The organism is Pseudomonas sp. TE3728, assembly GCF_056279145.1.
Genome location: NZ_JBWBQT010000001.1, coordinates 57525 through 111427, shown reverse-complemented (window position 1 = coordinate 111427; position 53903 = coordinate 57525). Strand labels below are relative to the sequence as shown.

Annotated in this window: 64 protein-coding genes (1 of these 64 only partly in view); 22 read left to right on the top strand and 42 right to left on the bottom strand. The window is 59.6% G+C overall.

Going from position 1 to position 53903, the window contains the following annotated elements; genetic code table 11:
- The 3 genes from moaB to norR form a co-directional block, all read right to left on the bottom strand.
- Window positions 1-217, bottom strand: partial view of a molybdenum cofactor biosynthesis protein B gene (moaB, locus tag ACZ89R_RS00570; protein ID WP_038982823.1) — the start only. It extends 338 nt beyond the left edge of the window; the window shows 217 of its 555 coding nt (coding positions 1-217); it begins with the start codon at window positions 215-217; the stop codon falls past the left edge of the window.
- Between the two features lie 218 nt (window positions 218-435).
- Window positions 436-1083: a pyridoxamine 5'-phosphate oxidase gene (gene pdxH / locus ACZ89R_RS00565; protein ID WP_429547110.1), complete on the bottom strand. Its 648-nt coding sequence runs from the start codon at window positions 1081-1083 to the stop codon at window positions 436-438.
- A gap of 78 nt (window positions 1084-1161) precedes the next feature.
- On the bottom strand, window positions 1162-2691 hold the full coding sequence (norR, locus tag ACZ89R_RS00560; RefSeq protein ID WP_429376796.1) for a nitric oxide reductase transcriptional regulator NorR: 1530 nt from the start codon (window positions 2689-2691) through the stop codon (window positions 1162-1164).
- 153 nt (window positions 2692-2844) lie between these two features.
- Here norR and ytfE point away from each other — a divergent pair, with 153 nt between their 5' ends.
- Window positions 2845-3519: an iron-sulfur cluster repair protein YtfE gene (gene ytfE, locus ACZ89R_RS00555; RefSeq protein WP_429547111.1), complete on the top strand. Its 675-nt coding sequence runs from the start codon at window positions 2845-2847 to the stop codon at window positions 3517-3519.
- A gap of 119 nt (window positions 3520-3638) precedes the next feature.
- Here ytfE and ACZ89R_RS00550 read toward each other — a convergent pair whose 3' ends face one another.
- Both ACZ89R_RS00550 and ACZ89R_RS00545 read right to left on the bottom strand, forming a co-directional pair.
- Window positions 3639-4076 (bottom strand): hypothetical protein, encoded by a 438-nt coding sequence (locus ACZ89R_RS00550; RefSeq protein ID WP_429547112.1) that lies wholly within the window; start codon window positions 4074-4076, stop codon window positions 3639-3641.
- Between the two features lie 28 nt (window positions 4077-4104).
- Window positions 4105-5295, bottom strand: a complete 1191-nt coding sequence (locus ACZ89R_RS00545) for an NnrS family protein (protein ID WP_429547113.1) — start codon at window positions 5293-5295, stop codon at window positions 4105-4107.
- Between the two features lie 569 nt (window positions 5296-5864).
- On the opposite strand from ACZ89R_RS00545, the gene ACZ89R_RS00540 reads away from it, so the two are divergent.
- Window positions 5865-6548 carry a Crp/Fnr family transcriptional regulator gene (locus ACZ89R_RS00540; RefSeq protein ID WP_008075049.1) on the top strand — a complete coding sequence of 228 codons (684 nt, stop codon included), beginning with the start codon at window positions 5865-5867 and terminating at the stop codon, window positions 6546-6548.
- Window positions 6549-6553: 5 nt separating this feature from the next.
- On the top strand, window positions 6554-6745 hold the full coding sequence (locus ACZ89R_RS00535) for a protein DnrP (protein WP_123494376.1): 192 nt from the start codon (window positions 6554-6556) through the stop codon (window positions 6743-6745).
- Between the two features lie 23 nt (window positions 6746-6768).
- Here the strand turns inward: ACZ89R_RS00535 and ACZ89R_RS00530 are convergent, their stop codons facing one another.
- From ACZ89R_RS00530 to ACZ89R_RS00505, 6 genes are all read right to left on the bottom strand, one after another.
- Window positions 6769-8610 (bottom strand): nitric oxide reductase activation protein NorD, encoded by a 1842-nt coding sequence (locus ACZ89R_RS00530; protein WP_429547114.1) that lies wholly within the window; start codon window positions 8608-8610, stop codon window positions 6769-6771.
- Between the two features lie 78 nt (window positions 8611-8688).
- Complete coding sequence (locus tag ACZ89R_RS00525; protein ID WP_063340224.1) at window positions 8689-10116, bottom strand: cbb3-type cytochrome c oxidase subunit I; 1428 nt, start codon at window positions 10114-10116, stop codon at window positions 8689-8691.
- Between the two features lie 3 nt (window positions 10117-10119).
- Complete coding sequence (locus ACZ89R_RS00520; RefSeq protein ID WP_038982840.1) at window positions 10120-10560, bottom strand: c-type cytochrome; 441 nt, start codon at window positions 10558-10560, stop codon at window positions 10120-10122.
- Between the two features lie 279 nt (window positions 10561-10839).
- Entirely contained in the window at window positions 10840-11097 is a 258-nt protein-coding gene (locus ACZ89R_RS00515; protein WP_429547115.1) for a cytochrome C oxidase subunit IV family protein, read from the bottom strand.
- Between the two features lie 11 nt (window positions 11098-11108).
- Window positions 11109-11696 (bottom strand): cytochrome c oxidase subunit 3, encoded by a 588-nt coding sequence (locus tag ACZ89R_RS00510; RefSeq protein ID WP_429547116.1) that lies wholly within the window; start codon window positions 11694-11696, stop codon window positions 11109-11111.
- Window positions 11680-12471: a CbbQ/NirQ/NorQ/GpvN family protein gene (locus tag ACZ89R_RS00505; protein WP_038982739.1), complete on the bottom strand. Its 792-nt coding sequence runs from the start codon at window positions 12469-12471 to the stop codon at window positions 11680-11682. The genes ACZ89R_RS00510 and ACZ89R_RS00505 overlap by 17 nt, the downstream gene beginning before the upstream one ends.
- A 199-nt stretch (window positions 12472-12670) precedes the next feature.
- Between ACZ89R_RS00505 and ACZ89R_RS00500 the strand changes: the two genes are divergently transcribed.
- From ACZ89R_RS00500 to ACZ89R_RS00450, 11 genes are all read left to right on the top strand, one after another.
- On the top strand, window positions 12671-14362 hold the full coding sequence (locus ACZ89R_RS00500; RefSeq protein ID WP_192342834.1) for a cytochrome D1 domain-containing protein: 1692 nt from the start codon (window positions 12671-12673) through the stop codon (window positions 14360-14362).
- A 24-nt stretch (window positions 14363-14386) separates the two neighbouring features.
- Entirely contained in the window at window positions 14387-14701 is a 315-nt protein-coding gene (locus ACZ89R_RS00495; protein ID WP_063340230.1) for a c-type cytochrome, read from the top strand.
- Between the two features lie 16 nt (window positions 14702-14717).
- A complete protein-coding gene (locus tag ACZ89R_RS00490) occupies window positions 14718-15044 on the top strand; it encodes a c-type cytochrome (protein ID WP_008075032.1) in 327 nt (108 codons plus the stop codon).
- A complete protein-coding gene (locus tag ACZ89R_RS00485; protein WP_429547117.1) occupies window positions 15041-16219 on the top strand; it encodes a cytochrome D1 domain-containing protein in 1179 nt (392 codons plus the stop codon). The genes ACZ89R_RS00490 and ACZ89R_RS00485 overlap by 4 nt, the downstream gene beginning before the upstream one ends.
- A gap of 1 nt (window position 16220) precedes the next feature.
- Entirely contained in the window at window positions 16221-16679 is a 459-nt protein-coding gene (locus tag ACZ89R_RS00480; RefSeq protein WP_063340233.1) for an Lrp/AsnC family transcriptional regulator, read from the top strand.
- A complete protein-coding gene (ahbB, locus tag ACZ89R_RS00475) occupies window positions 16676-17191 on the top strand; it encodes a siroheme decarboxylase subunit beta (RefSeq protein WP_123494262.1) in 516 nt (171 codons plus the stop codon). The genes ACZ89R_RS00480 and ahbB (ACZ89R_RS00475) overlap by 4 nt, the downstream gene beginning before the upstream one ends.
- A complete protein-coding gene (locus ACZ89R_RS00470) occupies window positions 17184-17627 on the top strand; it encodes an Lrp/AsnC family transcriptional regulator (protein ID WP_123494260.1) in 444 nt (147 codons plus the stop codon). The genes ahbB (ACZ89R_RS00475) and ACZ89R_RS00470 overlap by 8 nt, the downstream gene beginning before the upstream one ends.
- A complete protein-coding gene (gene ahbB / locus ACZ89R_RS00465) occupies window positions 17602-18105 on the top strand; it encodes a siroheme decarboxylase subunit beta (RefSeq protein ID WP_429547118.1) in 504 nt (167 codons plus the stop codon). The genes ACZ89R_RS00470 and ahbB (ACZ89R_RS00465) overlap by 26 nt, the downstream gene beginning before the upstream one ends.
- A 26-nt stretch (window positions 18106-18131) precedes the next feature.
- On the top strand, window positions 18132-19310 hold the full coding sequence (gene nirJ / locus ACZ89R_RS00460; protein WP_429547119.1) for a heme d1 biosynthesis radical SAM protein NirJ: 1179 nt from the start codon (window positions 18132-18134) through the stop codon (window positions 19308-19310).
- Between the two features lie 70 nt (window positions 19311-19380).
- Window positions 19381-20220: a uroporphyrinogen-III C-methyltransferase gene (gene cobA / locus ACZ89R_RS00455; protein WP_429547120.1), complete on the top strand. Its 840-nt coding sequence runs from the start codon at window positions 19381-19383 to the stop codon at window positions 20218-20220.
- The gene (locus ACZ89R_RS00450) at window positions 20217-21710 is read left to right on the top strand and encodes a cytochrome D1 domain-containing protein (protein ID WP_429547121.1); all 1494 of its coding nucleotides are present in this window, start codon (window positions 20217-20219) and stop codon (window positions 21708-21710) included. The genes cobA and ACZ89R_RS00450 overlap by 4 nt, the downstream gene beginning before the upstream one ends.
- Window positions 21711-22262: 552 nt before the next feature.
- Here the strand turns inward: ACZ89R_RS00450 and ACZ89R_RS00445 are convergent.
- The 10 genes from ACZ89R_RS00445 to ACZ89R_RS00400 all read right to left on the bottom strand — a co-directional run bounded on the left by ACZ89R_RS00445 (window position 22263) and on the right by ACZ89R_RS00400 (window position 34331).
- Window positions 22263-23006 carry an SDR family NAD(P)-dependent oxidoreductase gene (locus tag ACZ89R_RS00445; RefSeq protein WP_429547122.1) on the bottom strand — a complete coding sequence of 248 codons (744 nt, stop codon included), beginning with the start codon at window positions 23004-23006 and terminating at the stop codon, window positions 22263-22265.
- A 115-nt stretch (window positions 23007-23121) separates the two neighbouring features.
- The gene (locus tag ACZ89R_RS00440; RefSeq protein ID WP_429547123.1) at window positions 23122-23649 is read right to left on the bottom strand and encodes a nitrous oxide reductase accessory protein NosL; all 528 of its coding nucleotides are present in this window, start codon (window positions 23647-23649) and stop codon (window positions 23122-23124) included.
- 31 nt (window positions 23650-23680) lie between these two features.
- Entirely contained in the window at window positions 23681-24511 is an 831-nt protein-coding gene (locus ACZ89R_RS00435) for an ABC transporter permease (protein ID WP_429547124.1), read from the bottom strand.
- Window positions 24508-25431: an ABC transporter ATP-binding protein gene (locus ACZ89R_RS00430; RefSeq protein WP_427623099.1), complete on the bottom strand. Its 924-nt coding sequence runs from the start codon at window positions 25429-25431 to the stop codon at window positions 24508-24510. Before ACZ89R_RS00430 ends, ACZ89R_RS00435 begins: the two co-directional genes overlap by 4 nt.
- Window positions 25428-26720: a nitrous oxide reductase family maturation protein NosD gene (locus ACZ89R_RS00425; protein ID WP_429547125.1), complete on the bottom strand. Its 1293-nt coding sequence runs from the start codon at window positions 26718-26720 to the stop codon at window positions 25428-25430. The genes ACZ89R_RS00430 and ACZ89R_RS00425 overlap by 4 nt, the downstream gene beginning before the upstream one ends.
- Before the next feature lie 27 nt (window positions 26721-26747).
- A complete protein-coding gene (nosZ, locus tag ACZ89R_RS00420; protein WP_429376831.1) occupies window positions 26748-28667 on the bottom strand; it encodes a TAT-dependent nitrous-oxide reductase in 1920 nt (639 codons plus the stop codon).
- A gap of 55 nt (window positions 28668-28722) precedes the next feature.
- On the bottom strand, window positions 28723-30936 hold the full coding sequence (gene nosR / locus ACZ89R_RS00415; protein ID WP_429547126.1) for a transcriptional regulator NosR: 2214 nt from the start codon (window positions 30934-30936) through the stop codon (window positions 28723-28725).
- A 76-nt stretch (window positions 30937-31012) separates the two neighbouring features.
- Window positions 31013-32401 carry an oxygen-independent coproporphyrinogen III oxidase gene (gene hemN / locus ACZ89R_RS00410; protein WP_429547127.1) on the bottom strand — a complete coding sequence of 463 codons (1389 nt, stop codon included), beginning with the start codon at window positions 32399-32401 and terminating at the stop codon, window positions 31013-31015.
- A gap of 22 nt (window positions 32402-32423) precedes the next feature.
- Window positions 32424-33770 (bottom strand): oxygen-independent coproporphyrinogen III oxidase, encoded by a 1347-nt coding sequence (locus tag ACZ89R_RS00405; protein ID WP_429547128.1) that lies wholly within the window; start codon window positions 33768-33770, stop codon window positions 32424-32426.
- A 117-nt stretch (window positions 33771-33887) separates the two neighbouring features.
- Window positions 33888-34331: a CopD family copper resistance protein gene (locus ACZ89R_RS00400; protein ID WP_038982768.1), complete on the bottom strand. Its 444-nt coding sequence runs from the start codon at window positions 34329-34331 to the stop codon at window positions 33888-33890.
- Window positions 34332-34547: 216 nt separating this feature from the next.
- Between ACZ89R_RS00400 and ACZ89R_RS00395 the strand changes: the two genes are divergently transcribed.
- The 3 genes from ACZ89R_RS00395 (at window position 34548) to ACZ89R_RS00385 (ending at window position 36483) form a co-directional block, all read left to right on the top strand.
- Window positions 34548-35240, top strand: a complete 693-nt coding sequence (locus tag ACZ89R_RS00395; RefSeq protein ID WP_429547129.1) for an SOS response-associated peptidase family protein — start codon at window positions 34548-34550, stop codon at window positions 35238-35240.
- A 246-nt stretch (window positions 35241-35486) separates the two neighbouring features.
- Complete coding sequence (locus ACZ89R_RS00390; RefSeq protein WP_429547130.1) at window positions 35487-35816, top strand: hypothetical protein; 330 nt, start codon at window positions 35487-35489, stop codon at window positions 35814-35816.
- 250 nt (window positions 35817-36066) lie between these two features.
- Window positions 36067-36483: a CBS domain-containing protein gene (locus ACZ89R_RS00385; RefSeq protein ID WP_218394650.1), complete on the top strand. Its 417-nt coding sequence runs from the start codon at window positions 36067-36069 to the stop codon at window positions 36481-36483.
- Between the two features lie 195 nt (window positions 36484-36678).
- On the opposite strand, the gene ACZ89R_RS00380 is transcribed toward ACZ89R_RS00385, so the two are convergent.
- The 3 genes from ACZ89R_RS00380 to ACZ89R_RS00370 all read right to left on the bottom strand — a co-directional run bounded on the left by ACZ89R_RS00380 (window position 36679) and on the right by ACZ89R_RS00370 (window position 37724).
- Window positions 36679-36933, bottom strand: coding sequence for a hypothetical protein (locus ACZ89R_RS00380; protein ID WP_123494233.1), 255 nt, complete (start codon window positions 36931-36933; stop codon window positions 36679-36681).
- A gap of 170 nt (window positions 36934-37103) precedes the next feature.
- The gene (locus ACZ89R_RS00375; RefSeq protein ID WP_429547131.1) at window positions 37104-37409 is read right to left on the bottom strand and encodes a hypothetical protein; all 306 of its coding nucleotides are present in this window, start codon (window positions 37407-37409) and stop codon (window positions 37104-37106) included.
- A gap of 120 nt (window positions 37410-37529) precedes the next feature.
- A complete protein-coding gene (locus tag ACZ89R_RS00370) occupies window positions 37530-37724 on the bottom strand; it encodes a hypothetical protein (protein ID WP_007895586.1) in 195 nt (64 codons plus the stop codon).
- Window positions 37725-37912: 188 nt separating this feature from the next.
- Between ACZ89R_RS00370 and ACZ89R_RS00365 the strand changes: the two genes are divergently transcribed.
- Window positions 37913-38107 (top strand): hypothetical protein, encoded by a 195-nt coding sequence (locus ACZ89R_RS00365; protein ID WP_123494229.1) that lies wholly within the window; start codon window positions 37913-37915, stop codon window positions 38105-38107.
- Between the two features lie 263 nt (window positions 38108-38370).
- Here ACZ89R_RS00365 and ACZ89R_RS00360 read toward each other — a convergent pair whose 3' ends face one another.
- The 4 genes from ACZ89R_RS00360 to ACZ89R_RS00345 form a co-directional block, all read right to left on the bottom strand.
- Complete coding sequence (locus tag ACZ89R_RS00360; RefSeq protein ID WP_429376839.1) at window positions 38371-38601, bottom strand: hypothetical protein; 231 nt, start codon at window positions 38599-38601, stop codon at window positions 38371-38373.
- Window positions 38602-38686: 85 nt separating this feature from the next.
- Window positions 38687-39022, bottom strand: a complete 336-nt coding sequence (locus ACZ89R_RS00355; protein ID WP_429547132.1) for a hypothetical protein — start codon at window positions 39020-39022, stop codon at window positions 38687-38689.
- Window positions 39023-39099: 77 nt separating this feature from the next.
- Window positions 39100-39336, bottom strand: coding sequence for a hypothetical protein (locus ACZ89R_RS00350; RefSeq protein WP_192342813.1), 237 nt, complete (start codon window positions 39334-39336; stop codon window positions 39100-39102).
- Window positions 39337-39439: 103 nt separating this feature from the next.
- Entirely contained in the window at window positions 39440-40666 is a 1227-nt protein-coding gene (locus ACZ89R_RS00345) for an RtcB family protein (protein WP_429547133.1), read from the bottom strand.
- A gap of 91 nt (window positions 40667-40757) precedes the next feature.
- Here ACZ89R_RS00345 and ACZ89R_RS00340 point away from each other — a divergent pair, with 91 nt between their 5' ends.
- Together ACZ89R_RS00340 and osmE are read left to right on the top strand one after the other, a co-directional pair.
- Window positions 40758-40997, top strand: coding sequence for a hypothetical protein (locus ACZ89R_RS00340; protein WP_429547134.1), 240 nt, complete (start codon window positions 40758-40760; stop codon window positions 40995-40997).
- A gap of 11 nt (window positions 40998-41008) precedes the next feature.
- Entirely contained in the window at window positions 41009-41371 is a 363-nt protein-coding gene (osmE, locus tag ACZ89R_RS00335) for an osmotically-inducible lipoprotein OsmE (RefSeq protein WP_123494221.1), read from the top strand.
- Window positions 41372-41424: 53 nt separating this feature from the next.
- Here the strand turns inward: osmE and ACZ89R_RS00330 are convergent, their stop codons facing one another.
- Window positions 41425-41628 (bottom strand): SPOR domain-containing protein, encoded by a 204-nt coding sequence (locus ACZ89R_RS00330; RefSeq protein ID WP_429547135.1) that lies wholly within the window; start codon window positions 41626-41628, stop codon window positions 41425-41427.
- Window positions 41629-41849: 221 nt separating this feature from the next.
- Here ACZ89R_RS00330 and ACZ89R_RS00325 point away from each other — a divergent pair, with 221 nt between their 5' ends.
- Entirely contained in the window at window positions 41850-42212 is a 363-nt protein-coding gene (locus ACZ89R_RS00325) for an NUDIX hydrolase (protein ID WP_429547136.1), read from the top strand.
- Between the two features lie 43 nt (window positions 42213-42255).
- Here ACZ89R_RS00325 and ACZ89R_RS00320 read toward each other — a convergent pair whose 3' ends face one another.
- From ACZ89R_RS00320 to ACZ89R_RS00285, 8 genes are all read right to left on the bottom strand, one after another.
- Complete coding sequence (locus tag ACZ89R_RS00320; RefSeq protein ID WP_429547137.1) at window positions 42256-43029, bottom strand: 1,6-dihydroxycyclohexa-2,4-diene-1-carboxylate dehydrogenase; 774 nt, start codon at window positions 43027-43029, stop codon at window positions 42256-42258.
- A 147-nt stretch (window positions 43030-43176) separates the two neighbouring features.
- Window positions 43177-44190: a benzoate 1,2-dioxygenase electron transfer component BenC gene (benC, locus tag ACZ89R_RS00315; RefSeq protein WP_008012365.1), complete on the bottom strand. Its 1014-nt coding sequence runs from the start codon at window positions 44188-44190 to the stop codon at window positions 43177-43179.
- Window positions 44191-44200: 10 nt separating this feature from the next.
- Window positions 44201-44689 carry a benzoate 1,2-dioxygenase small subunit gene (gene benB, locus ACZ89R_RS00310; protein ID WP_007895555.1) on the bottom strand — a complete coding sequence of 163 codons (489 nt, stop codon included), beginning with the start codon at window positions 44687-44689 and terminating at the stop codon, window positions 44201-44203.
- Window positions 44686-46050 carry a benzoate 1,2-dioxygenase large subunit gene (benA, locus tag ACZ89R_RS00305; protein WP_218394645.1) on the bottom strand — a complete coding sequence of 455 codons (1365 nt, stop codon included), beginning with the start codon at window positions 46048-46050 and terminating at the stop codon, window positions 44686-44688. Before benA ends, benB begins: the two co-directional genes overlap by 4 nt.
- Before the next feature lie 244 nt (window positions 46051-46294).
- Window positions 46295-47254 (bottom strand): AraC family transcriptional regulator, encoded by a 960-nt coding sequence (locus tag ACZ89R_RS00300; RefSeq protein WP_305729656.1) that lies wholly within the window; start codon window positions 47252-47254, stop codon window positions 46295-46297.
- Window positions 47255-47447: 193 nt separating this feature from the next.
- The gene (gene catA / locus ACZ89R_RS00295; protein WP_429547138.1) at window positions 47448-48377 is read right to left on the bottom strand and encodes a catechol 1,2-dioxygenase; all 930 of its coding nucleotides are present in this window, start codon (window positions 48375-48377) and stop codon (window positions 47448-47450) included.
- Window positions 48378-48428: 51 nt separating this feature from the next.
- Window positions 48429-48719: a muconolactone Delta-isomerase gene (catC, locus tag ACZ89R_RS00290; RefSeq protein ID WP_007895545.1), complete on the bottom strand. Its 291-nt coding sequence runs from the start codon at window positions 48717-48719 to the stop codon at window positions 48429-48431.
- Between the two features lie 10 nt (window positions 48720-48729).
- Window positions 48730-49890 (bottom strand): muconate cycloisomerase family protein, encoded by a 1161-nt coding sequence (locus ACZ89R_RS00285; protein WP_429547139.1) that lies wholly within the window; start codon window positions 49888-49890, stop codon window positions 48730-48732.
- A 127-nt stretch (window positions 49891-50017) separates the two neighbouring features.
- Between ACZ89R_RS00285 and ACZ89R_RS00280 the strand changes: the two genes are divergently transcribed.
- Entirely contained in the window at window positions 50018-50911 is an 894-nt protein-coding gene (locus ACZ89R_RS00280; protein ID WP_429547140.1) for a LysR family transcriptional regulator, read from the top strand.
- 96 nt (window positions 50912-51007) lie between these two features.
- On the opposite strand, the gene ACZ89R_RS00275 is transcribed toward ACZ89R_RS00280, so the two are convergent.
- The 5 genes from ACZ89R_RS00275 to ACZ89R_RS00255 form a co-directional block, all read right to left on the bottom strand.
- On the bottom strand, window positions 51008-51259 hold the full coding sequence (locus ACZ89R_RS00275) for a DUF1652 domain-containing protein (protein WP_192342802.1): 252 nt from the start codon (window positions 51257-51259) through the stop codon (window positions 51008-51010).
- A gap of 201 nt (window positions 51260-51460) precedes the next feature.
- Window positions 51461-52360, bottom strand: coding sequence for a polysaccharide deacetylase family protein (locus ACZ89R_RS00270; protein WP_429547141.1), 900 nt, complete (start codon window positions 52358-52360; stop codon window positions 51461-51463).
- A 264-nt stretch (window positions 52361-52624) separates the two neighbouring features.
- On the bottom strand, window positions 52625-52783 hold the full coding sequence (locus ACZ89R_RS00265) for a hypothetical protein (RefSeq protein WP_008075203.1): 159 nt from the start codon (window positions 52781-52783) through the stop codon (window positions 52625-52627).
- A 67-nt stretch (window positions 52784-52850) separates the two neighbouring features.
- Entirely contained in the window at window positions 52851-53162 is a 312-nt protein-coding gene (locus tag ACZ89R_RS00260) for an AzlD domain-containing protein (RefSeq protein WP_162830927.1), read from the bottom strand.
- On the bottom strand, window positions 53162-53860 hold the full coding sequence (locus ACZ89R_RS00255; protein ID WP_218394640.1) for an AzlC family ABC transporter permease: 699 nt from the start codon (window positions 53858-53860) through the stop codon (window positions 53162-53164). The genes ACZ89R_RS00260 and ACZ89R_RS00255 overlap by 1 nt, the downstream gene beginning before the upstream one ends.
- Window positions 53861-53903 lie beyond the last annotated feature (43 nt).

The following is a 53903-nucleotide window of genomic DNA, read 5'->3' as shown; positions in this document are numbered from 1 at the left end:
CTTGCACCTTGGGGTCGGCGATCCACCGGGAAACGGTGGCGCGGATCTGATAAATGTCGTCCTTGACCAGATCACGATCGATCAACACATGCCCGGCTGTTTGCAGCAAATCCGTCAGGGTCTGCCCCGAAGTGTCGGTGTCAAAGGTGCGCGTATCGCTGATGGTCAGCACGGCGATGTTCAGGGGTTCAAACGTGCGTTGCGCCAGATGGGCCATATCCAGGTCTTCCCGTAGATGAGGGTATGGCCCGAAGCCTGAACCGGAATGGTGAGCGAGCCTATTCCTCCAAGGAGGTACCTCGTCCGGGACAATGGATTAATGGCAGTCAGTTAAGTATTCAGCGCGCCAAAAAGATCGCAGCCTTCGGCAGCTCCTACAGATGTACGCGTTCTCCTGTAGGAGCTGCCGAAGGCTGCGATCTTTTGGGGGGAGGCTCAAGGCGCCAACCGGCTTCGCTTCCACAGACCATCGCGCAACCGGTAATCGAGTCGATCATGCAAGCGGTCGGCCCGCCCCTGCCAGAACTCCAGACGTTCAGGGTGCAGGCAGTAGCCGCCCCAATGCTCGGGACGCGAGACGGTCTGGCCAACGAAGCGTTTGATGGTTTCAGCCAGCATGGATTCCAGCGCTGCGCGACTGGCCAGCGGACGGCTTTGCGGTGAAGCCCAGGCCCCCAGGCGACTGGCCACCGAGCGGGAATCGAAATACGCGTCGGAGAGTTGCGGGTCGAGTCTGGACACCTGCCCTTCGATACGCACCTGACGCTCCAGCCCCGGCCAGAAAAACGTCATCGCGGCATAGGGATTGGCGGCCAGTTGCTGACCCTTGTCGCTCTGGTAATTGCCGAAAAAAGTAAAACCTTCATCGCTCAAGCCCTTGAGCAGCAGAACCCGACAATGCGGCCGTCCTTCAGGGTCGACCGTCGCCAGCACCATGCTATTGGCCTCGACAGGCGCGCACTCGGTGTCGCGGGCCTGTTGCAACCACTGCCGGAACATCGCCAGCGGATCGTCCAGCGCAGCCTCATCTTGCAGGCCATTAAGGGTGTAGTTACGGCGCATCTGAGCCAGGGAAAGCGGCATGACGGTGATCTCCGGAAGGTTTTACGCAGTGTGCGAGGCACTGCGCAAAGCCACCTTGACCGCCATCAACACTGTCGCCTACTTGAGACGCAGACGCCGTGCCAGTTTGTGCAGGTTGCTGGGATCGACTTCGAGGATTCGCGCGGCGCTGGCCCAGTTTTCCCCCGACAGGCTCAGGGCCTGGAGGATTTTCTTGCGCTGGTAATCGTCGACGGCTTCGCCCAAGGGCTGGAACGGCAAATCAGCCGTAACGTCCGGGGATGGCTCGACCACCGCCCCCGATGCCGCCATCGCGCTGTCGAGATCGAGAATCTCAGGCTCCAGCGTCATGATCAACGCGCGACTCGTACCGCGACTGAGCTGCTTCAACGCGGCCCGACTGATCACGTGTTCCAGTTCACGCACATTGCCCGGCCAGGTATAAAGCAGCAGCGCGCGTTCGGCCGCCGGCGACAGGCGCAAACCACGCAGGCCGAGCCGCGCCCGATTGAGTTCAAGGAAATGCCCGGCCAGCATCAACACATCGTTACCGCGCTCGCGCAGGGGCGGAATCGGCACCGGGTACACCGAGAGCCGGTGATACAGATCGGCGCGAAACAAGCCGTCGCGGATGCTGTCCGGCAGATGCCGGTTGGTGGCGGCGATGATCCGCACATCCACGTGCAGCGGCTTGTCGGCGCCGAGGCGCTGGATCTCGCCGTTCTGCAGGGTGCGCAGTAACTTCGCTTGCACGCTCAAGGGCAACTCCCCGACTTCATCGAGAAACAGCGTGCCACCGTTGGCGGCATCGAAACGTCCGGCACGGTCACTGGTGGCGCCGGAAAAGGCGCCTTTGACATGCCCGAACAACTCACTCTCTGCCAGCGACTCCGGCAAAGCGGCGCAGTTAACGTGTATCAGCGGTTTGTGATGGCGCCTTGAAAGACGATGCAAGCGCCGGGCGAACAGCTCTTTGCCGACGCCGGTCTCGCCCAACAGCAATACCGGCAGATCGGAGTCGGCCAGTACATCCAGCTCATTGAGCAACTGATGCAACACCTCACTCTGCCCAAGGATCTCGCCCTCCTCGACCGGCATTCGCAAATCCTGGGGATCGCTGCGGGACAGACGCAAGCTGCGGTTCTCCTGTTCCAGACGGGTGACCCGCACGGCGGCTTCGATCTGCAAGGTGCAGCGCTTGAGCTCTTCCCGCGCCCGGCTGTCAAAGGTCCCGGCGTGCAGCGCATCGAGGGTGATCGCGCCCCAGATCCGCCCTTCGACATACAGGCTCACGCCCATGCAGTCATGCACCGGCAGCGGTTCGCCGACGTGGTTGTCGAGCAAGCCGTCATAGGGGTCTGGCAGGCGACTGTCGGGTTCGAACCAGGTCGGCTCGCGCGACGCCATGATTGCCGCCAGCCGGGGATGCTGGGCGATGACGAACCGGCGCCCCAACGCTTCATGAACCAGCCCCACCGTCGCAACGGGCCTGAGACTGTCGTCATCCAGACGCAACAAGCCCACGGCGCCACTGTTGAAGTATTCGCGCAGGGTCTGGACCAATCGTTGCAACCGCACGGCATTGGGCAACTCGACGATCAGGTCGGCTGCCAGGCTTTCTCGCAGCATGGTAGTAATCACCCTCTATGGTTGGATTCACCCTAAAGCGTCAGGGTGTCTATCACCACAACTAAAAATAAATTCATGTTTTTCAATTACTTAAATATGGCATGCCGGATGCAATGAGCCTGGGGAACCGTTTAAACCAAACAAGGAACCCTGATGAGCCAGCCCCTATTGGAACAAAGCCTCGGCCAACTGGCCTGCGACATTCCCGGTGCCACCCGGATCTTCCATACCTTCAAACTGGACTTCTGTTGCGGCGGGCATAAAAGCCTGCGTGAAGCGGCCCTGGGCAAAAACCTCGATCCGGTCCTCATTGCCGACGCCCTGAACATTCTGCAAGACGCCGGCGAAACCCAGCACGACTGGCGCAACGAACCTTTGGAGCTGTTGATCGCCCACCTTCTGGCGCGCTACCACGCCCGCCACCGCGAGCAATTGCCGGAACTGATCCGCCTGGCTCGCCGCGTCGAGCAGGTCCATGGCGCGCGCAGCAGCTGCCCCAATGGCCTGGCCGATCTCCTGACCGACATGCAGCAAGAACTCGAAGGCCACATGCTCAAGGAAGAACAGGTGCTGTTCCCGATGCTGCAACAAGGCATCGGTGCCCAAGCGGCTCCGCCGATCCAGGTGCTGCGTTTCGAACATGATCAACATGGCGAAGCACTGGAAAAAATGCTCGCCCTGACCAATCACATCATCCCGCCTGCCGATGCCTGTAACACCTGGCGCGCCCTCTATCGCGGGCTGCTGGAATTCAAAGACGACCTGATGCAACACATCCATCTGGAAAACAACGTGCTGTTCATCAATGCCCTGAACCCTCGCCACTGATCGATTTTCGGAGGCCGCTTTCGCGAGCAGGCTCGCTCCCACATGGGGTGGTATTCCAATGTGGGAGCGAGCCTGCTCGCGAATGGCGTCACCACGGATTTATGGGTTTTCTAGCTCGATCAACCGTGCCAATAGAACATCGCCTTGGCCAGGATCACGATCAACACCATGTGCCCGAGGATGCTGCGGCGAATCCAGCTGGCGCGAGTCGCGGTCAGGCGCGCATGGGTCAGCCAATAGGCCAGCAGCAAGTAATGGCCGATGATGCTCAGGGCCAGCAGGATCTTGAGGCTCAGCAACAGGCCAAAACTGCTGGCCAGCGGCTGACTCAATGCGCCCCGGTACTGCCACGCCAAGCCGATGCCGGCGCCATACAACAGCAACACCACGCCATGCAGCACCTTGCGCGAGCGCACGGCAATCGCTTGATCCGCCGTGGATTGCGCGGTATCCGCCAACTGCTGGCGTGCGCGATGCCAGATGACCACTTCGAAAAACAGCGTGCCGATGAAGGCAATCGCTGCCAGCAAATGCGTGACCAGTAAAAAGGGATACATCAGCGCCAGCCTCTGTCAGTTCGCGGGCTCATCCCGGATGACCGTCCACCCGGGCCCGCAGCAGCATCGGCCCATAGCGCCAGGCATACAGCGCAAACGCCAACGCCCAGCACAGACCGGCCAGCCACAATGCCGGCAAGGGAAAGAACTCGATCAACACGACCCGACTCAGGCACGCCAGATTGAGCAAGATGAACGCCAGGGTCATCCCCGACGGCGGCTCCAGCGCACGGCCGGTATGCCCAAGGCTGACTCGTGTGATCATCGCCAGCACCAGGCCGCCCATGGCCCCGATGGTCAGGCAATGCACCGCCAGACTCGGATTGATCGGCGCGCCGAAATGCCACAGCGCCATCCCGAGACAGGCCACCGCCAACCAGCCATAAGCCAGGTACAACGACCACAGCAACGGCACGTGCCAGAGAGCGCGATCATGCCAGCGAACCAGGCGCACCAGATGCCCTACGGCCAACATGGCGAACAACAGGCCCACCCAAAAATTGGGGGCAAGCGCAGGTCCGGCGGCATATAACAACGCCACGAGGGGCGAGCCAATCAGCAGCAGCCAATCCAGCCAGGGCCAAGGGGCAACGCCATCGACCTTGCCGAGGCCACGCTGGATGAAGAACGGAATCACCCGCCCGCCGATCAACCCCATCATCGCCGCCACCAGCCAGATACCCGTCAGCACGCCCTGGCGCTGCCAGCCTTCATGCCCCTCGACCAGGCCGTACAAGGACAAACCGTCGGCCACGGCCAACAACAGCAAGACAACCACAATCGGGTAGTTACGTTTCTGCCGCACCTTCCACAAGGTGAAGCCCATGAGCACTACCACCGCCAACGGGAACGCCATTTCCAGCACCGCGAGCAACGGCCACGACACGTTGGCCAGCCAGGCCACTCGCGCCAATAACCACAGTAACGCCAGAGCGGCCAACGGCTTGCCGCTGAGGCCGGGGCGACCGGTCCAGGTCTGCACGGCCGTCAGCAAAAAGCCCGCGATAATCGCCAAGCCGAACCCGAACAACAATTCATGCCGATGCCAGCCCAGCCAACCGCCTGCCGGCTGCCAGTCGGACATCGAACCACTAAAAGCCGCCAGCCACAGCGGAATGGCCAGCACCGCCAACAGGCATCCAGCAAGGAAAAACGGCCGAAAGGCCAGCCGTAACAGTGGCGCGATGGCCATCGCTTTACGGCGGTCAAGCACTTGCATAAAGCCACTCCTCTACCTGTTTGCTGACCTGGCGCCAACCCGCACGCGCCGAGGTAAATCCAGGGCCAATCATCGGGTATTACCGATTCATTGCCTTTGTCGCAGATCAAGTGTGCAAGGGACGTGCCCCGATGCTCATTCGAACCCCTGTAGCGAGAGGACTTACCCTTGTGGGAGCGAGCCTGCTCGCGATAGCGGCGGTACATTCAGCATCAATGTTGGCTGACCCACCGCTATCGCGAGCAGGCTCGCTCCCACAGGGGTGATCGGATCAGGGTACAAATGACCCTTTGATGGTCATTTAAACCCTATAGATCACGGTACTTTTAACCCTGATCGATGACACCCCCAATAAACAAGGCCCTCCAGGCCTGGCCCGCGTCTTGCTCTGCATGGGCAACCTTTTAGAAATCCTGGATCCCTTTCGATTACCCGGAGTCGTCATGAAAAAAGTCATCCAGCCACTGGCCTGGTTTGTTGTGTTGACCTCAATCCTGGCCCTGGCCAGCGGCGTTTCTCTAGGTCTCGTCTGACCTGATCCTCCTTCTCTCTCTTCAGGATGAATTCTCATGGTGCTTCATCGCGTCCATCACCAGATTCTGCGCAGTCATCACTTGTTCGAGCCGTTGAACGAAGAACAGCTGGATGAACTGATGAGTACCAGCCACTTGCTGAGCATCGACAAAGGCGAGCCGTTGTTCCGTCAAGGTGAGCCGGCCGATTCGTTCTATTTCATCATTGCCGGCGCGGTGAAAATCTACCGGCTGACACCCGATGGGCAGGAGAAAGTGTTCGAGGTCATCAGCGATCGGCAAACTTTCGCCGAGGCGATGATGCTGATGGACACCCCGAACTATGTGGCCTCGGCCGAAGCGATCTGCCCCACCCAGCTCTACCGGTTATCCAACAGCACCTACATGCGCCTGCTGCAGAGCAACAGTCGGCTGACCTTTGCGCTGCTGGGCAAGCTCTGCGTTCGCTTGCATCAACGGGTCAACGAAATCGAAACCCTGTCACTGAAAAACGCCACCCACCGGGTCGTGCGTTATCTGCTGACGCAACTGGTGCGCCAGCAAACCGTTGACAGCCAATTCGAGCTGCCGATGGCCAAGCAGCTGATTGCCGGTCATTTGTCGATCCAGCCGGAAACCTTTTCGCGGATCATTCGCCGCTTGATCGATGAAAACATCATCACTCAGGACGGCCGTCAGATCGCCATTCTTGATCGCCTGCGCCTGGAACAGTTCGAGTGAGTGCCATGCCCGTCTGCCTCTATTGCCAACATGCCAACCCACCACAAGAAGTCGAGTGCCGCCAATGCGGCATGCCCCTGCCGGCACTGGCTGAACGCGCCGGAGAACGCCGGCAGCGCCGATTCATGTGGTTCTGCGTTGGCCTCACGATCTTCTGCGTGACGATGTTTTTCTGGCTGCCGCGCAGCATCAGTTGATGCTGCGTTGATCAAACCGGGGTTCAAGGTTGAGTCAGCTGACGATACAACTGCGGCAAGCGCAGCGGTAACTGCTCAGGCTGGCGGATCAAGGTGTAGCCATTGGCGCCGAACATGTACGGCAGGTAATCCCCGGCCTCGCGATCGATCGTGATACAGAACGGCGTCAACCCCTGACGCCGCGCCTCCAGCACCGCCTCGCGGGTGTCTTCGACACCGTAGCGCCCTTCATACAGATCCAGATCATTCGGTTTGCCATCCGTGAGCAGCAGCAACAGTTTGCTGCGCCGCTTGCTCGTGCCCAATAGTTGCGTGGCCTGGCGAATGGCGGCGCCCATGCGCGTGTAATACCCCGGCTTGAGACCTTGAATGCGACCTCGAGTGGTGTCGTCATAACGCTGGGTGAACGCCTTGAGTTCCTGCATGCGCACTTGCTGACGGCGCAGCGAGGAAAACCCGTACAGGGCGAAATCATCACCCAGCACCGACAAGGTTTCGCCGAACAGCAGCAGGCTGTCGCGGATGACGTCGATGACGCGGTGCTCATCGTTAAGGTGGGCGTCGGTGGACATCGACACGTCGGCCAGCAACAGGCACGCCAGGTCGCGGCGGGTCTGCCGCTGCTCCATGAACAGACCGCGTTCGGCACACTGGCCATGCTCGCGCTCAACGTGAAAATCCAGCCAGGCCTGCATGTCCAGCTCAGAGCCTTGGGGTTGCTGGCGTAACCATTGGCGGTCATTACGCAGGTGCTCGAACTGACGCCGCAAGCGGTGCGCCGAGACCTTCAACCGTAATGGCAACGGCTGTGCCTCACAGTCCCGGGGCACCATCATTTGCAGATTGACGAAGCTGTCCTGCATTTGTTGTTTGCGGTAGTCCCACTCCGGCAACTTGATGCCCTCGCCCAGGGGAATATCGTCGACATCGGCCGGTGGCAAATCCAGGTGCATCTTCAGACCGCCGCCCTTGCGCAGACGGGTGCGAGATAGCGTCAGTTCATCCAGGTCGTCGGCAACTCGGGCGGCGTCCGGGTCTTCGCTGTCGTCCGACCAGCGATCCAGATCGACGTGCTCGGTCCAGCTGAACAGGTTCTCCAGACGCACCACCAACAGTCCGCCTTCGCGGGTGCTTTCATCGATCCGCGTCGCGCGTTTACGCCCGCTTTTCTGTTCGCCGGGCGGCGTGGTCAAAGACTCTTCGGATTCATCGCCCAGATCCGCAGCCTGCGGGCTGGCGAGGTTTTGTGGCGGGTACAACCATAGCGGCAGCGGCCAGGCGGCCCGTTCGCTACGAGGAAAATGCTCAACACTGCCGGGTTCGCGTAGCGCCTGGCATAACGCCCGTTCCAGTGCCGCTTCGCTGGCATTCAACGAGGCCGGATCGGGGCGCAATTGCAGATGGGCATCGACCAGTCGTTTGTAACGAGCACGCAACGCGGGATAGCGCCGCAGCAGCTGTTGCGTCCAGCGTTGATTATCCCGCCCCCAGTGACGCATCTGCCCGGCCTGTGCCGCCAGCAACGCGAGCCAGCGATAGAGTTCCTCGTTCAGTGCGACTTCAGGGAAGACCGCCAGGCTCGATGGCAGCCGCAAATTACTCGCGTCACACCACGCCAACGGCACTTGTTTGCAGGTGCCGGCGATCTGCTGCAACACGTTTCGGCGCAGCAGCAGATCGCGGTCGCTGGCCGCTTCCACACCGATGCCATTGGCACCGCCCATGGCACGAAACAACAGCGCCAGCGGGCGTTGCTGACTGGCCAGTTCAACCCGTGCTTCAGGGAAGTCCGGGCTGGCACGCCGGGTGATGAAACGATGCCAGACACTGCCTACCCACTCTTCCAGTTCGACGGTAAACGCCATGATGCTTGCCCTTGCTGGAAACCAAAAAAACGGCCCGCTGTATCAGCCGGGCCGACCTTTTCTAGCCATTGCACTCGTTCATGAAGGTACAACCGCAGCCGGGGCGCGCAAGGCTGCGCGGCTGCGTTGCTTGAAGCTGAGCAGGTAACAGAGCAACCCGGCGAAGAAGCCGAGACCGGCGCCCAGACGCGCCCAGAACAGCACCTGCAGATGTTCGACCGTGGCCATGAATGGCAACGCAATCCCGTCGGCCTGCCAGCGTTGCAGGTAAACCTGGACGACACCGGCAGCGGTGAGGAACAGCGTGATCATCACCATCGACAGGGTCATCAACCAGAAGCCCCAGATTTCCAAGGTCTGCGAACGCTCGTCAGCCGCTTCACCCAGCCCGCGCAAACGCGGCATGGCGTAGCTGATCAAGGTCATCACGATCATCGCGTAAGCACCGTAGAAGGCCAGGTGACCGTGCGCCGCCGTCAGTTGCGAACCGTGGGTGTAGAAGTTGACCGGTGCCAGGGTGTGCAGAAAACCCCAGACGCCCGCACCGAAGAACGCGGTGACCGTGGTGCCCTTGGCCCACAATGTGGCGGCGCGGTTCGGGTGTTGCCGGCGACGGTTCTTCACCATGCTGAAGGCGAAGATCACCATGGCCAGGAACGGTAGCGGTTCGAGTGCCGAGAAGATCGAGCCGACCCACAACCAGACCTCGGGCGCACCGATCCAGAAGAAGTGGTGACCGGTGCCGATGATCCCGGTAATCAGCGCCATGGCGATGATCACGTACAGCCATTTCTCCACGACTTCCCGGTCGACCCCGGTGATCTTGATCAGGACAAAAGCGAGCATCGAACCCATGATCAGTTCCCACACGCCTTCTACCCAAAGATGCACCACCCACCACCAGTAGAACTTGTCGCGGGCCAGGTTGCCGGGGTTATAGAAGGAGAACAGGAAGAACACCGCAAGGCCGATCAGCCCGGTCATCATCACCATGCTGACGGTGGTCTTGCGACCTTTGAGCAGGGTCATGCCGATGTTGTAGAGAAAGCCCAGGCACACCACCACAATGCCCATCTTGGTGATGGTCGGCTGCTCCAGGAACTCCCGGCCCATGGTCGGCAACAACTCGTTGTGGGTCAGTTTGGCCAGGCCGGCATAAGGCACCAGCAGATAACCGAGGATCGTCAGCACGCCCGCGGCGGCGAATACCCAGAACAGAATGATCGCCAGCTTCGGACTGTGCAGTTCGCGGTCGGCCTCTTCCGGAATCAGATAATAGGCAGCGCCCATGAAGCCGAACAGCAGCCAGACAATCAGCAGGTTGGTGTGAACCATCCGCGCCACGTTGAAGGGAATGATCGGGAACAGAAAGTCCCCTACCACGTATTGCACACCCATGATCAAACCGAACAGCACCTGACCGAGAAACAGCATCAGGGCAAACACGAAGTACGGTTTGGCCACGGCTTGCGAGGCGAATTTCAGATGCGGATTAGCCATGCTCATCTCTTAGCCCTCCTTGTTTGGCGGCCAGCCATTGGTGTTGATGTTCGAGCTCCATTTGAGGAACTCGGCGATGTCATCCACCTCTTGCTCGCTCAACTTGAACTGCGGCATCGCGCGCCGGCCCGGTACGCCCAGCGGCTGCATTTTCATCCAGGCATGTAGAAAGGGTTTGAAGCCCGCCTCCCCGCCGCGCCGCTGGAACACGTTGCCCAGCTCAGGCGCAAAGTAGGCGCCCTCGCCCAGCAGCGTGTGGCAGCCGATGCAGTTGTTTTGCTCCCAGACCGTCTTGCCGCGGATCACTGATTCAGTTAACTGCGCTTCATTGCTGCGCTCTGGAAAGGTCTGTTCCGTGTGATAGGTCAAGGCCAGGAATATCAGGAAGAAGAAGATGCTTCCCCCGAAGTAGATATTCCTGGCCATGCCTTTGGTGAAGGTCTCTGACATGGTCGCTTCCTCTTTGCTTGGCCCGTCCATGATAGGAAGCGAAGGGTTGAAACCTGCTTGATGGCGATCAAGAAAGGCAGATGGTTTTGGTCAGGTATTAAACGCCGCCAGTGACTCAAAGGAAATCATGAATCCCAGACACTTGCAGCGCGGCTGAAATAGCCAAGATCGCAGCCTGCGGCAGCTCCTACACCGGCCGAGTTCACCCGCAAATTATTCTGCGTACTCAATACCTGTAGGAGCTGCCGCAGGCTGCGATCTTTTGCTGACAACCCAAACTTATCTGACGAACATCAGCGTCAGGCCTACCACCGCCGCCAACACCACCGCCCAACTCACCATCAACCGGCGCCACAATCGCGGCGCATGGCGCATTTCCATAAAGCCATCGGCAATCAGCCAGGCCTTGCCGACCGCCACCAGCAAAATGGCCACCGACAGCAGCCATGTCGCACCCATCTGTGCCAGCACCACCGTGCACACGCTTAACGTGGCCAGCGCTGCCCAGCAGACCAGCAAAAACCTGGAAGCCGACATCAGAACCCCCGTCAATTCAGAACGTAGACCAGCGGAAACAGCACCACCCAGATCAGATCGACCATGTGCCAATACAGCACACCCGATTCAAGCCCGCTGCGGTTGGCGGCGTTGTACAAACCACGACGGCAACGCTCGGCGAGCCATCCGAGAATGACCATGCCGAGCAATACATGGAGAAAATGAAAACCGGTGAGGATCCAGTAGAGGGTGAAAAACGTGTTGTGCTCGATGCCCAGCCCCGAGGCCAGCAAGTGCTGGTATTCCGTGAGTTTCAACACCACGTAGACACTGGCCGCGAGCAACGCTGCCAGTAAGTAGACAGCGCCGTGGCGAGACCGGGAGCGCTTGACTTGCTCCTGAGCCAACGCGGCGAACAACCCGGCGGTGAGCAAGCTCAGGGTCATCGCCAATCCGGTGGACGTATTGAGCAACAGACGGCTTTCACCGAACAGCTGCGGTTTGAGTGCCTGGGTCACGGCGAACGCCAGAATCAGGATGGCGAACACCGACAGCTCGGCCAGAATGAAAAACCACATCGCCAGATCGCCCGGCAGGTGACCCGGCGCAACGCGTCTGGACTCAGCCGAAGTGGACATCAACCACGTCCATCAGCGCCGCAACCGTCAGCGGATCATCGCTCAGCGGCTCGGCCAGGCAGGCCATGCATGCCTCACGCGGGCTCATGCCGGAGCGGATCATTCGCGCGGTGAAAATCAGCAGCCGCGTCGAGGCGACTTCCTCCAAATCATGTTGATCCAGCCTTCGCAGGGCCTGCCCCAGCCTCACCACTTGCGCCGCCAGCGCGCTGTCCACCTGCGCTTCCCGGGCGACAATGCGCTCTTCATCGGCCACCGGCGGATAGCCGAAACGCATCGCCACGAATCGTTGTCGGGTGCTGGGCTTCATGCCTTTGAGCAGGTTCTGGTAGCCGGGGTTGTACGACACCACCAGCATGAATGACGGCGGCGCCTGCAGCACTTCACCGGTGCGTTCCAGGAACAACTCGCGACGATCATCGGCCAACGGATGCAACACCACCACCGTGTCCTGACGCGCCTCGACCACTTCGTCCAGATAACAGATGCCGCCTTCACGCACCGCGCGGGTCAATGGCCCGTCCTGCCACCAGGTGCCTTGGGCACCGATCAAATGACGGCCAATCAAGTCGGCGGCGCTCAAATCATCATGGCAGGCCACGGTGTACAGCGGCAGTTTCAACCGATGGGCCATGTGCTGGACAAAGCGGGTCTTGCCGCATCCGGTCGGGCCTTTGATCAGCACCGGCATGCCGTGTCGCCAGGCTTGCTCGAACAGCGCCTCCTCATTATTGAGCGGTTGATAGAAGGGTTCGCAAGACTGGATTCGGTCCATGGGCTGTCTGTTCCAAAAGCGGATTCAAGCCACACGCTACGGGCCCCTGCGACAACCTGGCAAGTGACATGGCCGGCAAACTTGATCGCGGTCAAGCGAGCATTGGCCTGCTCGGGCATAGCCTTGCACGGCACTAAGAACCTGCGTTCTGCGCTGCCGTTTCAGCACATCGCAAAGGTCTTGCCTGAGGAGAAATGGAATGCTGATCAGCAATAGAAAAACGTTTGCTCTGACTGTCGCCACATTGTGTTCGACGCTGGCCCTTGCGGTGACTCATGCGGCCCGGGCCGACGAGCCCGCTGCCGCTGCGGCCAGCCCGCTGATGGTCAAAGCCGCCGGGGCGCCCGACATGAGTCAGGCCGAGTTCGACTCTTCCAAGGAAATTTACTTCCAGCGTTGCGCCGGCTGCCACGGCGTTCTGCGCAAAGGCGCCACCGGCAAACCGCTGACACCGGACATCACCCAGTCTCGCGGGCAACCGTTTCTGGAGGCGTTGATTACCTACGGTTCACCGGCGGGCATGCCGAACTGGGGGACGTCCAATGCGCTGACCAAGGATCAGATCACGTCAATGGCCAAGTTCATTCAGCACACGCCGCCGACGCCGCCGGAATGGGGCATGGCCGAGACACTGAAAACCTGGAAAGTGCTGGTCAAGCCTGAGGATCGTCCGAAGAAGCAACTGAGCAAACTCAACCTGCCCAATCTGTTTTCGGTGACGTTACGCGATGACGGCAAGATTGCCCTGATCGACGGTGACAGCAAGAAAATCGTCAAGCTGATCGAGACCGGTTATGCGGTGCACATCTCGCGAATCTCCGCCTCCGGTCGCTACCTGCTGGTGATTGGTCGAGACGCGCGGATCGACATGATCGATCTGTGGCCGGTGGAGCCGACCAAGGTCGCCGAAGTCAAAGTGGGCATCGAGGCGCGCTCGGTGGAGACCTCCAAGTTCAAGGGCTACGAAGACAAATACACCGTCGCCGGCTCCTATTGGCCGCCGCAATTCACCATCATGGATGGCGAAACCCTGGAGCCCAAACAGATTGTCTCGACCCGCGGCATGACCGTCGACAAGCAGGAATATCACCCTGAACCCCGGGTCGCGGCGATCATCGCCTCCCACGAATGGCCGGAGTTCATCGTCAACGTCAAGGAGACCGGCAAGGTCATGCTGGTCAATTACCAGGACATCAAAAACCTCACCATCACCTACATCGATGCCGCGCCCTTCCTGCATGACGGCGGTTGGGACAGCACCCACCGCTACTTCATGACCGCCGCCAACAACTCCAACAAAGTCGCGGTGATCGACTCCAAAGATCGCAAGCTGGCAGCGTTGGTGGAGGTCGGCAAAACCCCTCACCCGGGGCGCGGCGCCAACTTCAACCATCCGACCTATGGCCCGGTCTGGGCCACCAGCCATCTGGGTGATGACGGCATTTCCTTGATTGGCACCGACCCGGTCAAGCACCCGCAATTCGCCTGGAAACAGGTCGCCTCACTCAAGGGCCAGGGCGGCGGATCGCTGTTTATCAAAACCCACCCTGATTCCCGTCACCTGTATGTCGACACCACCCTCAACCCCGACGCCAAGCTGAGCCAGTCGGTGGCGGTGTTCAACATCGACAAACTCGACGCCGGCTACACCGTGCTGCCCATCGCCGAGTACGCCGGCATCAAGCAAGGCGCGATGCGGGTGGTACAGCCGGAATACAACAAGGCCGGCGATGAAGTCTGGTTCTCCGTGTGGAGCGGTCAGTCAGAGGAATCGGCGCTGGTAGTGATCGACGACAAAACGCTGAAGCTCAAATCAGTCATAAAGGACAAGCGACTGATCACACCCACCGGGAAATTCAACGTCTACAACACCCAACACGACATCTATTGAGCTCCATCAATGCAAGGAATCCCCATGAAAAATACTCTGTTTTCACTGTTCGCCCTGACCGCTGCGCTGAGTGTGCAGCCGGCCATGGCCCAAGACGGCCAGGAGCTGTTCAAAAGCAAACCCTGCGCCGCCTGCCATTCCATCGACACCAAGCTGGTCGGCCCGGCGCTCAAGGATGTCGCGGCCAAGAACGCGGGCGTGGCCGGGGCCGTGGACACCCTGGCCAGCCACATCAAGAACGGCACGCAAGGCAACTGGGGCCCGATGCCAATGCCGGCCAACCCGGTGACAGATGAAGAAGCGAAGACACTTGCAACCTGGGTCCTGAGTCTCAAATAGCCAACTGGAGGGCGTCATGAAGGTTTATCGACACGCTGCGATTCTGGCGGCCCTCCTCCTCATTTGCGCAACCACGGTTGCCGCGCCCGATGCCAAGCGTCAGGCACAACTCGAACACCTGCTGGCCCAGGACTGCGGCGCCTGCCATGGGCTGCACATGACCGGCGGGCTGGGTCCCGACCTGACCCGCGCAACGCTGGCGGGCAAGTCCAGGGACAGCCTGATAGCCACCGTCAGCCAAGGCCGGCCCGGCACCGCGATGCCCGGCTGGGCACCGCTGCTCAGCCCGGATGACATCCGTTGGCTGGTCGATCTTCTTCTCCAGGGATATCCCGCACCATGATCCGTTCAACCCTGCTTTTAGCGGCGACCGGGCTGTTGTTGTCCGCGTGTGCTCAGCCACCGTTGCGTGGTACCGGCGATCTGGGGGTGGTGGTGGAGCGCGCCACCGGTAGCGTGCAAATCATCGAAAGCGACACTCGCACGGCATTGGTCCGACTCGAGGGTTTGGGTGATCTGTCCCATGCCTCGGTGGTGTTTTCCCGCGACCAGCGTTATGCCTATGTGTTCGGCCGCGACGGCGGGCTGAGCAAGATCGACCTGCTGACCCAACGCATCGATCAACGGCTGATACAGGGCGGCAACAGCATCGGCGGCGCGATCAGTCAGGACGGCAAACTCATCGCCGTCTCCAACTACGTGCCTGGCGGGGTCAAGGTATTCGATGCCGAAACCCTGCAACTGGTGGCCGATATTCCGGCGACGCCCCTGGCCGATGGCAGCAAACGCTCACGGGTGGTCGGCCTGGTCGATGCGCCCGGTCAGCGGTTTGTGTTCAGCCTGTTCGATACCGGCGAGATCTGGGCCGCCGATTTCAGTCAGGGCAACACCCCGCAAATCAGCCGATTCACCGGCATCGGCCAACAACCCTACGACGCGTTGGTGACCCCCGATGGTCGCTATTACATGGCGGGACTGTTCGGCGAAGACGGCATGGCGCAACTCGACCTCTGGCACCCCGAGCGCGGGGTGCAGCGAGTGCTCGGTGATTACGGACGCGGCCAGGCGAAATTGCCCGTCTACAAAATGCCGCATCTGGAGGGCTGGGCTGTCGCCGATCACCAGGCCTTCGTGCCCGCCGTCGGCCGGCATCAGGTGCTGGTGATGGATTCGCGCACGTGGAAGCAGACCGCTGCCATCCCGGTGGCTGGCCAACCGGTGTTCGTCACGTCGCGGCCGGATGGTCGGCAGCTGTGGGTCAATTTCGCCTACCCGGACAACGATCGGGTACAGGTCATCGACAGCGAAACCCATGCCGTGGTCGCCGATCTGCGACCAGGGCCGGCGGTGCTGCACATGGAATTCACCGCTCGCGGCGATCAGTTGTGGCTGTCGTTACGCGATGGCGATCAGGTTCAGGTCTGGGACCCGTACAGCTTGAAGCAGCTGAGCACCCTTCCCGCCACCGCGCCGAGCGGCATCTTCTTCAGCAGTCGCGCGCAAAAAATGGGCTATTGAAATGAACCTCGACCTGCTCAGCCGCCAACTGATCGACCGCTTCCAGCACGGCATGCCGCTGTGCGCGGAGCCTTACAAGGAGATGGCGCGGATTCTCGGTTGTCGCGTGGCCCAGGTGATGGCTTGCCTGGAAGAAATGGATCAGGCCGGCACCCTCTCACGGATCGGCCCGGTGTTCGAACACAGTCGCGCCGGGGCCAGCACCCTCGCCGCCCTCGCCGTGCCCGCCGAACGCTTGCAACAGGTCGCCGAACACGTCAGCCAGTATCCCGAGGTCAACCATAACTACGCGCGGGAGCATTTCTACAACCTGTGGTTTGTGCTGACCGGCCCTGATCGCCAACACATCGAACGGGTTCTCGAACAACTTGAGAAAGACACCGGCCTCATGCCGCTGGATCTGCCGATGCTGACCGCTTACCGCATCGACCTCGGTTTTGCCCTGGGAGAAAGCTCATGACACCGGGGTTGAATCCCAAACAGGCACTGGCGCTGCGTCGGCATCTGGAAGGCGGATTGCCGCGGGTATCGCGCCCCTATCAGGCCCTCGCCGAACGGATAGACGCCGACGAAAACCAGGTGCTCGCGCAAATGCATCAGTGGCACGAGCAAGGACTGTTTCGCCGGATCGGCCTGGTGCTCAACCATCGCGCGCTGGGCTTTACCGCCAACGCCATGCTGGTACTGGATGTTCCGGACGCGCTGATCGACGAAGTCGGCCAACGCCTGGGCCGGGCGCACGGCATCACCCTCTGCTACCAACGGCCGCGGCGCCTGCCGCAGTGGCGCTACAACCTGTTCTGCATGGTTCACGGGCGCCAACGCGCGCAGGTCGAGGCGCAGATCCAGGCGTTGCTGGAAGAACACCTGCTGAGCGACCTGCCCCACCAACTGCTGTTCAGCACTCACGCATTCAAACAGTGCGGCGGACGCTTTACCCCCTCACCAACCGGAGCCCCCACCCATGGATGACCTCGACCGTCGGCTGATCAACCGCCTGCAACTGGGCCTGCCGCTGGTGCGCCACCCGTGGCAGGCACTGGCCGCCGAACTGGAGAGCAGCAGTACCGAACTGCTCGACCGCCTTCATGAACTGCTGGAAGACGGCATGCTCACGCGCTTCGGCCCGATGTTCGACATCGAACGCCTCGGCGGCGCCTTCACCCTTGCCGCATTGGCGGTGCCGGAGGAGCGTTTCGAAGACGTCGCCGAGCAACTGCATGCACTGCCTGAAGTGGCGCACAACTACCGACGCGAACACGCCTGGAACATGTGGTTTGTGCTCGGCTGCCCGACCGAACAAGGTATCGCCGAGACCCTGCAGCACATCGAAACCCTGACCGGCCTGCCGCTGCTCAACTTGCCCAAAGAGGAGACCTACCATGTCGGTCTGTACTTCCCGGTCTGAAGCCACCCTGGCTCGGCGTCTGATCGAATTGACCCAGGCCGGCCTGCCGTTGCTGGACGACCCGTGGGCCTGGCTCGCCGAACAGCTGGAGTTGAGCATCGAATCCACCCTGGATTTGCTCAAGCGCTTGCAGGCCGAGGGCGCCATCCGGCGCATCGCCGCCGTCCCCAACCACTATCGCCTGGGTTATCGCTACAACGGCATGACGGTCTGGGATGTGCGCGACACAGATATGCCGCGCCTTGGCGCACTGATCGGTGCGCAGCCCTTCGTCAGTCATTGCTATCGGCGCCCGCGACGAACCGCGTGGCGCTACAACCTGTTCGCCATGGTCCACGGCCGCAGCCGCGAGGAAATCGACAGCTACCGCGAGCACCTGCGCTACTTGCTGGGCGACGCCTGCGCCGCCGACGAAATGCTGGTGAGCAGCCGCATCCTGAAGAAAACCGGTTTGCGGCTACCGCCAGTGCCACGCTGAACACGCGCTTGTTCAAGGAGATTTGCATGTTGAGGATCAGCCAATACCTGCGTGCCCTGACCGGCCAGGCGCCTGCCCCCAGAACCAGCCCACCGGGCAGCAACCGGCCGCCGGTGGTGATCTGGAACCTGCTCAGGCGCTGCAACCTGACCTGCAAACACTGCTACGCCACGTCCGCCGACAGTGTCTTTCGCGACGAACTGGATACGCCCGCCGCACTGACCGTAATCGACGATCTGCACGACGCCGGAGTGAAGGTATTGATTCTTTCCGGCGGTGAACCGCTGTTGCGCGACGATCTGTTTGTGCTCAGCGCCTACGCCCGCACCAAGGGTTTCTTTGTGGCGTTGTCCACCAACGGCACGTTGATCGATGAGCAGAACATCACGCAGATCCGCGCGGCGAATTTCGACTATGTCGGGATCAGCATCGATGGCCTGGAAGCCACCCATGATGCGTTCCGCCAACTCAAGGGCAGTTTCGCCAGTTCCATGCGGGCGATCCGCCTCTGTCGTGAACAAGGCATTCGCGTCGGCCTGCGCACTACGCTGACCCAGGAGAACCATCAACAATTGCCGCAATTACTGGCGCTGATGCGCGAGTACGACGTGCAGAAGTTTTATCTGTCGCACCTCAATTACAGCGGTCGCGGCAAACGCAGCCGCAAGCTCGACGCCCGGCAGCAGATGAGCCGCGAAGCGATGACACTGATCTTCGAACAGGCCTGGGAAGACATCGAGCAGGGTCGCGACAGCGATTTTGTCAGCGGCAACAACGACGCCGACGCGATTCTCTTGCTGCAATGGGTGGGCCTGCGTCTGCCCGAACATTACCCGCGCCTGGAACACATGCTTCGCGCCTGGGGCGGCAACGCCTCGGGCAGCGGCATCGCCAACATCGACAACACCGGCGAAGTGCACCCCGACACCTATTGGTGGCAGCACTCGGTGGGCAACGTCCGGCACACGCCGTTTCGCACGCTCTGGCTGGACCAGCCGGACGCCTTGTTGCAGCAGTTGCGTGTGCATCCGCGCGTCATCGGTGGCCGTTGCGGCCAATGCCGCTGGCTGAACATCTGCAACGGCAATACCCGCACCCGTGCCTGGGCCGAAGGCGACCTCTGGGGCCAGGACCCCGGTTGTCACCTCAGCGATGAAGAAATCGGTATGCCGCCATTAATCACCATCCCTTGCGTCATGCACTGAAGCACCCGCCTGGCGAGCCATCTGGCAAAGGATGGGGCCGGCCCACCTGATGAAGAACCAAGGACGTCCCATGCACCCATCGATTGTTTTACCGGCCGCACTTGCGTCCCCGTTCAGACCGGGCGAAGTGGCCCTGGTCGGCGCCGGCCCCGGTGATCCACGCTTGCTGACCCTGCGTGCCTGGAGCCTGTTGATGCAGGCCGACGCCGTGGTTTACGACCGCCTGATCAGCCCCGAGCTGCTGACGTTGATCCCCCTCACCTGCGCCCGGCATTACGTCGGCAAGGCCAGCGGCTGCCACAGCCTGCCCCAGGAACAGATCAACGAACTGCTCGCCGACCTCGCCGATTCGGGGCAGCGGGTGGTCCGGCTCAAGGGAGGCGACCCGTTCATATTCGGCCGTGGCGCCGAGGAGCTGGAGTATCTGCTGCAACGCAACATTGACTGCCAGGTGGTCCCGGGCATTACTGCCGCCTCCGGGTGCAGCGCTTATGCCGGCATTCCGCTGACCCACCGGGACCTGGTCAACTCCTGCCGCTTCATTACCGGGCATTTGCAGCGCGACGGTGAGTTGCAATTGCCCTGGAGCAGCCTCGCCGACAGCAGCCAGACCCTGGTGTTTTACATGGGGTTATCGAACCTCGGAATTATCGCCCAGCGCCTGATCGAAGCCGGAATGGCCGCCGATACACCGGCGGCGCTGATCAGCAATGGCACACGTCCCGACCAGCACGTCGCCCGAGGCATGCTGCACCAGTTGCCGACCCTGGCGCTGGATTGCCCACCGGGCATTCCGACGCTGACGGTGATCGGCAAAGTGGTCGATCTGTTCGCTGGCCAACAGCAGGAATACCCGGCGCGCTTTTACTCCGTTCCCGTGTTGCAACGCCACGGTAAGGTGGCGATATGAGGCGCATGCTGCTTGCCCCATTGTTATGGATCGGTGCAGCCCATGCCGGTGCAGCGCTTCCATCCTCCGACGCGACCGCCGACCTCTACCAACAACATTGCCAGCGCTGCCATGGCGCCAACCGTTTCGGTGGTACGGGGCCGGCCTTGCTGCCGGAGAGTCTGAGCCGGATCAAACCCGATGAAATCCGCAGCGTCATCCAGAACGGTCGCCCCGCGAGTCAGATGACCGGGTATGCCAATGTGTTCAGTCCAGCACAGATCGACGCGCTGGTGGATTACCTTCAGCAACCCCCCGCCACCCCACCCACCTGGAATAACGACGACATTCGCGGCAGTCATTCCATCCTCGCCGACATCAGCAAGCTGCCCGACACGCCACAACATGGCGCCGATCCGCTGAACCTGTTTGTGGTAGTGGAAGCCGGCGACCATCACATCAACATCCTCGACGGCGATCGCTTCGAAGTGCTGGCGCGGTTTACTTCGCACTTTGCGGTGCATGGCGGGCCGAAGTTCTCGCCGGATGGACGCTTCGTCTACGTCGCCTCACGGGATGGCTGGGTCAGCCTGTACGACCTGCACAACCTGAAGCTGATCGCCGAGGTCCGCGCCGGGCTCAATACCCGTAACCTGGCGGTGAGCAAGGATGGCCGCTGGGTGCTGGTGGGCAACTATCTGCCGGGCAATCTGGTGGTGCTCGATGCTCGCGATCTGTCACTGGTCAAAACCATCCCGGCGATCGGCCAGGACGGCACCACGTCACGGGTCAGCGCGGTCTACACCGCCCCCCCACGGGACAGTTTCATCGTCGCGCTCAAGGATGTGAAGGAAGTCTGGGAGTTGTCGAGCGCCGGCACACCGGACTTCGAACCACGTCGTATCCAGGCCGAAGATGTGCTGGACGACTTTTCCTTTTCACCGGACTACAAGCAACTGCTGGCCACCTCGCGCAAGGCCAAGGGCGGCCAGGTGATTGACCTCGACAGTGGCAAGGTGGTCACCGACATACCGCTGCCGGGCATGCCGCACCTGGGGTCCGGGACCTATTGGAAACGTAACGGTGAGTGGGTATTCGCCACGCCGAACATCAGCAAGGGGCTGATCTCGGTCATCGATTTCAAGACCTGGAAACTGATCAAGGAAATTCCGACCCTGGGGCCGGGGTTCTTCATGCGCAGCCACGTCAACTCGCGGTATGCCTGGACCGACGTGTTCTTCGGGCCGGACAACGATGCGATCCACCTGATCGACAAACAGACTCTGGAAATCGCCCACACCTTGCGCCCGATGCCCGGCAAGACGGCTGCCCATGTCGAGTTCACTCGCGATGGCCGCTACCTGCTTTTGAGTATTTGGGCCAACGATGGCGCGTTGATTGTGTACGACAGTAATACCCTTAAGGAGATCAAGCGCCTGCCGATGAACAAGCCGTCGGGCAAATATAACGTGGGTAACAAGATTGAGTTTGTGGAGGGGACCTCGCATTAATCTGTGGTGCGCCTAAAAGATCGCAGCCTTCGGCAGCTCCTACATTTGAATGGCGTACACCCTGTAGGAGCTGCCGAAGGCTGCGATCTTTTGATCGTTCCCACGCTCCGCGTGGGAATGCATCCCGTGACGCTCCGCGTCACCAGTGCGCAGGACTCAAGCCTTGCGTCGACAGCGGGACGCAGAGCGTCCCCAGCGGCATTCCCACGCGGAGCATGGGAACGATCAGTGGGTAGGCGCTGACTGCTGTTGATCTTGCTTTGCTTTGGCTTTTGATCTTGATCTGCCCCGTCGGAAGGCCGAGCGCAGGTTCTGCGCAGTGGGCACCGCGGCAAGGATGCCGCGGTAGCCGCCCCCGGCCATGGATGGCCGATGGCGGCGGGCCCACGGAGCAGGACCGGAGCGAGGGTACCCTGAGCCTAGGCGAAGGGCCGTACGTCAGGGGCGAAAGCGTTTTGGTTACTTTGGCGCTTTTCCAAAGTGACCCGCCGTAAGGGCGGAACCCTAAGCAGCCGTTATCGCAGAAACGGATATGTACGCCGAGCTCACCCATCACCCCAACGTATACCCGTTATCAACCTTCCAATCCTGCCCATAGACACCCCGGGCGCCTTGGGACAGTTGAAAAATAATCACATTAGCCACCGCCGACGCATCAAGGAAATGACCGGGCAGCAGACGTTTGCCAAGGGTATCAGCGACGTCATCGAGCTCACCATCGCTCAACCCCAGGTTGTCCCACATCGAGGTCGCGGTCGGCCCCGGCGAGACCAGATTGATGCGCACGTCATAACGCGCAAACTCCACCGCCAATGTGCGTGCCTGAGCCACCAGCGCGGCCTTGCTGGCGATGCAGGCGGCCAGACCGGGAAAGCTCGAACCGGTCAGGAAACTACCGACAAACACCACCGAAGCCGGGCTCGCCAACTCACCGCGCAACGCCGCCAGGGTGTTCAACGCTCCAGCACCGTTGACCGCCCATTGGCGCTGGAAGGCCGGCATGTCCAGGCTGTCGGCCATTTCGGCAATGCCCGCGTTGGGCACAAGATAATCCACCCGCCCCAGCGCTGCCGCCCGCCGGGCCAGCCCTTGCAAGTCTTCCTCGCACGTGACGTCCCCGGCACACCATTGCAGCCGTTCACCGTAGATCTGCTGCAAGGCTGGCAAATCACCGGCAGTGCGTGACATCGCCAGTACCTTGACCCCACGCGGCAACAGCGCGGCGCACAATGCCAGGCCAATCCCGGAGCTGGCACCGGTGATCACCGCCAGACGATCCTGAAACTCGGTTTGCATCATGTTCTCCTGGGCATCGTTAATGCCAAGCACTGGGGACGTTGTGAGCCCCTATCTTTGAACAGACGCAGAAATACTGACTTGACGGCGATCACTTTTCTCGATGGCGCGCCGATCAATGAGTCGAGTGCGACATCGCTGGCTGCTGCTGAAGCACTGCCTGATCGATCTCACTGAACCGCAGCACACGACCGCCCTGGTCGGCGGCCAGTTTTTCCGCAGCCTGCTGACTGGAGAAGGACGCCAACACCACACCCATTGCCCCCTTGAGTTGGGTGCCGACCACGTAAAACGCATCCTTGGCATCGATCAGATGGGCATCATTGGGTGCGTTCCACGGGCTGCGGCCCATGTCGTGGACATACAACCGGGCCTCGCCATGATGATTCTCCGGTTGCAGCCACCAACCGATCATCTCCGCCGTGGAGCAGAATTTCTTGATGCCACTGCGCTCGACCACTTCGCCCTTGGGCCCGGGGAAGCCGTCGATGATCATGCCGCAAACATGGCATTCATCACTGGGATGGAAGGCAGCGGCGGCGTCGCTGTAGGTGGCTTGCACGGGTTTGTCACAGGCCGCCAGCAGCAGACAGACCATCAGGCCCGCCGCGGCGCGTACCGTCGTCGAATACAGATTACTCATCGTCAGATGCTCCAAAAACCAAGGTGTGAATTCATGTCGCCCGTCGACGGAACAGCAACCAGGCCAAGCCCAAAGGCACCGCCACCCACAGCAACAAGCACAACCAGAGCATCGAGCCCGGTACAGGCAAATCGCTGCCCAGGGTCAGCACACCAGCACTACCGGCACCGGGCTCGAAACCGGAGAGATTGATCAAGCGATAGACATCGGCGGGGTTGAGCAGCAGTAACCACGGCAACACCTTCGGGTTGAACTGCCCTTCGCTGAGCACCAGCAGTGCCAACAGCGCCAGGTCGAACACCAGCACGAAGAAGAACCACACCCCCAGCGCCAACCCGGCGGCCGTGGATTTCTCGGCAGACACACTGCTCAGCACATAGGCCAACCCTAGAAAACCCCAGCCCAGTAACGTCGACGACAGCATGAATCGTCCAAACGCCCAGAGCAGCAGGTTCAGTTCAACGTCCTCCACCAGCACCGCAATCGCGAGCATCGCGCAGCCGAAACCGATGAAGGTCGCCAGCGCCAGGATCAATCCGTGGCCGACGAACTTGCCGAGCAGAATGTGCCCGCGCCCCAGTGGATAGGTCAGCAACAGCAGCAACGTACCGCTTTCGTCTTCGCCGACGATGGCGTCATAGGCCAGCAGCAAGGCAATCAACGGCATCAGGAACGTCGCCAGGCTGGCCAGGCTGGCGATGGTGGCGGGCACCGAGGTGAAGCCCAATTGCCCGGAAGCCGCCGCCCCCAACCAGGCGATGCCGGTCGCCAACACGGCGAACAACAGGCTGATCGCCAACAACCAGCGGTTGCGCAAACCGTCATTGAATTCCTTGCGGGCCATGTTCCAGATCGGGTTCATACGGTCTCTCCACTGGGGGTCGCACCGGCCCGGCCCATGTAATAGCGGTAGATGTCCTCCAGGGACGGTGGGTCGATTTCCACGTCGGCCGGCTCGTGTTCATTGAGCAGTTGGCGCAACAGGTCCAATTTGTTGCCATTGAGCGCAGCCACTTCAAGGCCCTCCACGCCCCAGCGCTGAGTGACATGCCCGGCGTTGTTCCAGGATCGCTGCAACGGCCCGGCGTGCTTGAGCCCGTTGGCGCGAATCAGCGTCGGCAACCCGGCTTCCTCGCGCAAGCTGCGCAGACTGCCTAGGGCCAGCAGGCGCCCCTGGGTCAGAATCGCGGCACGGTTGATATGCGCCTCGACCCCCGGCAATACGTGGGAACAGAGAATGATGCTGGTGCCCTGGCTGCGCAGCCGGTCGAGTAACCGATAGAGGTCTTGAGTGGCGATCGGATCGAGGCCGACGGTCGGTTCGTCGAGCAGCAATAAACGCGGCTCGCCGAGCAAGGCTTGCGCCAGTCCCAGGCGTTGACGCATGCCTTTGGAATAGGTCTTGACCCGTCGATGCGCCGCGCCCGCCAGGCCGACTTCCTCCAGCAGCACGTCCACCTGCGCGGGCGCCGCGCCTTTGAGTCGGGCGAAATGCCGCAAGGTCTCCAGGCCACTCATCTGTGGATAGAAGGTCACGTTCTCCGGCAAATAGCCCAGCAGTCGCCGAACCTGCGGATCACTGGGCGTGCGGCCGAAAACCCTGACCTGGCCTTCGCTGGCCTGAAGCAGACCAAGCACCAGTTTCATGCTGGTGGTCTTGCCCGCGCCGTTGTGCCCGAACAAGCCGAGCACTTCGCCTTCGCCCAGGCTCAGGTTCAATTGATGCAACACGGTGGTGTACCCATAGCGCTGGCTGACGCCTTCCATGTCGATGACGTTCATGCGGAGGGCTCCTGGGTCAGGGGTTGGGTGGTGGGATTCATCTGCGGATGGCTGTCCAGGACGCCCGGCGACTTCATCACCGGAAAGGCCCGTTGCACCCAGCGCAGCAACTCGATCCCGGGGCTGTTCATCAACAGCCGCACCTGCGGGTACAGCCACAGCAAGCGGTCGACATTGTCGTTGGGTTCATAGGCGATATCGCCCAGGCCATCGTTGTTGCGATCCCAGCCCAGGTAATCGCTCCAGTAATTGCCCCGGCCATCCGCCGACCACTCCTGCAAACGGGTGGCGACGTATTTGACCTGCCGTTGGTTGCCGACAAAGGCGTTGTCGGCGATGCGGTTGTCTTCGGAGCCGGCGGTGAGGTGAATGCCCACGGCACTGTGCTCGAAGTGGTTGTGTTCGATGCTGTTGAACAGCGAGTTGTAGATGAACAGCGCCTTGCCCTCGGCACCGCTGATCATGCTGTCGCCGGTCGAGCCGTCGCGCACGTCCGTGACGAAGTTGTCGCGCAAGGTTGAATAGGTGATGTAGTTCATCAGGATGCCGTAGTTCTGATCCTGTTCGGAGCGGTTGCCAATCACCGTGAGCTTGCGGCTTTGCATCAAGGCGTAGCCGGTGCGGGTGCGGCGGGTGGTATTGCCGATCAACCGGTTGTCGTTGGCGAACATGTAATGCACGCCGTAACGCAGGTCTTCCAGGGTATTGCCCTGCAGCAGGTTGCCGTTGGAGGTGTCGATGTAGATGCCATCGCGGGTATCGCGCACCTGGTTGCCGATGACCTTGGCGCCATGCACCGCATACAAGTGAATACCGTTGCCGCGATCCTGAGAACGCAGCGCCGGATCCCCCTGAATATTGTTGTCGATCAGGCTCGCATCCTGCGTCCCGTCGACCCAGATACCGAAACCCTGGCCTTGCAGGCGATTGCCTTTGATCACCGCGCCACGGGCCATGGGCTGGAGGAACACCGCCGCATTCATGGCCGTGAGGTCGTGCCCCCAGTCCAGAAAGGTACAGCCCTCGATCCGGACATCAGGCGCGCTGACGATCACGCCGTTACCCTGCCCTTGCGCTTGAAACACCGCGCCGGGCTCGCAGAGAATCTGCATCGGTTGATCGACGCTGAACGAGCCAACGTACTCGCCCGCCGACAAGTGCCAGCGTTGTTCCGCGTCAACCCGCAACGGCAATGTGGTGATGGGTTGCACCGCCGCCAGTGCGCCGCCTGACATCAACAGGAGCACAAGGGCAATGACCTTCACCGGGTTATCCTTGATTTCGGTCATCGGCCCGCTCCCGTCGATTGGCAACTGTCAGGCCCGCTCGACCTTCATGCGACCGACCATTTCCATGTGCAGCGCATGGCAGAACCAGCTGCAGTAATACCAATGCAGACCGGCCTTGTCGGCGGTAAAGGTGATGGACGAGGTTTGCTGCGGGCTGATCTCCATGCTGGCGCCATGGTTGGTCATGACGAAACCGTGGGACACGTCCTCGATCTGGTCGATGTTGGTGATGATCACGGTGACCTCGTTGCCCTGCTTGACCGTGAACTCGGTCAGCCCATAGGCCGGGGCCATGGAGGTCATGTAGACCCGCACATGATTGCCGTCGCGGATGACCTTGTTGTCGGTCTCCAGGTTGATCCCGTCTTTCTTGGCCAGCTCCACGGTGGCGGCGAAGAACGGGTCGTTACGTTTCCAGATCTTCTGGGTCTTGATCTGGTCCCGACGCGCCAGGATGCAATCGTGGGGTTCGGCAAACGCAGGGCCGTCATGCACCAGCTTCATCTCGTCGCCGGAAATGTCGATCAACTGGTCATTTTCCGGGTGCAGCGGCCCGGTCGGCAGGAAGCGGTCCTTGGAGAATTTGCACAACACCACCAGCCACTTGCCGTCCGCTTCACTGGTTTCGGTCAGCGAGGCGTGGTTGTGGCCGGGCTGGTAATGCACGTCGAGCTTCTGCTTGATGTAATTGACCTTCTCGCCCTTGTAGGCACGTATCGCTTCCTCCATGTTCCACTTCACCACCTGACTGTCGATAAACAGCGTGGTGTAGGCGTTGCCGCGACCGTCGAAGGTGGTGTGCAACGGGCCCAGGCCCAGTTCCGGCTCGGCGACGATAACCTCGCGCGGATCCTTGAATTTATCGGCGAACAAGTCGTCCAGCCGGTCAATGGCAATCATCGAGACCGTTGGCGACAGCTTGCCGTTGGCAATGAAGTACTTGCCATCGGATGAGGTGTTGAGGCCGTGGGGGTTCTTCGGCACCGGGATGTAGCGAGTGAACTCGGAGTCCTTGCCATCGGTTTTACGACCGTCGACCACCGGCACTTTCGAGTCTTCCAGGGTGATGAATTTGCCAGCCTTGATCGCAGCCTCGATGCGCGGGATGTTGAACACCACGACCCAGTCGCGCTCGTTGCGCATCATGCCGCCAAGGTCGTAAGCCTTCTCCGAGTTGTAGCAGGTGGACGCGGCGTACTTGCCGGTGTAATCGGCGTCGGAGTTGTCCAGGTTGCCGTCGACAATGACCTGGAACGCCATCTCCATTTTCTCGGCATCGATGGCGTTGAACATGGTGAAGCTGTTCTTGTCTTGCAGGTCGAAGGTGCGGCCGTCATTGGGGTGCGGGATGACGAATTCAGCATTGGCGAACACGTACTTGGTATAGGGCACTTTTTGCAGACGCAGGCCGTGGATGGCCTGCACGTTCGGCACGGTGAGGATCTTGTCGCACTTCATGATGTCCAGGCGGATACGCGCGACCCGGGAGTTGGCCTTGTCGTTGATGAACAGGTATTTGCCGTCGTACTTGCCATCGGTCATGGAGATATGCGGGTGATGGCAATCGCCGTTCTGGAACTTTGCACTGTCGCCCAGGATCCGTTTGCTTTCGTTGGTCAGGCCCCAACCGGTGGCCGAGTCGACGTTGAACACCGGAATACGCATCAACTCACGCATCGACGGCACGCCGAGCACCCGCACTTCGCCCTGATGACCGCCGCTCCAGAAGCCGTAGTATTCGTCCAGCTCACCGGGGCCGACATGGATTTTCGCCTGCGCATCCTTGACCGCCGCGGCCCACGACTCGCGGCTGAACACTGCGCCGCCCAACGTCGTCGCACCCGCCAGCACCGCACCGGTGACGGCGCTGCTGCCCAGAAAACCGCGACGGCTGAGTCCCGCGTGTTCTTCTTCCTGCACGGGTTTTGTGGATTCTGTGTCAGTCATGTTGCGTACTCCTTGAAGGGATAAAACGGTCACTGCGCAGGTGCGCTCGCGAGCTTCATTCAGCAGCCTGCACTTGCACGACAGGTATCAGCTGCACCGCCACGGGTGCCGGTTTGCCGCGCTTCTTGCGCTTGTTGATCAGCGGCGGGCATTTGTCTTCGTTGTGGTAGGTCATCTGGCAATCGAGGCAGTAGTGACACTCGTTGGCATTGATCCGGCCATCAGGGTGAATCGCCTGGATCTCGCATTCCTTGGCGCACAACTGGCAGGGGCTGCCGCATTCCTGGCGGCGCTTGAGCCAATCGAACAGGCGCAATTTGGTCGGGATCGCCAGCGCTGCACCCAACGGGCAGATGTAGCGGCAATAGACTTTGCGCGTGAAAATGTTGATCACCAGCAGCGCCACCGCGTAGAGCACGAACCACCACTGACGGTCGAATTTGAGGGTGATGGCGGTTTTGAAGGGTTCCACCTCGGCGAACAGCTCGGCGGTGGACATCGATTCCAGGGAGATGCCGAAAAGCAGCAGCAAGATGATGTATTTGATCGCCCACAGCCGCTCATGCACCGCAAAGGGCAATTCGTACTGGGGGATTTTCAACTTGCGCGCGGCTTCGTTGATCAGCTCTTGCAAGGCGCCAAACGGACACAGCCAGCCGCAGAACACCCCACGGCCCCACAGCAGAATGCTCCCGGCGGTAAAGACCCAGAGCATGAAGATCAGCGGATCGGTGAGAAACAGCTCCCAGCGAAAGTGCTCGAACAGCGCATGCACAAAGGTCAGGACATTGACCACCGACAGCTGCCCCAGGGCATACCAACCCAGAAAGACCACGGTAAAGAGCAAGTAACCACGACGCAGCCAGTGCAGAAAGCGTGGCCGGCGGGTGAGCTTGTCTTGCAGGAACAGGATGGCCGTCAGCAGCAACAACGCGCTCGCGAGGACGGCGATCTGGAAGTGTTTCTGGTACCAGATGTTCAACCACATCGGCCGGCTGGCTTCCTCGATGGCCACCCGTTCTTCGGCACTGGGCACAGGTCGCTCAAGGTAGGGTTCGGGCAGTTGATAAGGCAGTTCGAAGCTGCTGAAGGTGCCGCTGACCGGTCCCGTCTGACGCCGCACCAGGAGCTCCAGGGACCAAGGCGATCCCGGATCGAAACCGGCCGGTTTGCGGACAATGAAAATCGACATCTCATTGAACTCGGGCATGCCCTTGGCAAACACGTCGGAGAGCCGCTGATGGTCCATGTCGCGAAAGCTGATGACGTTGCCGAACTGGCGCAATTGCACCCGATCGAAAATCCCGCCGCGCACATAACCCGAGCCTTTATAGGAAAACAGCCCACGCCCCAGCACCACGATGGCCTGCTCGCCGGGTTTGAGTTCCTGCATGAGGAAGCGATATTGATTGTCGCCCAGCAGCGCACGGCCAATGGTCGGTGGGTTCAAGTCGGCGGTGTACAGCTCGATAAAGGTGTCATCGACTTGATCCGGGCCGGCGTTGTCGACGCCTTCGGCTTCGGTGCCCTTGAAGGCAGCATCGACCTGCCCACGGGTCAGATTCAACCGGCGAATGGCGCCGTTACCGGTCAGTTGCTCCCAAGTGGCAGGCTCGAAAAAGTCCTGGCGCACGGTGGCGGGCTTGTTCACCACCCCGCCCCTGTCCTCAATCAGCTTCAACGATACGGCCACCTCATGGGCGGCACGCATGATGACCTCATTGACCACCATGGCGGTGACGGTTGCGCCGGCGATGGCATCCACGGTGACCGCGCTCGGGTCGCTGGAATGCCCGACGACCACCCGCTGGCTGACCTTGATCCCTTTGTATCGGGCGCTGAAACCGTGGAGTTTTTCTTCGGGGATGCCGATCAGCAGAATCGGTTCGTGGTGCTCCAGCACATAGGCGTCCTGAATCACCCCGGCGGTGTCGAGGATCACCTGGGTATTGATGGGTTTGCCCGAGTAGGCCGGAATATCCACCACATCCAGGCTCTGGAACACGTACCCAATGACCTTGCCGGCCGCCGACAGCGTGCGCATCTTGAACGTGCCTTCGGCTGCGGACACCGAATCGGTTTGAGGGAAAACCTTCTCGATGCGCTGCTGCTCGATGTCGCCGTATGACTTGGCCTGCACCGTCGCGAACGCTGCGATCATCAGCAAGACCATCACCGCCAGCCCGACGCTCCAGATGCGCGGATTGCCAGGTGTCGAAGGCTGATGGCTTGTCATGAATTCGCTGATTTCAAAGGGGCTTGCGGCCATGTTAGGGAGCGCTGTGTGCCTCGCCCTTGATTGAAATCAACTCGATAAAATTCCTCGCGCCAGAGCGCCCGAAGCCTCAAACGGTGCGGGAAAACCGGCCTTTTTGCTCCCCTCCCAGATAGGCATCAAATGCCATCGCCGCACTGCGCATCATCAAATGCCCTTGCGGCAACAGCACCAACTCGTCGCTGTGAATCTGCAACAGTCCGTCACGCACCTGCTCGTCCAGTTGCGCCAGCGCATCGGCAAAATACTCGGTGAAGCAAATGCCATGACCCGCTTCGAACTTGGCGAAATCGATCCTGCCGTGGCACATCAAGTCACTGATCACTTCACGGCGTAGCAGGTCATCGGCACTCAAGCGGTAACCTCGATGCACCGGCAACAAGCCTTGATCGATACGGGCGTAGTACTGCGAAAGCTCCTTGACGCTCTGGCTGTAGCTGTCGCCGACCTTACCGATCGAAGACACCCCAAGGCCGATCAAGTCGCAGTCGGCATGGGTCGAGTAACCCTGAAAATTGCGTTGCAGAGTGCCATGGGTGCGGGCCAGCGCCAGTTCATCGTCCGGCAAGGCGAAATGATCCATGCCGATATAGACATAACCGGCCTCGGTCAGGCGGCGGATGGTCAGCTCGAGCAACTCCAGCTTGCGCTCCGGTGGCGGCATGTCCGCCGGGCGAATCAGCCGTTGCGCGCGCACCAGCTCGGGTAAATGGGCGTAGCTGTAGGCGGCAATCCGGTCCGGGCGCAGGGCGATGATCTTGCCGAGGGTGACGTCGAAACTGTTCACGGTTTGCAGTGGCAGGCCGTAAATCAGATCGACGCTGATCGACTTGAATTGCGCCTCACGCGCCGCCGCGACCAGCGCGTAAATCTGTTCTTCACTTTGCTGGCGATTGACTGCCGCCTGCACGTCGGGATCGAAGTCCTGCACGCCGAAACTCAAGCGGTTAAAGCCCAATTGACGCAGCGACTGGATCTGCTCGGTGTTGATGGTGCGCGGATCGACCTCGATGGAAAACTCATGGTCATCGCTGTCGTCCATGTCGAACGCCTGGTGCAGGCAGTCCATCAGATCCGCCAGCTGCTCACGGGTCAAATACGTCGGCGTGCCACCGCCCAGGTGCAGTTGCGTGAGTTTGCGCGTGCTGTCGAACAACGCGGCCTGCATGACGATTTCACGTTTGAGGTACGTCAGGTATTCGACGGCCCGATGGGTTTTCCGGGTAATGATTTTGTTGCAGGCGCAGTAGTAGCAAAGGCTCTTGCAGAACGGGATGTGGATATACACCGACAACGGCTTGGGCACCGTCGCCAGATTACTGTCGGAGGCGGCACGCTGATAGTCGTCGACGGCAAACGCCTGATGAAACTGTGGTGCCGTAGGGTAAGAGGTATAGCGCGGCCCGGGGCGGTCATACTTTTCGACCAGGGCTCGATCGAAATCGAATGCAGGTTTCATGATCAATCAACTCGCAGGTGGGTTAATGCCTTGCACTGCCCGAATCCTTTTCAAACAGGTTGCAGATGGCATCCACTTCCGGCCGGCCGGCGGGAAGAATGCTGATGAAACGGTCCGACAATTCAATCAACCCCTCACGACTCAATTGCTCCAGCAATGGCCAGACAGATGAAAAATACTGATGGAAAATCAGTCCATAACGCCGTTCGATGGCGCGGATATCCAGCTCTTGATCACACGCCAGACGCTCCATGACCATGTGCCGTATCTGATCCCCCGCCTCGAAACGCCAGCCACGAGACGTCGGCAATTGGCCCCGGTCCAGTTGCTGCTGATAGCGCTCGATGGCGTCGGTGTTTTGCGTGTACAAATCGTCGATCTGACTGATAGCCCCCAAACCGAAGCCGATATGGTCGCAATAGCCGTGACGGGTAAAACCGTCACACGTGCGACGTAACCGGCCGCGCTCCTGAGCAATCGCCAAATCATCGTCGGGCCGCACAAACTGCCCCATACCGATGTAGTGATAGCCCACGGCGATCAACTGTTCGAAGGCGATCTGGCGCATCGCGCCTTTATCGTCCTGACTGCACAGTTCCCTGACCTTGTCGCCGAGCCTTGGCCGATAGCGGCGTGGTGGTCGGGCATAGTCGAACACCATCAGCCTGTCCGGCTCCAGCTCAATGATCGCCGCCAGCTTCAGCGCGAAGCTTTCTGGCGTTTGCCAGGCATGGCCAAAACCCAGATCGACATTGATTGATCGATAACCAAAGGTGCGGGCGGCATCGATCAGTGAATGAATGGGGGCCGGATTCTGATAGCAGGCCACCGACATGTCACAGTCGGTGTCGATATCCGGAATGCCAATGCTGACATGATTGAATCCCTGGTTGCGCAGCGCGCCCATGGTCGTCCAATCGGTATGGTGAAGGTCGACGTCAACGCTGTAGTCGCCGCACTCATGCTCGAGAAAGTTGAACCGGCCACGCAGATGACTCATCAGCCGCTCGAGATCAGCGCTGGTGGGTGTTCCGCCGCTCAGATGAAATTGTTCGACCCGCTGCTCCGAACTCAGGTGACAACCGACGAGGTCGATCTCGTGTTCCAGGCGCTGGAGGTACTGTTCGATGTCGCCATGCTCGCAGGAGGCATCGTGCGGGGAACAAAAGGATGGCTTGAGCCGGGAAGGCAGCTGCACGTTCAGGGCGATCGGGCGTCGTTTCTGGCGGCTGACGCGCAAGGCACGGAGCAAATCCAGAGAGCCGATGCCGTCATGAAACTTTTGCGTGTCGGCATGGCAGTTGGGGTCGAGTACGCCCTGATCGCACCGAGCGATCAGCTCGCCGGGGGCGTGAGAAAAATCGAGCATGACAGGTCTCCGAGACTGGCTGCGGATCAACAGTGTCCGGGATTGGCGATCCATGCTCCTTGACTTGTATCAAGCGCAAGCCAAGTGCTTGCAGGACAGACCTTGGGGCAAGGCCGCTCACCACGTCAGGTAAAACATCCCCTTGGCCAGCAGCACAATGACGACCATATGGCAGAACACACTGCCATGGATGAAATGCAGGTATCGAGCGTTCATTCGGCCGCTTTTGAACAGAAACATCGCCGCCAGGAAATGCAGCAGCACGCTCACGGCGACCATGATTTTCAACAGCAACAAGGTGCTGAACGATGAGGCCATTGGCGTTGCAAGAACGGGCAAATAGCGCAGCCAGACCATGCCCAGCCCCGCACCGAACAGTACCAGCAGCACCCACGGCATCAGGGTGCGGGCGCGGCGGCCAATACCCTCCTCGACCAGCAGCATCACTTTGGCGGGCAACTGTTTGCGGATGCTTTCCAGGAACAGGACTTCGAAGAACACCGTGCCGATAAAGATCAGGGCGGCAAACAGATGAAAGGTCAGAAACAGCGGATAGAGCATGATTTTTCGCCCTCGATTCAGCTGTCGGTTTCTGCGCAGAGTACAGAGCAGGTCGACTCAGGCGATTGACATCAATCAAGAAACCCGCGAATCCCCGATGTGGGCTGGGCCGCGAGCGGCGACTCTGTTTTTTTGAAGGCGTTGCTGGTTAAACAGCCTCAACGCTTCACCTTGAAACTATTGTCTAAACTTAAGCTTCAGCATGAGGGCTCAGCCATGTGCGGACGACTTTCGCAGTATCGAGGTGTTCACGAGTTCGTGGCGGCGCTGAGCATGCCCAACGCCCTGGTCAACAATGCTGGCGACCAGCCGCTCGAGCTCTACAACGCCGCGCCGTCGACTCAGCTCGCCCTCTTCCACGAGGAAAGCGGCATGTTGCACGCCGACAGGGTTCGTTGGGGCTGGCGACCGCATTGGGCCAGGGATCACGCGACACCGATCAACGCCCGGGTTGAGAAAGTCGCCCACGACCCGTTCTTCAAGGAGATATGGCCGCACCGGGCAATTATTGCCATCGACAACTGGTTTGAATGGGTTTACGAGGGCGGTCCGAAGAAACAGCCGTACCTGATCCGTCGCAAGGATCGTGCGCCGATCCTGTGCGCCGCCATTGGTCAGTATCCAAGGTACGAAAAGGAGCCGGAAGAGCATGACGGCTTCGTAATCATCACCGCGGACAGTGAGGGCGGCATGGTGGATATTCACGACCGTCGGCCTGTGACGCTCAGTCCCGAACTGGCCCGGGAATGGATTGATCCCTACACACCCAAGGAGCGCGCCGAACAGATAATCCTGCAGGAACGCGAACCCTGCGACGTCTTCGAGTGGTTCAAAGTGGACATGGCCGTGGGCAATGTGAGGAACCAGGGCTCAGAACTGATAGAGCCTATCCAGGGACGGCGCACATGACCCCGCCAATTACAAACCCGCCCCTCTGACGATGAGTACCGTTCGTCCAGACCGAGGAGCCATAAACCATTCCTCGTCTACACCTGTGATACGCCCTTCAACACTCATCCAATCTTTAAAACGCCTTTCCTGGATATGGATATACGAGAGGATTGGGTGTCAGGTATTCAATTCGATGGCATACGAAGCGCCATACGAAACTGCTGTACCTCAAGCTTCGAGCTTCATTTCTCAAGGAATAGAAAAATGAATATCAACAGCAAAGACTGGTATGCATGGCTGAACACGATGCCGCCAAAACCTGATGATTTCCATGTTGTTGGCGATGTCGAAGTTGCCAATCCAGGGATCGAGGCCTGCCTTACCATGCGATCCCCTCAAGGTATTGTTCCGCAAGCGCTCATGTTGGACCTGCACTTGGTCCAGCGGCCGGGGAACTGGATTCAACAACTTAGCTGGACGCAAGCCAGGTTCGACCGAGTAATGCCTCCAAACTCACCTGTCTACACTACGGTTGAAATTTTCTACGAAGGTAAGCGAATTGCGTTTATCGAGGAGATCCACTCCCCCTCCTGACTGATTCGCACTGAATCAGTCGAGCCGTAATGCTCAGCCGCGACCGGCTGACTTATTTGGATCAGTCGGTCGCCTGTACGAATCCCCAGTGACGCCTCGCCACCATCGAATACGGCATGGCCGGACACGCCCCTATCAATCCGCCACCATGACGAGCGGAGACAAAACAATCTGAACCCGCACTTCCCCTCCAAGTCGAAAGAATTGGCAGCCCTTAATCACTGAAGCATCACTTTAAAGGAGTCTTTTCATGAAGATTTCGGAAGTTATGACGAAAGATGTTTTAACAGCCAAGCCAAACCAGACGATCCAGGAGGCCGCGAACATGATGGCCAGGATCGATAGCGGCGCCATCATGGTTGAGGAGCAAGAGCGTCTGATTGGCATGATCACGGACCGGGATATAGCCATTAGGGCCGTAGCCGAAGGACTCCCCGGCAAAACCCCTATCAGTAAAGTAATGACTGGCGGCATCCGCTATTGCTTTGAGGATGAAGACATAGAGCATGTGGCTAAAAACATGGCGGACGTGCAACTGCGCCGTCTGCCCGTGCTTAACCGGGACAAGCGTCTGGTGGGCGTCGTATCGTTGGGAAACATTGCCAGCACTCGATCTCAATCCGCCGCTGCGACGGTTTTGCGCGGAGTGGCACAGGCTCATCATTAACCGGGCCGCTAAGCGTTCATCAGGATTAAAACTCGCATGGATCTGGCACGCTCGCCTGGCCTGGAATCCTGTTCGAAACCCGTCTTCAGGGTCAGGCGAGTCCTTGCGCACACATCCACCGCAACCGTCTCGCAGCGATAACCTTCCCACACCTGGTGCGTCGTTCGCTGGGTCGCATGCTTATTGCACGACACATCAGTTTGGCTCGACGAGCAGGTCTTCGTCCTCCGCGCCTAGCGCCGGCTCTTGATCTTCCAATTCGTCGGTTTCACGCTTCTTTTTCAGGCGGGCTCGAGCGCGCTCGGTGTCATAGATCTTTCCCTCGGCCAAGCCGCTCAGGGTTGTTGAAATTCGATAGAAACCACCGCACGGCTCGCAATGAATGCGCAAGCCACTCCCGTACGAAGAATCTTCCAGCGCATAAGTATTTCCACAAAGCGGACAGTTCATAGCCACCTCCTGATCATTCAGCCATAGCCGCTTCAGCCCGCCATCAACGCTGACAACCTGGATAGGGAGAGTGACAAATAGCGGGGATGCTCTTCTGAAACTTGTTCCTCATCGACCTATCGTCCGATAGATCGAGCAAATGCCCGCGCTGACGGTGTTACAGCCAGGACCTAATCCGAAGTCAGCGGCTCCTTGGAGCGAATCGGCGCGATGACCGACCTATCCTCGGTGTCGCGATGCAATAAGGCAACGTGGTAGTCATAGGTGGATATCAACGGCACCGGCTCATCAATTCGAGACATCTCAAGCCATCGTCTTGTGCGTTCGATGTCAAAGAACTCGTTCTTTAATTTCATTTTCGCCACAAGGTTCGCAGAGACCTTGTAGCGTCCACATCCGTCCGGGCATTTGACTTCTGACCAGTCTCCAGCCGCGTGAACAGCATTAGAGGCCGCCTGACAAATTAGGCACTTCATGTTCGATCTCCGTATCCATGAACTACCAACTGTAGACGATCCGCGACCAAGGAGCGTTCACTTCGCAGAAAGATAAAAGCATCAAAAAGCGAAGAGCCCAGCGCAATGGCTGGGCTGCGGTTATCTTCTGTTTTCCAGCATCTTATCGGCGAGTGCTTTGGCCCTTTGGATTAACAGATTCTGCCTGTCTTCGTGGGTGGCTTCTCCTACCACCGGTGCCGTCAGATTGCTTTCGGCAATCAACGCGGCACAGAAGTATTGATCCCAAACAGCGCCTTGCTCCGACTCCTGTCTATTCATTTGGTCGGCGATCATATGCGGCTCCTTTTGCTGAGGTAGCCTTTTAAGTTTACTCCCGAATCGTGGACAACCCGCGTCGCGAAGGATGACCGGCACCTCATTGCCGTCCGCTCACTGGCGACAAGTCGTTTCCTCAACTAGGATTTTTAGCGCACAGGACTTCGCCCACTGTATTGTCGGGCGACTCATCAAAGGAGAGATAGATGACATCTACTCGAATTTCCGAGCAAACCTATCGTGGATGGTCCAACCCCATCTTGCTCGAACTCAAGGAGAGAGAACATCAGCTAAGCCCTTCGGCACGCCAGGCCCTGCAAAATGTCCTGGTGGAAAGAAGGCTTCTTGACACTGGCAATCCATCCGGCAGCGATCGGCGCAAGGCTGATCCAGTCGGGTAACGACAGGCATCAATAACGTTTGTCCATCATGCTCATCATCGACGCTGCTGGCTCTCTGCCGGCAGCGCGCTCATAAGCCATTCCAAATTCCAGACAAAAAAAAGCCCAGGCAGCTGATGGACGCCTGGGCTTTAAAAATGCATAAACCGTGGTGGTGAACGCGAAGCAATATTACCCAATCGCGGGACTTGTAACAAGATATTCTGACTCACTATCCAGTTACTAAATCTCCTAACTCATTAAATATCCACACTATTTTTAAGTCATCTGCGGACTGTTCCGCTTCCGACACCATCGCTTGCAGCGGAAAAAGCTCCCCTTGCATCGCGCACCAGCTCACGCCATTCGGCGTTGTTGATGAGCCCGGCCCCTTCCATTTCATCCGCCGCCTTCAGCAGTTTGTCGTAGTGTTCTTCACAATCCATCCCGGCCTCCGGTTCTCTCAAAAGCCGGTACCAGGCATCAAGAGCTGCCTTTTTCCGATCATCATTCATAGCCAAGCTCCCTAGTGCTATCAGCTCTTGGAAGTTGATTCAGGAATGACCGTTCCTCAGTTCCGACATACGGCAGCTGCGGGCGTTATAAACAATCCCGGACAGCCTGGCGCAGCGCCCCTGACTTGGCCCACGGTGGCCCCTGGTAAAGAGATACCCGGCTGCCATCCTTCGATTTCACGATAACCAGAATTTCGTCAGCTGTAATGACGCTGGGTGCGGTGATCCGGTAGCCATTGGAAATCGGCGATTGCGTCGATCCCGGAATGTCCTGACGCCATAACGGTAATACACACGCGGCATATTCCTTGGGCGCCTTCTCGCTGTATTTGCTGATATTGGGCTCGCCGGGCACCACGGATGCGGGTAATGAACAGCCCGCCAACACAGCCACCGCTATTCCCGCTATCAACATGCGCATAAACGCTTCCCTATCCTGAAAAACGGGAAATGTAGCCTGTACTTGTGCAGACATCCAGCGGACAGCCGGCGATGTCTCTAGAAAGGGGCTTCGCCCTGCCCCGGCTCGGCCCCCGAGCCGGACTCGGGATACGATCTCGCATTGAGGTACGTCATCCATCGCTCGTACGCTTCATGCTGCCATTTCATGACCCGCTCCCATTCCGGACCGCTCATCTGATGGGCCGAGATCAGTTTCATCATTTCCGTGGTGGCCGCATCCAGGTCAACGATCAGCTCATGTGCATGGTGTTTGAAATCATCGGTAGTCGTCATTTTCGAGATAGCCTCGCCCCAGCGAATAAATCACTACCTCAATACGACAGCAGAGCTGTTATCTCCCGTTAATGTTCCCGACCAATGGAAGCACCTTCCATCACTATCCCTTCACGCAGACCACCTGCCGCAAAGTGTGCAGCACTTCCACCAGATCACGCTGTGCGTACATGACTTTATCGATGTCCTTGTAGGCCATCGGAATCTCATCGATGACCGCCGCATCCTTGCGGCACTCCACATGAGCGGTCGCGCGAATCTGGTCCGCGACAGTGTAGGTGTTTTTGGCTTTGGTGCGGCTCATGGTCCGACCAGCACCATGGCTGCAGGAGCAGAATGATTGCTCGTTGCCAAGCCCGCGAACGATGAAGCTTTTGGCACCCATGGAGCCGGGGATAATCCCCAGTTCGCCCTTCTTCGCCGACACCGCGCCCTTGCGGGTGACCAGGACGTCTTCACCGAAGTGCCGCTCTTTCTGCACGTAGTTGTGATGACAGTTCACAGCCTCCAGCGCGACCTCGAAAGGTTTGCGGATCACTTGCCGCGCTGCCTGAATCACCGCTTGCATCATCAATGCCCGGTTCTGCCGAGCGAAGTCCTGAGCCCAGCCCACCGCTTCGACGTAGTCATCGAAGTGCCGGCTGCCCTCCTTGAAATAGGCCAGATCGCGGTCCGGCAGATTGGCGATGTGCTGGCGCATGTCCGCTTGAGCCAATTGAATGAACAGAGTCCCGATAGCATTGCCAACGCCGCGAGAACCGCTGTGCAGCATGAACCAGACGCGGTTGGCCTCGTCCAGGCAGACCTCGATGAAGTGATTACCGGTACCGAGGGTGCCCAGGTGCTGACGGTTGTTGGTGCTGGCGAGTTTCGGGTATTTGTCGGTGATCGCCTTGAACCGTGAGCTCAGCGCCGCCCAGGCTTGATCGGCCTGGTGTGGAACGTGGTTCCAGGCGCCTTCATCACGGCGGCCACGGCTCAACGTGCGGCCATGTGGCACGGCTTTTTCGATGGCACTACGCAGGCCGTGCAGGTTGTCTGGCAAGTCGTCGGCGGTCAGTGAAGTGCATGCGGCAATCATGCCGCAGCCGATATCCACCCCCACGGCTGCCGGAATGATCGCGCCCACAGTGGGGATCACGCTGCCGATGGTGGACCCTTTGCCCAGATGCACGTCCGGCATCACCGCCAGGTGCCTGAAGATGAATGGCATCTTCGCAATATTGATCAATTGCTGCCGGGCTTCACTTTCAACCGGCACTCCCTCGGCCCAGAGTTTGATCGGCTTGCCGTTGGCGACTTCCAGCAATTGGTAGACAGGTTTTTGCATGATTTCGACTCTCTTGCGATCAGACGAACATAACGCTCCAGACAGGTAAATAGGACTACTATTTCGTAGCGGGGAATTGCAGGAGGTCATCATGTGGCTTAACGAATATGAACAGCAACTTCGGCGCGACCTGCAAGGTGTAGCCTCGGACCTGAGGTGGTCGGCGGTAGAGCTTTTGCGCATCGCAGAGCAGTTGCGCCTGGCCGGCAATGATGTGGACGCAGAGGCAACACTAAGGCTGTGCGCGTTGTTCCAGGGCGATGAAGCGCGACTGGCGGGCTATGCTGAAGAAGTAAAGGCAAAATCCATCACTCGAACGAAAGCTCACTAGAGAGCGCTGCCATGAACAAGCGTCTATGCGCGCTGATCGCCGTGCTGGCGGCGTCAGGTGGCTGCAACACGGAATCACACATTTATCGAGACCAACCGCTGGTCGCCAAGGTCGAGACTGGCATGAGCAAGGAACAAGTCCAGCAGATTGGCGGCCAGCCTTTATCGATCACCAAGCGCACGGTGGAACCTGGTACCTGCTTTGATTACAAGCTGACCCAGGCCGGCCATCAGCAGCCGTACAACGTCAGTTTCGACAAGCTGGGCAAGGTCGACCACAAAAGCTTCATGACCTGTGCGCAATGGAGTCGTGCCCAACAAAAAGCCAGAGAATATTCCCCTTCCACAGGCGGGATGGGTGGCGGCGGCTACTGATTCTACCGTGTAGCAGCTGCCTCGCAGGCAGGCTCGGCAGCTGCTATAGCGCACTATTTGTCTGGTTTGTGGCTGCGCGACGCTTTATCCGACCGCGCTCTGTAGGCAGGAAGCGAAGCCGCATAAGCCAATGCTTCCTCTCTGCTGCCAAAGGCTCCAAGCCGGTCACCTTTGGTGCACACCCGCCAGGGGCCGTTGTTCACGCTGAGTACGTCATAGCCATTCATGTGCATTTTGTTCAGCATCGGAACGCTCATAGTCACCTCCATTCGGCAGTGATAGTCCTGAATCGACTCCACTACCTTACACCCGACCTTCACTGAAGTGCCAACCAGACGTCGCGTCGGGATTCCGGCACTCCAATCGCACTTTCAGCGCCCCTGTCGAGTCCAACCCTTCAAGCAGATACTTCTGCGGACTTCGGCCTGAATATTGCATTTTTATGACTGTTTTATGACAAATAGCAGTCGGGTAACTCATGAAAGTACGTGCCACGGTCATTTGCGAACAGGATCGACATATCCTCCTGGTGCGCAAGCCCAAGTCTCCCTGGACCTTGCCCGGCGGAAAAGTCGAGCCTGGCGAAACCGCTGCGGACGCGGCCATGCGAGAGCTTTACGAAGAAACAGGACTTGGGGTCGACGGCCTGCTGTACCTCATGGAGCTGGAAACAATCAGCACCCGGCACCATGTGTACGAAGCGTCGGTCGTAAATCTGGCGGCGGCTCGTCCACAGAATGAAATCTTCGACTGCATCTGGTATCCGCTGGAGGCCGTCCACAACCTGAAAATAAGCGACGCCGCGCTCAGAATCGTCAAAGCGTTTCAGCGTCGCTTGTAGATCGCAGGTATTCAGGCCTTAGCCGATGCCATCTGCAAGCTTTTCAGCCCAGATCGCCGCCTCCGACCGGCATGATCATGCCGGTGATGTAAGAGGCTTCGTCGCTGGCCAGAAACAGGATAGCGCTTGCCTGCTCATCCAGCGTGCCATAGCGCTTCATCAAACTGCTGTCGAGGGTCTGGTCGACAATCTGCTGATACCAGAGCTTTTCCTGCGCGCTCTGTTGCGCGGTGTTGCGTGGGATCAGTCGCGGTGGCGCCTCGGTGCCACCGGGGGCGGTCGCGTTGACCCGCACGCCACGACCGGCCGTTTCGAACGCCAGGCAAGCGGTCAGCGCATTGACCCCGCCCTTCGCCGCACCGTACGGCACGCGATTGACGCTACGGGTAGCAATGGACGAGACGTTGACGATGGCACCGCTGCCTTGTTCGAGCATGAACGGCAGCGCGGCATGGCAACACCATAATGTCGGAAACAACGAACGGCGAACTTCGGCTTCGATCTGCGCCTCTTCATAGTGCTCGAAAGGCTTGGCCCAGATCGTGCCGCCAACGTTATTGACCAGCACGTCGAGGCGACCAAAGCGTTCGACAGCGGTGCGCATCACGCGCAAGCATTCGCTGTATTGCTCAAGGTCGGCGGTCAGGGCGAGCACCTGGCTGCCCTGTCCTAATTCCTTCTGGAGTTCGAACACCAGCTCGGAGCGGTCGACCAAAATCAGTCGCGCACCTTCGGCGGCCATGCGTTCAGCCACACGCCGGCCGATGCCTTGGGCGGCACCGGTAATCAGCGCGACTTTTTCGTGGAATCTGTTCATGTTTACCTCGTGATGAAGGATGCTTCCCGGCGCGATCCTGTAGGAGCTGCCGAAGGCTGCGATCTCTTGATCTTGTTTTTTGAAAGCAAGATCAAAAGATCGCAGCCTTCGGCAGCTCCTACAGGGGTGCATCGCTGCAGAAAATTTTTATGCCGCGCTGGCGGCAAATTTCTCGTAGTAGAAGTTCGCAGGCGCAATGCCTTGTTCGCGGATGAACTGGCTGACCGCTTCGACCATCGGCGGCGGGCCGCACAGGTAGACGTCGACGTCGCCATCGTTCAAATGCCGTGGCTCGATGTGTTGGGTCACGTAACCCTTGAGCGGGTGCCGGCTGTCGGGATTGGCCACGCAGGCACTGAAGCTGAAGTTCGCAATTCGTGCGGCGAAGGCTTCGAGTCGATCGAGTTCCACCAGGTCGAAATCGTTGGTCACGCCGTAGATCAAATGCAGTGGATGCTCGCTGCCCTGTTCGGCGATTTTTTCCAGCATCGCGGTAAACGGCGCCAGGCCGGTGCCACCGGCCAATAGCAATAATGGACGGCGGATGTCGCGCAGATAGAAACTGCCCAACGGGCCGGCCAGGCTCATGCTGTCGCCGGCCTTGGCCATGCCGGTGAGGAAACTGCTCATCAAGCCGCCGGGTACGTTACGAATCAGAAAACTGACTTCGCCGTCCCGCTGCAACGAGCTGAACGAGTAAGCCCGAGTCTGCTCGCTGCCGGGAACCCCGAGGTTCACATACTGCCCTGGCAGGAACGCCAGCTTGCTCAGGGCTTCGCCCTTGATCGACAGCGCGATGGTGCTGTCGGACAACTGCCGCACGGCGCTGATGGTCGCGTCATAACTGGCCTGACGGGTGCGGCAGACATCCGATGAAACCGGCACCCGCACCACGCAATCGCTCTGCGCCCGCATCTGGCAGGTCAGGACAAAACCCTGTTGCGCTTCGTCGGCGCTGAGGGCGTCTTCGATGTAGTCCTCGCCCAAATCATAGCGGCCAGCCTCGGCGAAGCACTTGCAGGTTCCGCAGGCGCCGTCGCGGCAGTCCAGTGGAATATTGATGCCTTGGCGATACGCGGCATCGGCCACGGTTTCGCCGGCGTTGGCGTCGATGAACCGGGTGACGCCATCTTCGAAATTGAATGCAATGGAATGAGTCATGACGGCCGCCTCAGAGGTGGTAGACATCGATGACCTGGCGAACGTAGTCGTTCTTCAGGATCACTTTCTTGGCCTTGATCAACGGGTTCTCACCGCGCACATCCAGGGTGTAGAAGCTGCTGCCGAAATAGCTGTCGACGGTCTTGTAGCGAAAGCTCAGGGTGTGCCAGTTGAAGCGCACCTTGCATAGCCCGTCGGCCTGTTCGAGCAGCTCGATATTGCTGAGGTTGTGCGAGGTGCGGGTGTCCGGCACGCTGGCACTGGAACGCTCGGTCTTGATGCGGAAGATGCGGTCTTCCAGGCCGGTGCGGTTGCCGTACCAGATCAGCGAGATTTCCCGCTGCGGGTCTTCAGTCAGCTCGTCGTTGTCGTCCCAGGACGGCATCCAGAATGTCGCGTCCGGCGCGTACAACTCCAGCCAGTCGTCCCATTGTTTGTCGTCGAGGTAGCGTGCTTCGCGGTAGAGAAAATCGCGCACCGCGTCATAGGTAATGGTCATTGCACGGCCTCCACTGCAATCAGTTCGGACTGTTCAGCGGCCAACGCCTTGAGCATCGTTTGCTGCCAATACTTGTGTTGCAGCACGAACAGGCCTTCGTCTTCGGTACGCACGCCGCTGAGCAGCGGATGCAGGTCGATTTCCTTGGCCGCGTCATCAGCGCCTTCGACCCAATGTTCGGCGCCACGGGACATGTCGTTCCACGTGGTGACGCTGCCCTGGTAACCCGTCTGACAGGAGCGAAACTCTTCCAGATCGTCCGGGGTCGCCATGCCGCTGACGTTGAAGAAATCCTCGTACTGACGAATCCGGCTCGAACGGGCGTGGTCGCTTTCGCCTTTGGGGGCGATGCAGTAAATGGTGATTTCGGTGCGGTTGACCGAGATCGGCCGAGCGATGCGGATCTGCGAGCTGAACTGGTCCATCAGGTACACGTTCGGGTACAGGCACAGGTTGCGCGAGTTCTCGATCATCCAGTCGGCGCGAGCCTTGCCGAAATCCCGGGCCAACTCGTCGCGACGCTCGTACAGCGGACGGTCCTCGGGGTTGGACCAACGGGTCCAGAGCAGCATGTGGCCCTTGTCGAAGGAATAGAAACCGCCGCCCTGCTTGGCCCAGGTGCCGGCGCTCATGGTCGGATTGCAATCGCCGGCTTCGCGCTGTTTGCGCTGGTTCTGGGTCGCCGCGTAGTTCCAGTGCACCGAGCTGACGTGATAACCGTCGGCACCGTTTTCGGCGGTGAGTTTCCAGTTGCCTTCGTAGATGTAGCTGGAGGAACCGCGCAGCACTTCCAGGCCATCAGCGGACTGGTCGACGATCATGTCGATGATCTTCGCCGACTCGCCCAGGTGCTCAACCAGCGGCACGACATCGGCCTTGAGGCTGCCAAAGAGGAAGCCGCGATAGGATTCGAAACGCGCGACTTTGGTCAGGTCGTGGGAACCTTCGCAATTGAAGCTCGCCGGGTAGCCGGCCGCCGCCGGGTCCTTGACCTTGAGCAGCTTGCCGGAGTTGTTGAAGGTCCAGCCGTGGAATGGGCAGGTGTACGAACTCTTGTTGCCGGTCTTGTGCCGGCAGAGCATCGCTCCACGGTGGCTGCACGCATTGATAAAGGCGTTCAGTTCACCGTCCTTGTTGCGCGCGATGAAGATCGACTGACGCCCCATGGTGGTGGTGTAGAAATCGTTGTTGTTGGGGATCTGGCTTTCATGGGCGAGGTACAGCCAGTTGCCTTCAAAGATGTGTTCCATCTCGAGGTCGAACAGCCGTGGATCGGTGAACATCTCGCGCTTGCAGCGATAGATGCCCTGCTCAGGGTCTTCTTCAAGCAGGGAGTGAAGGTATTCGGGTCGCAGGGTCATGGCCGCCGCCTCCATTGTTTTTATTCAGGCAGGGCCATGCTAGGACAAGGGGATGGGGCGGACTATCCGCCGGGTGCAGACCTGTATCCGTTTTGTGCAGAGGGTATCGCGCGCGCCCGTGACATATCGGACGGACACAAAACCGTAGGAGCTGGCGAAGCCTGCGATCTTTTGATCTTGTCTTTTAAAAACAAAGTCAAAAGATCGCAGTCTGCGGCAGCTCCTACAGGGATTGGGTGCACGTTCAATGACGGCGTTTGAGGGTATCCGATGGCAATTCGCCGAACTGTTTGCGGTAGCTGTCGGAGAACCGGCCTAGGTGCAGAAAGCCGTAATCCATGGCCACTTCCGTGACGTTGCGCACGTTGCAGGTCGGGTCGCTCAGGTTGGCGTGAATGCGTTCGAGCTTTTTCTGCCGGATGTAGTTTTTCGGCGTGTCCCCTGCGTTGCGCTCGAACAACCCATACAGCGAACGCAGGCTCATCCGTGCCTGGCGCGCCAGTTCTTCGCTGTCGATGTCCTGCTTGAGGTTGCACGCGATGTAATCGACCAGCGCCTCGAACGTGGCCGAGGGTGAGCCGGGATCGGTGCGCATGACGTTGGTCTTCATCAGGCCAAGCATTTTGCTGACCACGATTTGCGCATAGTGCTCCTGCACCCGGGGAATCTGTTCGGTGGCTTCCGCCTCCTGGCAAATCATCGCCAGCAGACCGACGAAACCTTCCAGTTCATTGAGTTGATAACGGTTTTCCAGAAACCGCACGCCCTGCCCCGGATACCGCCAGCGCTGCTCCTCGCACACCGACTCCAGCAGCCGGGTGGGGACTTTCAGGATGAATTTTTCGCAATCACTGGAATAGGTCAGATCCACTGGATCGTCAGGGTTGATCAGCAGCAACTCGCCGGGAGCGAAGTAATGTTCCTGACCATGGCCACGCCACAGGCAGTTGCCGCGCAGCAGCACTTGCAAGTGATAGATGCTGTCCAGCGCATGGGACATAACCCGCACGCTGGCGCCGTAACTGATGCGGCACAGGTCGAGGCTGGCGAATTTGCGATGATCGAGGCTGGCCAGCGGCCGGCCGGCCCTGGGCATCCGGAGGCAATGATTGCCGACATGCTGATTGACGTAGCCCGACACCGCGTAGGGGTCGGCATGGTCGAAGACTCTGCTGCGATGACTCAACAATTGCGCTTGCATCATCGGTTCACTCTCATTGTTGTTATCGGTTGCGTCAGGCCATTCCAGGGCAGTGCTCGTATCGATGTGTCAGTTGACCGACCTGTGGGAGCGAGCCCTGCTCGCGAAAGGGCCATCAGCTTCAACATCAACGTTGACTGACACGCCGCTTTCGCGAGCAAGCTCGCTCCCACAAAGGTTCGGCTGGTCGAGAGTATCAGTCCTCGAGCGCGCGAACCCGTTCGTGGCGTTGCTGCTCATCAGGCTGGGCAGACGTCTGCAGCGTGAAGTCAAAATCGATTTCGGCAAAACGCCCGCTCACGCCATGAGCCGCCGCTCGCTGCGGATCGTCACTGAAGGTGATTTTGGCAATCAACTCATCACGGGTGGCATAGGCGAAATCGTCATGCAGGTACTGATCGCCGTCGAGGTTGATCTGGGTGGTCAGGTGACGATGATCCGGCGCGGAGATGAAGAAGTGAATGTGCGCCGGACGCTGGCCATGACGGCCCAGTTGATCCAGCAATTGCTGGGTCGGACCGTCCGGCGGGCAGCCGTAGCCCGACGGCACGATGCTGCGAAAACGGTACCGGCCCTCGGCATCGGTGACGATACGACGACGCAGGTTGAATTCCGATTGAGTGGTATCGAAGTACGAATAAGTGCCGCCGGTATTGGCGTGCCAGACATCCACCACCGCGCCGGCCAGCGGTTCGCCGGCGGTGTTGCGCACTTGGCCTTGCATGAACAGCACCACACCCGGATCGACGCCGTCATCCAGCCGCGCTTCGCCTTCCGACAGTGGCGCACCCGCCACATACAGCGGCCCTTCAATGGTCCGCGGTGTGCCGCCGGCCTTGCCGGCCTGCTCGTCTTCGGCGTCCATCAGCAGGTCGAGGTAATGCTCCAGACCGAGCCCGGCCACCACCAACCCGGCCTCTTGACGCGCACCCAGCACGTTGAGGTAGTTGACGGCTTTCCAGAATTCTTCCGGGGTCACGGCCAGGTCTTCGATGATGTTCACCGAATCCCGCAGGATCCGGTAAATCAGCGCCTTGACCCGCGGATCGCCGGCTTCGTTATGCAGACCGCTGGCGTCTTCGAGAAACTTCTGGGCACTGGCAGTGTGGGAAATCTTGACGTTCATGGTGGTTCCTCATCTTGTAATTATTAGCGTAGCGAACTGAACAGGCTGGGTTCAGCGGTCATCCTCGCGAATGGAAGAAGGATGCCGGCACATCGCGGTGACTTCGATCGCCATGTACGGGTACAGCGGCAATTGCATCAGCAGGTCATGCAGTTCCTGAACGCTGTCGACATCGAACACGCTGTAATTGGCATAGAGCCCGGCGATGCGCCATAGATGACGCCACTTGCCTTGCTCTTGCAGGCGCTGGGCCAGGGCTTTTTCGTCGGCCTTGAGCTGAGCGGCGCGTTCCGGGTTCATGTCGACCGGTAAATTCACAGTCATTTTTACGTGAAACAGCATGATGCCCTCCTCAGGCTTGATGAACGGCAGTGGATATGGTCCTGGAGACTTTGTCCCGACGGAAAAACGCCAGGCGCTCTTCATCCAGGCTCAGGCCCAGCCCCGGTGCTTGCGGGACGTGCAGTTGGAAATCGCGGTAGACCAATGGCTCGCTGAGAATGTCTTCGGTAAGCAGCAGCGGGCCGAACAGCTCAGTGTCCCAGCCCAGTGTGTTCAGAGTGACGAAGGCATGGGCCGAGGCCAGCGTGCCTATACCGCCTTCGAGCATGGTGCCGCCGTACAGGCCAATACCGGCCGCCTCGGCAATCGCGGCGGTTCGCAACACGGCACGTGGGCCGCCGTTCTTGGCGATTTTCAGGGCGAATACCGAAGCCGCGCCCTCCCGCGCCAGGTTGAAGGCATCTTCCACGCATTCGATGGATTCATCGGCCATGATCGGCGCCGGGCTCACGGTATTCAGGCGCACCATGCCGGCGCGGTTATTGCGCGAGATCGGTTGTTCGATCAGGTCGATGCCGTTGGTTCCGAGGATCCGGCAGGCCCGCAGGGCAACCGCTTCGTCCCAGGCCTGATTGACATCAACCCGCACGCTGGCGCGATCGCCCAGCGCCTTTTTGATCGCAATGACGTGGGCCAGGTCGCGGTTGACCTCGCCTGCGCCGATTTTCAGCTTGAAGATCCGATGGCGGCGCAGGTCGAGCATTTGCTCCGCTTCGGCAATGTCCTTGGCGGTGTCGCCACTGGCCAGGGTCCAGGCCACCGGCAGCGCATCACGAACGCGACCGCCCAGCAGTTCGCTGACCGGCAGGCCGAGGCGCTTGCCTTGGGCGTCGAGCAAGGCGCTTTCGATACCTGACTTGGCGAAGGTGTTGCCACGAATGCTGCGCTCCAGGCGCAACATTGCGGCATTCACATTGCCGCTGTCCTGGCCGAGCAGCAATGGCGCGAAGTGTGTATCGATATTGGTCTTGATGCTGTCCGGGCTTTCGTTGCCATAGGCCAGACCGCCAATGGTGGTCGATTCACCAATCCCTTCAATACCGTCGGCACAGCGCACACGGATGATCACCAGGGTCTGGTTTTGCATCGTGTGCATCGCCAGCTTGTGCGGGCGGATGGTCGGCAGATCGACGATGATTGTCTCGATCGATTCAATGGCAGTTGCACGCATGTCGATACCCGTCAGGTTCTTAAAGTTCTGGAACGGATTCTGGTACGGCTTTTTCCGGGCGGCCAATATAGAATTGGTCTGATTCGATACCTTAAAGGTATTCAACAGATCGACGTCCGGAGGCCTCATGGAACTGCGTCACCTGCGGTATTTTCAGGTGTTGGCACAAACCCTCAACTTCACCCGCGCCGCCGAACTGCTGCACATCGCCCAACCGCCGCTGAGCCGGCAGATCCAGCAGCTGGAAGACGAACTCGGGGTGCTGCTGCTGGAGCGCGGCCGACCGCTGAAGCTGACCGACGCCGGGCGGTTTTTCCACGAACACTCCACCTCCCTGCTCGAACAACTGGGCAAGGTGTGCGACAACACACGGCGGATCGGGCTGGGCGAAAAGACCTGGCTGGGCATCGGCTTTGCGCCATCGACACTCTATGGCGTGCTGCCGGAACTGATTCGCCGACTGCGCAGCGGCGAGCCACTGGCGCTGGAGTTGGGGCTCTCGGAAATGACTACGTTGCAACAGGTGCAGGCGCTCAAGGCCGGGCGCATCGACATTGGTTTCGGGCGAATCCGCATCGACGACCCGGCGATCATCCAGACTGTTTTGACTGAAGACCGGCTGGTCGCCGCCCTGCCCGCCGGCCATCCATTACTGGCCGGACCGATCAGCCTTCGTGACCTGGCAAAGGAACCCTTCGTGCTCTACCCCGGCAACCCGCGGCCCAGCTACGCCGACCACGTGATCGCGTTATTCGAATCCTATGGCGTGCATATCAACGTGGCGCAATGGACCAATGAGCTGCAAACAGCGATCGGTCTGGTGGGCGCGGGAATCGGGGTGACGTTGGTGCCGGCCTCAGTGCAGTTGCTGCACCGCGACGACATTGGCTTCACCCCGGTGCTGGAAGACAACGCGACCTCGCCGATCATCCTCAGCAGGCGCGTGGGCGATGTATCGCCGGGGTTGAATCATTGTTTGCAGATGATCGATGAACTGCTGCCGCGCGACAGACCAGCGTAGGAGCTGCCGCAGGCTGCGATCTTTTGATCTTCGGCATTTTCGAAACCGCGGGAAATCAAAAGATCGCAGCCTGCGGCAGCTCCTACAAGGAGTGCGTCAGGCCATTACACCAGCGAAGGCTCGGCGCCCGGCGCGCATTTCGGTGCGAAGTTCGCCGATCAGGTTGGAAATATCGCGGACACTGGTCAACTCGTCGGGCGATACGCCGGTAATCAACAGTTCAATCCGCCCGGTACTGTGATCGAAGACCTTGATCCGCAATGTTTCATCACGATTCACGGTGCATTCGCAGGACAACGGTTTGAAACCGGACTCCACAATGCTGCAAAGCTGGGGAACTGGAATCATGACGAGCGCCCTCGGGGACGGTTTTCCGATTGGATCCACTCAGCGTAGATCAACTTGCGCAACTCGCCAGCGAGTTCGGCGTAGGAGCTGCCGCAGGCTGCGATCTTTTGATCTTTGGCATTTTCGAAACCGCTGAAAATCAAAAGATCGCAGCCTGCGGCAGCTCCTACGCCGCTACACAGTCAATCTTCCCGACATCACTCAGTAGGTATCTGCGCCCCATAACCAGTTCCAGATCCCTGGCAACTCAACCGCTTCTGAACTGTCATGGACAGTACGCGCCATGGCCGCCCGCTGCAGTGCTGCCGTATCGTCGTAAAACGCTTTCTGCGCCGTGACCATACCGGCTGCACTGGCACTGTCGAGGAGGATTTGCAGGTATTCCCGGGTATGCCGGGCGGTGTAGCGATTCAGGTCGTGAAAGGTCACTACCACCGGAATCACTCCGTCCACCGTCGGCAACTCGCCGAGGGCAATGCGCTCTCGGACTTCGGACAGTTGCCGCAGCATATTGGCCCGCCGACGGGGGCTGGCGTTGAAGCCCCAGATCTTGCCGTCATTGGCGCTCAGGTCGGTCAACAATACGTGCATGCCATGTTGTTGATAGGCCGCAAAGGTGCGCTTGTCGTAGTTCCAGAATGGCGGACGCACCAGGGTCGGCGTGGTTTTGCTGATCGCGGTGATGTCTGCGCTGCCATCAGTGAGCGACTGTTCCAGCTCTTCCGGGTCCAGAGAACGATGGTTGGTGTGTCGGCGCGTGGCGGTATGGAAGCCCAACAGGTGACCTTCGGCGTGTTCGCGACGCATGATCTGTCGACCCGCTTCACTGCCGCCGGCGCGTGAGTCACGGGTCTGCACGAAGAACACCGCTTTAATGTCGGGTTGCAGAGGATTGCGCGCGAGGCTGTCGAGCACGGTGACCGTCGGGTTGTAAAAACCCGACGCGCTGGGTCCGTCGTCGAAGGTCAGCAGAAAGCGGATCGGCGCTTGCTCGCGCAGACTTTGTTGCGTCTGCGGCGTCATTTCAATGGGCGCGGCAATGCAGCCCAGCAGGCCGACTGCGATGGCGAACGCGGAGAAAACCTTGACCAGCTGCTTCATGTTTTGCCTTGGACCAGACCTTGCGGTCATCACGTTTAATGGCAAAAACCCCTCGCCCATTTATCCCTCGACCGGCCCGCAGATCGCTGCAAGCCGAGGTTGGATAAGGGTACACAGTGTTTGGTTCCGGCGCCCGCTCTCGGAGACGCCCGTCAGATTGTTTTGCCCCCAAAAATCAAAAGATCGCAGCCTTCGGCAGCTCCTACATTAAATGGCGTAGGAGCTGCCGAAGGCTGCGATCTTTTGATTTTGATTACCAGCCGATCAGGGTTTCAACGGACGCTCCTGGTCACGGTCCGACAGCTCTTTACCGTCATCAGGATGCTTCCAGTCCGGCGTCGAACGCCTCTGCCGCTCGAGCTCTTCCTCCGTTGGCTCATCGATGTCCTCATCCGGGTCCGGACGCTTTGGTTCAGTGGCCATGTCCACCTCCATTCCTCAAGGGATCAGTCATCTTCCTTAAGCGTAGAACAGTTTCTCCAGGGACGATTCAGAGCCACCACCGCAGCAAAAAGAAGAACCCCATGCTCAACAACATGCTGAGCAAGGTGTTGCGGGTGTAAAGGACCAGGCCCACGGCCACCAGCGAACTGATCAGGTACGGGTTGTCCCACTGCAGGTTCAACTGCTTGTCGGGCATGAACACGATCGGCCCGCAGATGGCGGTAAGCATGCCCGGCACCGCGAAACCGAGGAACTGCCGGGCATTGCTGCTCAAGCGCACCGGCAGCCGAGGCTCGAGAAATACGTAGCGGTTCAGGAACACCAGCAGGCCCATCCCGATAATCACAGCCCAGACCATCATGCGCGCCCCACATAGAGTTTGTTGCAGATAAAGCCTGCGGTCATGCCCGCCAACCCCGACAACACCAGGGCCGAGCCCCATTGCCAATAGCTGAACAGCACCGAACAGAACAGTGAAACCGCCACGCAGACCACCGTCGGAACATTGCGCACCACTGGCGTGATCAAGGCGATAAAGGTCGCCGCGATGGAGAAGTCCAGCCCAAGGTGTTCAAGGCCCGGAATGCTGCTGCCCAGCACAATGCCCGCCAGGGTGAAGAGGTTCCACGCGATGTAAAACGTCAGGCCCACGCCCAGGGCATACCAACGATTGAACTGCTGTTTGTCATGCTGGCTGGTCAGGGCGAACAACTCGTCGGTGAGCAAAAAGCCCAGCCCCACACGCCAGCGGCCCGGCAACGGGGAAATCACCGAACGCATGCTCATCCCGTAAAGCAAATGCTGGGAGGTCAGCAACAGCGTGGTCAACAGAATTGAAAAGACCCCGGCACCGCCCTTGAGCATGCCGATGGCGACCAGTTGAGCCGCGCCGGCAAACACGATGCTCGACAGCCCTTGGCCTTGCAGCGGTGTGAGGTTGGCTTCGATGGCCATGGAACCGGCCAGCAACCCCCAAGGCGCGGTCGCCAGGGACAACGGCATGATGGCGGCGGCACCGCGAAGGAATGCACTGCGCGGCATGAGTGAGTTGGACATAACGCTCTACAACCAGGGAAAGACTCCAGACTGTGCCAGCAGT

Bases quoted from the DNA above. Each gene is read 5' to 3' on its own strand.
- ACZ89R_RS00255 (WP_218394640.1), bottom strand. From the start codon at position 53,860: ATGTCCAACTCACTCATGCCGCGCAGTGCATTCCTTCGCGGTGCCGCC.
- ACZ89R_RS00405 (WP_429547128.1), bottom strand. From the start codon at position 33,770: ATGCTCGATTTTTCTCACGCCCCCGGCGAGCTGATCGCTCGGTGCGAT.
- ACZ89R_RS00390 (WP_429547130.1), top strand. From the start codon at position 35,487: ATGAATATCAACAGCAAAGACTGGTATGCATGGCTGAACACGATGCCG.
- ACZ89R_RS00320 (WP_429547137.1), bottom strand. From the start codon at position 43,029: ATGAACAGATTCCACGAAAAAGTCGCGCTGATTACCGGTGCCGCCCAA.
- ACZ89R_RS00280 (WP_429547140.1), top strand. From the start codon at position 50,018: ATGGAACTGCGTCACCTGCGGTATTTTCAGGTGTTGGCACAAACCCTC.
- ACZ89R_RS00340 (WP_429547134.1), top strand. From the start codon at position 40,758: ATGTGGCTTAACGAATATGAACAGCAACTTCGGCGCGACCTGCAAGGT.
- benB (WP_007895555.1), bottom strand. From the start codon at position 44,689: ATGACCATTACCTATGACGCGGTGCGCGATTTTCTCTACCGCGAAGCA.
- ACZ89R_RS00285 (WP_429547139.1), bottom strand. From the start codon at position 49,890: ATGCGTGCAACTGCCATTGAATCGATCGAGACAATCATCGTCGATCTG.
- ACZ89R_RS00360 (WP_429376839.1), bottom strand. From the start codon at position 38,601: ATGAATGATGATCGGAAAAAGGCAGCTCTTGATGCCTGGTACCGGCTT.
- ACZ89R_RS00535 (WP_123494376.1), top strand. From the start codon at position 6,554: ATGCCCGTCTGCCTCTATTGCCAACATGCCAACCCACCACAAGAAGTC.
- ACZ89R_RS00425 (WP_429547125.1), bottom strand. From the start codon at position 26,720: ATGACCGAAATCAAGGATAACCCGGTGAAGGTCATTGCCCTTGTGCTC.
- ACZ89R_RS00480 (WP_063340233.1), top strand. From the start codon at position 16,221: ATGAACCTCGACCTGCTCAGCCGCCAACTGATCGACCGCTTCCAGCAC.
- ACZ89R_RS00440 (WP_429547123.1), bottom strand. From the start codon at position 23,649: ATGAGTAATCTGTATTCGACGACGGTACGCGCCGCGGCGGGCCTGATG.
- ACZ89R_RS00550 (WP_429547112.1), bottom strand. From the start codon at position 4,076: ATGTATCCCTTTTTACTGGTCACGCATTTGCTGGCAGCGATTGCCTTC.
- ACZ89R_RS00510 (WP_429547116.1), bottom strand. From the start codon at position 11,696: ATGTCCACTTCGGCTGAGTCCAGACGCGTTGCGCCGGGTCACCTGCCG.
- nosR (WP_429547126.1), bottom strand. From the start codon at position 30,936: ATGGCCGCAAGCCCCTTTGAAATCAGCGAATTCATGACAAGCCATCAG.
- ahbB (WP_123494262.1), top strand. From the start codon at position 16,676: ATGACACCGGGGTTGAATCCCAAACAGGCACTGGCGCTGCGTCGGCAT.
- ACZ89R_RS00545 (WP_429547113.1), bottom strand. From the start codon at position 5,295: ATGCAAGTGCTTGACCGCCGTAAAGCGATGGCCATCGCGCCACTGTTA.
- ACZ89R_RS00365 (WP_123494229.1), top strand. From the start codon at position 37,913: ATGACATCTACTCGAATTTCCGAGCAAACCTATCGTGGATGGTCCAAC.
- ACZ89R_RS00540 (WP_008075049.1), top strand. From the start codon at position 5,865: ATGGTGCTTCATCGCGTCCATCACCAGATTCTGCGCAGTCATCACTTG.
- ACZ89R_RS00490 (WP_008075032.1), top strand. From the start codon at position 14,718: ATGAAGGTTTATCGACACGCTGCGATTCTGGCGGCCCTCCTCCTCATT.
- ACZ89R_RS00525 (WP_063340224.1), bottom strand. From the start codon at position 10,116: ATGAGCATGGCTAATCCGCATCTGAAATTCGCCTCGCAAGCCGTGGCC.
- ACZ89R_RS00270 (WP_429547141.1), bottom strand. From the start codon at position 52,360: ATGAAGCAGCTGGTCAAGGTTTTCTCCGCGTTCGCCATCGCAGTCGGC.
- ACZ89R_RS00430 (WP_427623099.1), bottom strand. From the start codon at position 25,431: ATGAACGTCATCGACATGGAAGGCGTCAGCCAGCGCTATGGGTACACC.
- ACZ89R_RS00330 (WP_429547135.1), bottom strand. From the start codon at position 41,628: ATGAGCGTTCCGATGCTGAACAAAATGCACATGAATGGCTATGACGTA.
- ACZ89R_RS00400 (WP_038982768.1), bottom strand. From the start codon at position 34,331: ATGCTCTATCCGCTGTTTCTGACCTTTCATCTGTTTGCCGCCCTGATC.
- ACZ89R_RS00345 (WP_429547133.1), bottom strand. From the start codon at position 40,666: ATGCAAAAACCTGTCTACCAATTGCTGGAAGTCGCCAACGGCAAGCCG.
- ACZ89R_RS00300 (WP_305729656.1), bottom strand. From the start codon at position 47,254: ATGATGCAAGCGCAATTGTTGAGTCATCGCAGCAGAGTCTTCGACCAT.
- ACZ89R_RS00515 (WP_429547115.1), bottom strand. From the start codon at position 11,097: ATGTCGGCTTCCAGGTTTTTGCTGGTCTGCTGGGCAGCGCTGGCCACG.
- benA (WP_218394645.1), bottom strand. From the start codon at position 46,050: ATGACCCTGCGACCCGAATACCTTCACTCCCTGCTTGAAGAAGACCCT.
- ACZ89R_RS00500 (WP_192342834.1), top strand. From the start codon at position 12,671: ATGCTGATCAGCAATAGAAAAACGTTTGCTCTGACTGTCGCCACATTG.
- ACZ89R_RS00450 (WP_429547121.1), top strand. From the start codon at position 20,217: ATGAGGCGCATGCTGCTTGCCCCATTGTTATGGATCGGTGCAGCCCAT.
- ACZ89R_RS00485 (WP_429547117.1), top strand. From the start codon at position 15,041: ATGATCCGTTCAACCCTGCTTTTAGCGGCGACCGGGCTGTTGTTGTCC.
- ACZ89R_RS00375 (WP_429547131.1), bottom strand. From the start codon at position 37,409: ATGAAGTGCCTAATTTGTCAGGCGGCCTCTAATGCTGTTCACGCGGCT.
- nirJ (WP_429547119.1), top strand. From the start codon at position 18,132: ATGTTGAGGATCAGCCAATACCTGCGTGCCCTGACCGGCCAGGCGCCT.
- ACZ89R_RS00380 (WP_123494233.1), bottom strand. From the start codon at position 36,933: ATGAACTGTCCGCTTTGTGGAAATACTTATGCGCTGGAAGATTCTTCG.
- ACZ89R_RS00445 (WP_429547122.1), bottom strand. From the start codon at position 23,006: ATGCAAACCGAGTTTCAGGATCGTCTGGCGGTGATCACCGGTGCCAGC.
- ACZ89R_RS00370 (WP_007895586.1), bottom strand. From the start codon at position 37,724: ATGATCGCCGACCAAATGAATAGACAGGAGTCGGAGCAAGGCGCTGTT.
- ACZ89R_RS00520 (WP_038982840.1), bottom strand. From the start codon at position 10,560: ATGTCAGAGACCTTCACCAAAGGCATGGCCAGGAATATCTACTTCGGG.
- cobA (WP_429547120.1), top strand. From the start codon at position 19,381: ATGCACCCATCGATTGTTTTACCGGCCGCACTTGCGTCCCCGTTCAGA.
- ACZ89R_RS00275 (WP_192342802.1), bottom strand. From the start codon at position 51,259: ATGATTCCAGTTCCCCAGCTTTGCAGCATTGTGGAGTCCGGTTTCAAA.
- benC (WP_008012365.1), bottom strand. From the start codon at position 44,190: ATGACTCATTCCATTGCATTCAATTTCGAAGATGGCGTCACCCGGTTC.
- hemN (WP_429547127.1), bottom strand. From the start codon at position 32,401: ATGAAACCTGCATTCGATTTCGATCGAGCCCTGGTCGAAAAGTATGAC.
- ACZ89R_RS00505 (WP_038982739.1), bottom strand. From the start codon at position 12,471: ATGGACCGAATCCAGTCTTGCGAACCCTTCTATCAACCGCTCAATAAT.
- catC (WP_007895545.1), bottom strand. From the start codon at position 48,719: ATGCTGTTTCACGTAAAAATGACTGTGAATTTACCGGTCGACATGAAC.
- ACZ89R_RS00495 (WP_063340230.1), top strand. From the start codon at position 14,387: ATGAAAAATACTCTGTTTTCACTGTTCGCCCTGACCGCTGCGCTGAGT.
- nosZ (WP_429376831.1), bottom strand. From the start codon at position 28,667: ATGACTGACACAGAATCCACAAAACCCGTGCAGGAAGAAGAACACGCG.
- norR (WP_429376796.1), bottom strand. From the start codon at position 2,691: ATGCTGCGAGAAAGCCTGGCAGCCGACCTGATCGTCGAGTTGCCCAAT.
- ACZ89R_RS00470 (WP_123494260.1), top strand. From the start codon at position 17,184: ATGGATGACCTCGACCGTCGGCTGATCAACCGCCTGCAACTGGGCCTG.
- ytfE (WP_429547111.1), top strand. From the start codon at position 2,845: ATGAGCCAGCCCCTATTGGAACAAAGCCTCGGCCAACTGGCCTGCGAC.
- ACZ89R_RS00385 (WP_218394650.1), top strand. From the start codon at position 36,067: ATGAAGATTTCGGAAGTTATGACGAAAGATGTTTTAACAGCCAAGCCA.
- ACZ89R_RS00435 (WP_429547124.1), bottom strand. From the start codon at position 24,511: ATGAACCCGATCTGGAACATGGCCCGCAAGGAATTCAATGACGGTTTG.
- pdxH (WP_429547110.1), bottom strand. From the start codon at position 1,083: ATGCCGCTTTCCCTGGCTCAGATGCGCCGTAACTACACCCTTAATGGC.
- ACZ89R_RS00325 (WP_429547136.1), top strand. From the start codon at position 41,850: ATGAAAGTACGTGCCACGGTCATTTGCGAACAGGATCGACATATCCTC.
- catA (WP_429547138.1), bottom strand. From the start codon at position 48,377: ATGAACGTCAAGATTTCCCACACTGCCAGTGCCCAGAAGTTTCTCGAA.
- osmE (WP_123494221.1), top strand. From the start codon at position 41,009: ATGAACAAGCGTCTATGCGCGCTGATCGCCGTGCTGGCGGCGTCAGGT.
- ACZ89R_RS00355 (WP_429547132.1), bottom strand. From the start codon at position 39,022: ATGCGCATGTTGATAGCGGGAATAGCGGTGGCTGTGTTGGCGGGCTGT.
- ACZ89R_RS00350 (WP_192342813.1), bottom strand. From the start codon at position 39,336: ATGACGACTACCGATGATTTCAAACACCATGCACATGAGCTGATCGTT.
- ACZ89R_RS00395 (WP_429547129.1), top strand. From the start codon at position 34,548: ATGTGCGGACGACTTTCGCAGTATCGAGGTGTTCACGAGTTCGTGGCG.
- ACZ89R_RS00260 (WP_162830927.1), bottom strand. From the start codon at position 53,162: ATGGTCTGGGCTGTGATTATCGGGATGGGCCTGCTGGTGTTCCTGAAC.
- ACZ89R_RS00530 (WP_429547114.1), bottom strand. From the start codon at position 8,610: ATGGCGTTTACCGTCGAACTGGAAGAGTGGGTAGGCAGTGTCTGGCAT.
- ACZ89R_RS00265 (WP_008075203.1), bottom strand. From the start codon at position 52,783: ATGGCCACTGAACCAAAGCGTCCGGACCCGGATGAGGACATCGATGAG.
- ahbB (WP_429547118.1), top strand. From the start codon at position 17,602: ATGTCGGTCTGTACTTCCCGGTCTGAAGCCACCCTGGCTCGGCGTCTG.